The following is a 55,146-nucleotide window of genomic DNA, read 5'->3' as shown; positions in this document are numbered from 1 at the left end:
GCTGGAAAAGGTCAAAGCCAAGCACCCCGGCCTGCCGGTCATCATCATGACCGCGTTCTCCGACCTGGACAGTGCCGTATCAGCCTTCCAGGGCGGCGCCTTCGAATACCTGCCCAAGCCTTTTGACTTGCCCAAGGCCGTGGAGCTTATCCGCCGCGCGGTGGAAGAAAGCCAGCGCGAGGAAGTGGCTGAAGAACGCATGGCCGACACCCCCGAGATGCTGGGTCAGGCGCCCGCCATGCAGGACGTGTTCCGTGCCATCGGCCGGCTCAGCCAAAGCAACGTGACGGTGATGATCACCGGCGAATCCGGCTCCGGCAAGGAGCTGGTGGCGCGCGCACTGCACAAGCACTCGCCACGTGCCAACGGCCCGTTCGTGGCCATCAATACCGCAGCCATCCCCAAGGACCTGCTGGAGAGTGAACTCTTCGGCCATGAGCGCGGTGCCTTCACCGGTGCGCAAACCATGCGCCGGGGCCGCTTCGAGCAGGCCGATGGTGGCACGCTGTTTCTGGATGAAATCGGCGACATGCCGTTCGACCTGCAAACCCGCTTGTTGCGCGTGCTGAGCGACGGCCACTTCTACCGTGTGGGCGGCCACAACGCCGTCAAGGCCCAGGTCCGCGTGATTGCCGCCACCCACCAGGATCTGGAGCAGCGCGTGCGCGATGGCGTGTTCCGTGAGGATTTGTTCCACCGCCTGAACGTGATCCGCCTGCGCCTGCCGGCGCTGCGCGAGCGCATCGAAGACGTGCCCATGTTGACACGCCATTTCCTGCAGCAAAGCGCCAAGCAGCTGGGCGTGGAGCCTAAGCGCATTTCCGATGCGGCGCTCGCTCAGATCGGCCTGTTTCCGTTTCCCGGCAACGTGCGGCAGCTGGAGAACCTGTGCCATTGGCTGACCGTCATGGCGCCGGCCCAGGTGATCGAGCCCAAGGATTTGCCACCTGAAATCACCGGCGCCGTGGTGGCACCTTCCAGCGGCCTGGGTCACGCCCTGCCGCGCATGGTGGTGAGCACGCCGGTCGTGCATCCTGAGACGGATCTGTCGGCGCTGGATGACATTGCCGGTATGCAGGCCGTTCCGTTGGATAGCGATGCTGCCATCGTCACGCTGCCGCCGGCCAGCACCGCCCCGGTCAGCGCCTGGGAGCTGGGCCTGGAGGCCGAGGCCCAGGAACTGCTGGCCAACGACCGCCACGACGTGTGGGACGTGTTGACGCGCCGCTTCGAGTCCAAGCTGATCCTGACCGCGCTGCACAACACCCGTGGCCGTCGCATTGAGGCAGCCCAGAAGCTGGGCATTGGCCGCAACACCATTACCCGCAAAATTCAGGAACTGGGTTTGGAGTGAAATATGGCGCTAGCGTAGGTAATGCCTGCGCTGGCTGCTATCTATTTTGATGATGTATGGGATTTAAAAACAATGCCCCGGTGCTTGCGTACCGGGGCATTGTTCTTATGGATGAAGTTTTAGTTCTCAGCCCCAGTAAACGGCACTAAAGTAGCCGCAAGTTGTCGGTCCGGCCGGGCTCCCAGCAGCCTGCGCCCTGGAGATATGTCCTGGGACCGCCGATCGACGCCCAAGCTGGAGGCTGTGTATGGTTCTTCACCTGGTCCAGGGGGTTGCCTGGATCTTTGTTCTGGGTGTGCTGCAGGGGCTGCACCTACGCGCCTGGAAGCCCCGCAGCGTGCTTCGCCAACTGGTGACCGGGCTGCTGTTTGGCGGTATCTGTGTGCTGGGCATAGTCACGCCGTCGGCCAGCATGCCGGGGCTGGTGGTCGATGCGCGCTGCGTGGTGCTAGGCGCGGTGGGCCTGTTTGGCGGGCCGCTGGCTGCGCTGGTGGCAGCCGCCATATCCGTGGGCTACGGCCAATTGCCTGGCCAGGCAGACAATGCCATAGGCCTGCCTTTGCTCGTCGCCAGCATTGGCTTGGGTCTGCTCTACCGTTACGCCGTGGCCCGGGGCTGGGCCCGTGTGAACGTATGGCAGCTATTGGTATTTGGCCTGCTGCAGCAACTGCTGGCCTTGGGCTCCATGTGGCTTGTGCCGGCCCATCCACCGGCGGATGAGTTGCTCGTCGTCGGGCTGGCCCTGGTTGCCGTGATGACGCCGGCCATGGTGTTCCTGGGGCTGCTGATCCAGGAGGGGCTGGACCGCGAAGCCCGTGAACAAGCCCTGCGCGACTCCGAGAACCGCTTGCGCAGCCTGTTGATGGATATCCCCTCGGTTTCGGTCCAGGCCTATGCGGCCGATGGCACGACGCGCTACTGGAACAAGGCCTCCGAGCAGCTTTATGGCTACGCGGCCGACGAAGTGCTGGGCCGTAACCTCACCGATCTCATCATTCCGCTTGAAATGCGCGATGGCGTGCGCCAGGCCATGCAGCAGATGTTCGCCACCCAGCAGGCCATTCCAGCGGGCGAGTTGTCGCTGATGCGCAAGGACGGTAGCCGCGTACCCGTGTTTTCCAGCCACGCCTATGTACAGACGCCGGGCCAGCCGGCCGAGATGTTCTGCATCGATATAGATCTGTCCGACCGGGTACGGGCCGAATCCGAGTTGCGCATCGCCGCCGTGGCTTTTGAGGCCCAGGTCGGCGTGGTGGTGACCAATGCCAAACAGGTGATACAGCGGGTGAACAAGGCCTTCACCCAGAGCATGGGCTATAGCGAGGCGGAGTGCCTGGGCCAGACGCTGGCTTTTCTGAACGCCGAGCCGAATGGCGAGGCCTACTTTGGCGGCATCCAGCAGGATTTGGCGCGCAAGGGCCAGTGGGTGGGTGAAATCTGGAGCCGGCGCCAGAACGGCGAACGCTTTCCGCAGTGGGTCAGCATCAGCGCGGTGCTGGATGGCATAGGCGGCCTGAGCCACTACGTCGCCACCGTGGTAGACATCACCCAGCGCAAGATGGCCGAGGACAAGATTCGCCAGCTGGCCTTCTTCGACCCGCTGACCAATCTACCCAACCGCCGGCTGCTCATGGACCGCCTGCACCGTGCGCTGGCTGCCAGTGAGCGCAGCAAGCGCACCGGTGCCTTGCTCTACATAGACCTGGACAACTTCAAAACCCTGAACGACACCCGGGGCCATGAAAAAGGTGACGTGCTGCTGCAGCAAGTGGCGCTGCGGCTGGTGCACTGCGTGCGCGACAGCGACACCGTGGCCCGGCTGGGCGGCGATGAATTCCTGGTCATGCTGGAAGACCTGGAGGCCAGCTCGGAAATGGCGGCCGCTGTCGCCAAGTCCGTGGCGGAAAAAATCGTCACCGTGCTGAACCGGCCCTACAGCCTGGGCGAGCTGGACTTCAACAGCACGGCCAGCCTGGGCGTGGCCTTGTTCCACGGCCAGACCCTGCCTATGGACGAGCTGCTCAAGCAGGCCGACATGGCCATGTACCAGGCCAAAGCCCAGGGCCGCAATGCGCTGCGGTTTTTCGACCCGGCCATGCAGGCGGCGGTGAATGCGCGCGCGGAGCTGGAGGGCGACTTGCGCCAGGCCCTGGTGCTGGGCCAGTTTCTGCTCTTCTACCAGCCGCAGCTGGATGCGCACGGCCAAGTCACCGGAGCCGAGGCCTTGCTGCGCTGGCCGCATCCGCAGCGCGGCCGGGTGTCGCCTGCTGACTTCATCCCCCTGGCGGAGGAGACCGGCCACATCCTGACCCTGGGCCGCTGGGTGCTGGAGACCGCCTGTGCACAGCTGGTGGCCTGGGCTCCGCACCCTCTGTTGGGCAACCTGGTGTTGGCGGTGAACGTCAGTGCCCGGCAGTTCCGCGAGCCTGAGTTTGCCCAGGATCTGCTGGACTTGCTGAGCGCCACCGGGGCCAACCCTAAGCGTCTGAAGCTGGAGCTGACCGAGAGCATGCTGGTGGACAACCTCGAAGACCTGGTGCACAAGATGGCCATGCTGCGCGCGCGCGGCATTGGCTTTTCACTGGACGACTTTGGTACCGGCTATTCCTCGCTGTCCTATCTCAAGCGGCTGCCGCTGCACCAGCTGAAGATCGACCAGTCCTTTGTGCGCGATGTGCTGATAGACCCCAGCGACGCGGCGATTGCGCGTACCGTGGTGGCCCTGGCGCAAAACCTGGGGCTGGAGGTAATGGCCGAAGGGGTGGAAACACAGGCCCAGAAAGACTGGCTGGCCCGCTATGGCTGCCATTCCTACCAGGGTTATCTGTTCAGCCCGGCCTTGCCGGTCCAGGACTTTGAACGCTATGTGCAGCGCACGGCGGCTGCGCTTATTTGAGCCGATGGTGCGTTGCCAGGCCGGCACCGCCCACCAATCCAACACCTTCTAGCCCAACACTGTAGCGCAGGCTTTGCAGCCGTTGCAGACGGGGCTGCGATAGCTGCACCATGTGCAGGGCGATGGAGCGATAGTTACTTCTAAGGCAGCCGGCCAGGGCACAATTTATCCAAACATCGCATCGACAGAGTAGGCGTTGGCAGTCCGTCACGTGCCGCCGGGAGAACAACAAAAATGCTGAAACCACACCTTTTCGCGCTGCCGTACCGCCCGCACCGCAAACTATGGCGCCAACTGCTCGGTACCGCACTCTTGCCCTGGTTGCTCATCCTCGCGGCCGACAAGGCGGCCGCTGCAGAACCTGCATCCATCTATGCCGAGGCTGGGCAAAACTTGCGCAGCGGCATCACCACCCGCACCGCCACGCTGGGCTGGCGCTGGCCCATGCAAAGCAGCTTTTGGGATGGACGCATCACCGGTGCCTGGGATGTATATGTGAGCCAGTGGAACGCCGATGCCACGGTGGGACAGGACCGGCATTACGCCCAGATCGGCCTGGTGCCCATGTTCCGCTATCGCTTTGACGGCGGGCAATCGCCCTGGTTTGTAGAGGCTGGCGTGGGCTTGTCATACCTGGACAAAACCTATTACACGCCGTCGGGCCACTTCAGCACGCAGTGGAACTTCAGCGACCACCTGGGCCTGGGCCGCAACTTTGGCGCCCAACAGCGCCACAGCCTGGGTGTGTATGTGAAGCATGTGTCCAACGCCGGCCTGCGCCAACCTAACCCGGGCGAGACCTTTGTGCAACTGCGCTACAGCCTGGGGTTTTGATTCTTTTGCTATTTATTTCGTAGCTATTAGCGCAGATAAACAGTGCGCTGAACGGTAAAGTTGTGCATGGCCTGCGGGCGCTCGCCAGGGCGCTTCTACAATCTTTTTCCGTCCACTTCTGGTTCAAGAACGTGCATCCAGATTCCAGCAACGCGCCCACACTGCGCGGCATCTTCTGCGCTTTTTCCAAGATCGGTTTGACCAGCTTTGGTGGCGGCCTCAGTGGCTGGATGCTGCGCGAATTCGTGCAGCGCCGCGCCTGGCTGACCGAGGCGGAGTTCCTCAACGGCCTGGCTCTGGCGCAGGCCTTTCCGGGCGTGAACGTGGTGAACCTGGCCATCTGGATCGGCTACCAGCTGCACGGTGGCGCAGGCGCGCTGGCGGCAGCCTGTGGCATCGTGCTGCCGTCCATGGCCTTGGCCATGGTGCTGGCCAGCGCGTTCTCCAGCCTGGGCGATGTGCATGCGGTGCATTTGGTGCTGGCCGGCGTTGCGGCGGCTGCCGTGGGCCTGTCGCTGCAGACCGGCTTGCGCGCGGCCCGGCATGCGGCCAAGGGCTGGTTGCGCGCGGGCATTCTGGCGGTGACTTTTGTGGCCATCTTCTTCTGGCATCTGCCGCTGCTGTGGGTGGTGGGCTGCATGGTGCCGCTCTCCGTCGGCCTGGCCTGGCTGCGCATCCGCGCTGAGAGTCGTGAAGGTGCCACGCCATGAATTTGCAGCTGCTGGGCGATTTGCTGGCAGTGTTTGTGCCGCTGTCCTTCCTGACGGTGGGTGGTGGCCAGAGCATCGTGGCCGACATCCACCGCCAATCGGTGGCGGTGCAGGGCTGGATGAATGACGGGCAGTTTCTGGACCTGTTCGCCCTGTCGCGCATCACGCCCGGGCCGGGCTCGCTGCTGGTAACCCTGGTGGGCTGGCATGTGGCTGGGCTGTGGGGTGCTTTGGTGGCGTCGGCGGCGATCTTTCTGCCCAGTTCGGTGCTGGTCTACGGCCTTGCCCATGTGTGGTCGCGTTACCGGGGCCATATGCTGGTGCGGGCCATCGAGTCCGGGCTGGCACCGGTGGCCGCGGGCATGATCCTGGCCGCGTCCTGCACCGTGCTGCGCGCAGCCGAGGGCGGAGTGTGGGCCTGGGCCGTGGCGGCTTTGTCCACCCTGGTGCTGGTGTTCTGGGCCCGGGTGAACGCGTTGCTGGTGTTGGGCGCGGGCGGGCTGGTGTTCTGGCTTGCGTTGCGGTAGGCGTGGGGGGTGAGCGGCACTTTTTAACGTAAGCCCCATCTTGCGCAAGAGAGGGCTAGGGAGCAAAGTGCAAGCACCTTAAAGGAGGCCTTATGTTGAAAGTTGTTGCGACGATGCTCTGTATGTTCCTTATGGCGTTGGGCCTAGCGGCTTGTGGTGGAGGTGGCAGTTCGGCCACCAGCACGCCGGACAAGCTGACGATCGTTGGTTCCGGCAGCTAGCCGCAAGGAGTATGGCCATGCAATCCACCCGCTACACCCAATACACCCGCTACGTCTTGATCAGCCTGGCACTGCTGTGCACCCAGGCAATGGCGCTGGACGCCAGCGCGCTCAAGCTCAAGGTCTATGGTGTGATGCTTTCCACCAGCCCGCTGTGTTCCAGCCCCATCACCGTTTTCAGTAGTGCAACGGCGACCGAGGTGGATTTCCTTAGTGCTCCCACCTTGGGCAGCGGCAACCCGCCGGATGGCACGTACAACTGCGTCATCATCAAGATGGCGGACATCATCAAGTTCACGCCCAGCAGCACTTCGGGCTGGTGCCAGGCCGCGACGGAATATTCGGCTGACGTCTGCCGTGCGGACAACAGCGGCAAGACCAGCACCCCGGACGTGGCGGGCACCACCGCCTGCACCGGCACCGACCCCAGCGTCAACGGCAGCGTGATCACGCCCGGTGTGCCCGTGGCGGACGTGGTCTACCTGTACCTGACCACCAACGCCCTGGCCGGCACCGGCGGCAATACCTTTGTGCAGCCCGACAGCACCAGCAGCACCAATGGGCTGAACCTCACGGCGCCGCTGGTGGTGGCCGGCACTGCCAAGTCCAAGTTCTCGGTGAACGCCAGTGGCAAGGTGGGGGAGGACATTGCAACCCACAGCTGCGGTATGAATCCGCCCGTATTTGGCTTCGTAAAGCTGTAAGCCGGTAGCGGTTTTCGGCTATCTGTCTGCTATATATTCAGTAGCGTCTAGCGCAGATATTTCCTGCGCTAGAGCCATTTTTATTCATATCCAGGGCCGGACTGCGCGGGGCGCGGCCTGGCCCCAATTATTGAAGGAGCACTCCATGAAGCGATCGTTGTTGGGTCTGCTGGCCGCCGTAGGGGTCAGCGGCGCTGTGCTGCTGTCGTCCTGGGTGCCGGCTGCGCATTCGCAGATCCGTGCCAACCCCAGCTATGTGCCCATGGGTACTTCGGCCAGTGGGTCGTCCAGTGTGGCCTGGTTCCATGATCCGTCTTCCGGTCGGGCGATTGCCTGCCAGACCGTGGGCAGCGCCAGCGCCGGCCTGACAGGCATCCAGTGCGTAACGGCCAAGCTGCCGCTGCCTGATACGCCCTGAGCTCAGACCTTGCGGCCCTCGGCATGCAGGGCCAGGATGCCGTGCACCAGCGCATTCGCCGGTGTGGGCACACCCAGCTCGGCGCCGCGCCGGGCCACATCACCGCTGAGCCAGCGCACCTCCAGCGGGTTGCCGCGCTCCAAATCGTGTGCCATGGAGGAGGTCATGGCCGCCGGCAACTGGTCGCAAAAGCGCAGCCGGTCGGCCGCGAAATCGGGTGCCAGGGGTACGCCCTGCGCCAGGCCTACCGCCACCACTTCTTCCATGATCTGCTGCAGCACGCGGCGTGACTGCGGGTGGCTGCGCACCCGGCCTATGGGTAGGCGGGTTGCGGCGGTGGTGGCCGACAAACCCACCAGCATCACGAACTTTTCCCAGATCGTCTTGCGGATATCGGCGCTGATCTCGGCCTCAATGCCGGCGCCTTGGCAGGCCTGCAGAAATGCCTCCAGTCGGGCCGAGCGGCTGCCGTCGTATTCTCCAAACACCAGCTTTTGCAACACACCCGTGTGCGCGATCACGCCCGGCGCGGCAATCGTGGCGGCGATGTAGCAAACGCCCCCGGCCACCACCTGCGGGCCCAGCACGCTGCGCAAAATATCGTCCTTGACCACGCCGTTCTGGAACGAGATGACCGCCGTGTGCGGCCCGACCAGCGGGCGTATGGCCTCAGCCGCGGCTTCGGTGTCCCATAGCTTCACGCCGAACAGCACCACGTCCGCCACGCCTACGCCCTGGGGCGTTTCCGTGACCTGCAGGTCCTTTAGATGCAAGTCGCCCAGGGCACTGTTGAGTTGCAGGCCCTGGCTGCGCAGGGCGGCACCGTGGGCGCCACGGGCGATGAAGTGCACGTCGCAGCCACTGTGCGCCAGCCGAGCCCCGAAATAGCCGCCTACACCGCCCGCACCCATGATTGCTACTTTCATACCGTTCCTTGGCTGACGCGCCCGGACCTCGGGCGCAAGGGAGACCTATGTTAGGTTGAAATCGGCGCGGCCGTCAGATCGTGAGGTTCTAAGGCTACGACCGTAGTCACCAGGATGATGCGGGCGATGCGTCCGTTGTCGGCGCCAAAGCTGGGCCAGTGCCAGTGGAAAAGGGAGGGTGACGACAAGTATGTGCAACGCAGCGCTTATTGTGCGTGAGCCGTGCGCATCTTTTTATCCGAAGTCATATGGCTTTCCAGCGCACGGTCTATCTGCGCTGGAAGCTATTCAAACAGTAGCGTTATGCGCGGTAGCGGGGGGCCGGTTGGCTGTGCGACAGGTTAGGCCCCAGCGCGGCGCGGGCGGCCATGAAGGCGTCCCAGTCGGCGGCATTCGGTAGCGACGGAATGGTTACGCGTTCTTGCCGGTCCATGCCAAGCAGGGCCGCGTCCACCAGCTTGTCCGTGTCCATCACTATCTCTGCGGGCAACTGGTCCACACTGAAGCCGGCGCGGTCCCAGATCTCCGTGCGGGTGGCGCCGGGCAACACGGCCTGCACTTGTACGCCGCTGGGGCCGGCTTCGGCCTGCAGGCTTTGGGACAGGCTGAGTACATAGGCCTTGGTGGCGGCATAACTGGCGTTGAAGGTCTCGGGCGCCAGAGAGACGACCGAGCCGATGTTCACCAGAATGCCCTTGCCGCGCGGCACAAAGCCAGCCAGCGCGGCGGCGGCCAGGCGGGTCAGCGCCACGACGTTGAGTTGCAGCATCTTGTCCACGCTGGCGATGTCCGAGCTGACCAGCGGGCCCATGCTGGCCACGCCTGCGTTGTTGACCAGCAGGCTGATTGCGCTGTCTGTGCGCAGGCGTTGTTCCACTAGGGCCAGCTCGGCCGGGGCGTTGAGGTCGGCGGCCAGTACTTCCACGCGTACGCCGGTCTGGCTGCGCAGGCGCTCGGCAAGGGCTTCCAGCCGGGTATGGTCGCGTGCAACCAGTACCAGTTGATAGCCGCGCCGTGCCAGGCGGTCTGCGTAAACGGCACCGATGCCGCTGGATGCGCCTGTGACCAGGGCGGTGCCGAGAGAGGTGTTTGCTGTCATGGTGAAAAGTCCTTGAGTGGTTGGTTATATGACGTTCGTCATGATTGAATTATATGTTTATCGTCATTTAAAATGTCAAGCATCTACCGTTTTTGTGAAAGTCCGCCATGAAAGTCAGCCGAGAACAAGCCGCCGAAAACCGCGAACGTGTGTTGACCGTGGCCGCACAGCTGTTCCGCGAACGTGGCTTTGACGGTGTGGGCGTGGCCGACATCATGAAGACCGCCGGGCTGACCCACGGCGGCTTTTACGGCCAATTCGCGTCAAAGGAGGATCTGATGGCCCAGGCCAGCGCCCGTGCTTTGGTCGATGGCGCCGTCTGGTGGCAGCAACTGGCTGAGGCTGGCGGTGCACAGCCTTTGGAGAGCATCGCGCGCGGCTATTTGTCGGCTGCGCACCGCGATGCGCCAGGCCGGGGGTGCCTGGCGGCCGCCCTGGGCGCCGATGCGGCCCGTCAGGCCGGCCCGGTGCGGCGTGCCGTCACCGTTGGCATCAGCGCCATGGTGGAGATCTTGGTCCATTGGATGCCCGGCCGTTCAAAGGCGGCCCAGCGTGAAAAGGCGTTAGCCCTGTACGCCAGCATGGTGGGGGCCGTGGTGCTGGCCCGCGCGGTGGACGATGCGGCTCTGTCGGAAGAAATACTGCAATCCGTGCTGCGTACTTTGCCCGCACCACGGACCCACTGATTACTATTGTTTTTATAGCTGCTAGCGCAAGTAATACCTGCGCTAGAGCTCTAAAAAGTATTTTTCCTAAACAGCCTCAAGTCCACCAGCCGAAGACCAGCGGCATCAGCACCGAGGACAAAATCGCCTGCATGCCCAGCGCAATGCCGGCGTAGGCGCCTGCATCGGGGTGGACCTGCAAGGCCCTGGCGGCACCTATTCCGTGCGATGCCGTGCCCAGCGCCAGGCCGCGCACGGCCCAGCTGTTGATTCCCAGCAGATTGAACAGGTACTTGCCTGACAAGGCGCCGACGAGGCCGGTCAGCACCGCAAACACGGCGGACAGTGCAGGCACGCCGCCAATGCGCTCGGCAATCCCCATGGCCACGGGGGCCGTGACCGACTTGGGCGCCAGCGAGCGCACCACGTCGTCCGGCATGCCCAGGGCCCAGGCCATGGCCACCGCACTGGCAGCCGCTGCTAGGCCACCAGCCAGCACTGCCAGGGTCAAGGCCACGCCGCGTTGGCGCACCTCGTGGCGGCGCAGCCACAACGGCCAGGCTAGCGCCACCACGGCCGGGCCCAGCAGCACATGGATGAACTGGGCCCCCGCAAAGTAGCTCGGGTAGGGCGTGCGCGTGGCGACCAGCACGCAGCCCAGCAGCACCACCGACCACAGTACCGGGTTGGCCCAGGGTGCGCGGCCCATGCGTTCGTAAAACGCCTGCGCGGTCACATAGGTGAGCAAGGTGGCCGTCAGGCCAAACAGTGGCGTGGTGGCCAGGTAGACCCAGAGTTGGACGAAGTCAGCCATGGATGTTTTCCTGCGCGGGCTTTTCTTGCGTGGGCTCCTCCCGCAGCAACTGGCGCAGCACCAGGGCCGTCACCGCCAGGCCGACCCAGGTAGACAGCACGATCACTACCAGCAGCTGCGCCCCGTATTGCGACACCAGCTGCAAATGGGTGATGACGCCCACGCCCACCGGCACAAACAGCAGCGACAGATGGCCCAGCAGCAGCTCGGCCATGGCGGCGATGGGTTCGCGCACCCGGGCCCAGCCCAGGGCCGGCAGCAAAATCACCAGCCCCACCACCGGCCCCGGGAAGGGCAGGCCGAGGCTGTGGGTGATGCCCTCGCCCAGAGCCTGCACCAGCAGCAAAAAGGCCAGTCCGCGCAATGCTTGCATAGGTTTTCCTCCTCCAGATGGGGCGTATGCGGCCCCGGTCGGTGACGCTGCGTGTGCAGATGCTGGATCGTAGACGGGTTCGCTGGAGTTCTGCTGTGCGCCCGGCCGTTTCGCGGCGCATGAGTGGGGGCCGTTGGCCGCATCGCCTGGCTTGCGATGACCTGCTGGCGGCCACGGAAAACTGGCCGGGAGCTGAGTTTTTCGAGTTCACCTAGCGCCGGGGCGCCGAAGGCCTTGATCAGGGCAAGTTCAAAGCCTTGCTCAAGTCGCTGCAGCGCGACCAGATTCACCGCAGCGCATTAAAAACCGCCTGGACTGGCAGACGGACAAGCTCAGGCGCCGACGGCGTCTGCCCAGGCCAGGGCCTGCAGATGGGCCCAATTGACCTGTTTGTTCGACAGGTGCAGTTCTTCGGCATTGCGGGCAAATTGGGTGTCGTCACCGTTTTCGCAGGCCTCGGTCAGCGCCAGGAAAGGGGCGAAAACCCCTGTGCGGTACAGCAGGGCGTCCAGCACTGGCTGGGGCAGGGCGACAGACTCCAGCGCCTTGGCCAGCGGCATGCCCAGCATCACGTCGGCCAGCGAGAAAACGCCGACCACGAAGGCGTTGTCGCATTCTTCGGCGGTCAACATTTCGGCGGCCAGCAGCTCCATCAGGCGGCCGCGCACCACGGCGGTTTGTCCCACGGCGGGAGGGGCGCCACCTTCACCGCGCGAAGTCGTCAGCAGCAGCGAGGCCCAGCGGTAGAGCTTCTTCATGCCCAGAATCATCACCGCATGGCGGAACGAGGTGACTTCACAGCTCAGCCCGAAGCCGGAAGAGTTGATGAAGCGCAGCAGATTGAAAGACAAGGTGGGGTCGCGCTTGAGCAATTCCTCAATTTCGTTGACCTCTCCGTGTTTGCGTACCAGGTTGATCAGCTGCAGTATGGTGGCCTGCGAGGGGCGCACGGTTTGCGCAGCGACCAGGGCGGGCTTGGAGAACCAGTAGCCCTGGAACAGCTTGATGCCATAGCCGGCCAGGGTTTTGTGCTGGGCGGCGGTTTCCACCTTTTCGGCGACCAGCATGGCCTTGGTGTTTTTGTTGGCGAACTGTACGAAAGGCTCCACCATCTCTGGCTTGAGAGCCGTCATGTCCAGCTTCACATACGAGGCCAACAGACGCCAGGATGCGTAACCCTTTGTGAGTACCGTATGGTTGAAGGCGAAACGAAAGCCGCGTTTGTGCAGATCTTGTAACACCAAGGCGTGGCGTTCTATCTCTTCCACCACGTTGCCGGGTACGGGTGGGACTTCCAGTACCACTTTGTCGGGGTGGACCAGCTCCAGATGGCCGCCGGTCAGACTCTGCAGCGTGCAGTTGATAAAGACCAGCTTTTTGCCCACCAGGGCTTCGGTATCGGTGAATGAAAGGGCGTTGACCAGCAAAGCTGCATCGGAATCTGCCGAATAGCCTTCGGTGGGCTGGGAGCGGTCAAACAGCTCGTAGCCGAACACCACACGGTTTTCGTCCACGATGGCTTGGCGCGCTATGCGTACCCGGTTTTCCAGAGCTTCGTCTTGGGACTGCGTGAGGCTGTGGAGCTGGTCGGGAATGGTGGACATGGCGGCTGAAGGAACACTCAAGGTAAAAAAGGTCGGTTTGTAATCGATTTTAAGGAGGCTTGCGACCGAAAGGGGGCTTTGTATCAGGATGTGAGCTAGGTCATGAGCCCGTCGGCCCAGACCATGGCCTCCATGTGCGCCATATTGATATGGTGGTTGGTGAAGTGCAAGGAGTGTGCCGCTGCGTTGAAAGCGTCGTCGTCGTTGTTTTCACAGGCTTTGGTCAGCGCCAGCATGGAGCCATAGATGCCGGTGCCGCTACGCAGGGCTTCGTTCACGGCCGGTGGCAACGACAACAGGTCCAGCGCCTGCTCCATGGGGATGCCCAGCATCACGTCAAGCAGCGAGAAAATGCCCACCACGAAAGCCCCGTCGCACTCCTCGGGCGTCAGAGTGCCAGTGGCCAGCAGCTCCATCATGCGTCCGCGCACCACGGCGGTGGTTCCTACGGCGGCGGCTGTGCCGTCGGCTCGGGCCGAGGTCAGTAACAGGGCTGCCCAGCGGAACAGCTTTTTCAGGCCCATCAACATCACCGCCTGGCGGAAGGAGGTGATCTCGTTGTTCAGGCCAAAGCTGGCCGAGTTGATCAGGCGCAACAGGTTGAAGCCCAGGATGGCATCGGCCTTCAGGACTTTTTCGATCTCCTCGGTCGCGGCCTGGTTGCGCACCAGATTGATCAGCTGCAGCACATGGGCCTGGGCGGGTGTGACGACCTTGGTCTTGATGACATCGGGCCGGGCAAACCAGTAGCCTTGGAACAGGGTGGCTCCATAGCTGGCCATGGTGGCGAACTGGGCTTCGGTTTCGATCTTCTCGGCCACGATGGCGGCCTTGGTGCGGGTTTTGACCGCCTGCACAATGGCTTGCAACTGCTCGGGCTTGAGAGCGCGCAGGTCCAGCTTGACGAAATCGGCCAAGGGCTGCCATCCGGCATAGACCGGTGCCAGCACCGTGTGGTTGAAGGCCAGCCGGAAGCCGCGTTTGCGCAGCTCTTGCAGCGTGTGCTGGCGTGCTGCGATTTCATCCGGCGCATGGCCGGGCACGGGTCCGACTTCCAGCACCACCTTGTCCGGCTGCACCAGATCCAGGTGTCCGCCAGCCAAACTTTCGTACGTGCAGTTGACAAAAATGGTGACTTTGCCGATCAGCGAATCCATGCCGGTGTGGGTCATGGCGTTGAAGATCAGTGCAACGTCGCTGGCGGCATTGTGGTGCGCCGTGGAGCGGTCGAATAGTTCGTAGGCCGTCACGGCGCGCTGGGCGTCCATGATGGGCTGGCGTGCAATCACAATGGCGCCGCCGATATCAGGCGTTGCCGGTGTGGAGGGGGTGTCTGATGGGGGCATGTCTGGGTGTGCGAGTGTGGGCAGTCTCGGTCTATCGTAACGTGTATGCGATCGCCGCCGAGCTTTCAGCGTACATCCAATGGCTTGGATGTGCAATTACTGTAGCAACACGGCCAGTTCGGCATCGGTGAAGCCGGCTTGCCGCCGGGCATCGGTGTTGAACGGGGGCTTGGGCTGCGGTGCGGCGTAGCGGTCCAGCAGCAGGCGGTAATGGGCGATGGGGTCCAGTCCGTCGCGCTCGCACAGCCAGCGGTACCAGCGGTTGCCCACGGCCACATGGCCGATCTCGTCGCGCAAAATGGTATCCAAGATGTCCACCGCACGCTGCGCAGGGGGAGTATTCACGCGTCGCAGCTTGGCCTGTATCAGCGGCGTGGCGTCCAGTCCGCGCGCCTCCAGCGTACGCGGCACCAGAGCCATGCGGGCCACCACATCCACCGCCGTGGCGGCGCAGACTGTCCACAGGCCGTCGTGGGCCGAGAAGTCGCCGTAGTCCCAACGCTGCTCGCCATCTGCCAGCTCTTGCAACAGGCCGCGCAGCAGCTGGAAGTGCAGGGCCTCTTCGGCGGCCACACGCACCCAGTCGCGGTAGTAGGCGTCGGGCATGCCATCAAAGCGCCAGGCAGCGTCCAGGGCTAGGTTGATGGCGTTGAACTCGATATGTGCCACGGTGTGCAGCAGGGTGGCCAGGCCGTCGGTGGTGAAGGGTGAACGTTGGGGCTTGGTCACGCGTTCCACCAGCAGCGGACGGACCGGGCGCCCGGGTACCGGGGTAGTCGGGGCTTGTGTCTCGTCTGCTATTGAAAGAGTAGCTGCCTGCGCTTGCAGCAATTGTGCTGCGGCTACTTTTTCTTGCGGATCAGAAAGGCACAGGGCCTGCAGTGCGCGGGTTCGAAGTTCCATACCTACAATTATGCGTATACCCCCAGGCTCCACGCTTCGCGTTTCCGCCAACCCCCTTGCAGGGGGCGATACCTACAGCCCGGCAAAGCCGGTTCTGTGGTATCTCTGGTGTGGGCGCGTTCAGCCCGTTGTCTGGGCTTGCTTCGTTGTAAGTCGTCGCCATATCTAGAAATGCAATTGTTAGGGAAACACAGTGTCTGAACTCCACAAATTCTTATTCGACGGCCTGCCCGTACGCGGTTGCATCGTGCGCCTTACCGACGCCTGGCAGGAAATCCTGCAGCGCCGGGCCTCCAATACCACCTCGGGGCCGTATGCCGCACCTGTGGCCGAGTTGCTGGGTGAAATGACGGCGGCGGGCGTGTTGATGCAGTCCAACATCAAGTTCAACGGCGCCGTGGTGCTGCAGATTTTTGGCGACGGTCCGGTCAAGGTGGCGGTGGTCGAGGTACAGCCCGATCTGAGCCTGCGCACCACTGCCAGCGTGATGGGCGAGGTGCCAGTGGGTGCCAGTTTGAGCCAGATGGTCAATGTCAACAACGAAGGCCGATGCGCCATCACCCTGGACCCCAAGGACAAGTTCCCTGGACAGCAGCCTTACCAGGGCGTGGTGCCGCTATTTGGTGACCGCAAGGAAAAGCTGGAGAAGCTCAGCGATGTGCTGCAGCACTACATGCTGCAAAGCGAGCAGCTGGACACGCTGATGGTGCTGGCGGCCGACGAGCAGGTGGCAGCCGGCCTGCTGATCCAGCGCCTGCCGGTCAAGGGCGAGAAGAACCTGGCCGGCAGCCTGGTGAGCCAGGAGAACGAGGACGAAATAGGCCAGAGCGAGCACTACAACCGCATTGCCCACCTGGCCAGCACCCTGAAGCGCGAAGAGCTGCTGACGCTGGATGTGGACACCATTTTGCGCCGCCTGTTCTGGGAAGAGCAGGTGCTGATGTTCAGCCCGCACATGGGGCCGACAGCTCCCAAATTTGCCTGCACCTGCAGCCGCGAGCGCGTGGGCGCGATGATACGCAGCCTGGGCACGGACGAGGTGGAGAGCATCTTGGCTGAAAGCGGACAGGTGGAGGTGGCTTGCGAGTTCTGCGGCAAGCAGTACCGCTTTGATCCGGTGGACGCGGCACAGCTGTTCACTACGCCCGACGCGACCCCGCCGGGGCCGTCAGCGGTTCAGTAAATCGCTGAACAGCCGGTGTTCGCAGACTGGGTCACTGCATTTCTCGCAGTTCCAGGTCCACGGTTTTTGTGAGGAAAATACGCTGTCAGCGTTGGATCTATCTGCGCTACCAGCTATTGAATCAATAGCGCGCAAAGCGTTGACGGTGCGTGCGCTGCCTCGGCCATAGACCACTTGGTAGGGAATGCCGCCGCGCGCCAGGGCTGTACGCAGCCGGGCATCCACGGGTTCACGCATGTGCTGGCCGTCGCGCTGCAGGCCGTCGGCAACCCAGGGTAGGTCCAGCCCGGTGATCAGCGTCATGTCGAAGCCGCGCTGCAGCTCCCAGGCCAGGGGGTAGAGCGTGTCATCGTTAAATAGCAGATCGCTGTAGACGGCGGTCATCAAGGCCGTGGTGTCGGCCAACAAGTATTCGGTATTGGTGGGCACTTGCGCGATATGGGCTGCTTGTGTGAGTGCGATGGCCTGTTGTTCATCAGCGTGGGGTGTGCGTTCGGCTTGGTCGCACCAGGTGCGCAGCCATTCAGGTACCAAGGCGACGCTGTGGCCGCGGGCACGCAAGCTATCCGCCAGGGCCTGGGCCAGCTGTGTTTTGCCCGTGCTTTCTGCGCCCAGCAAGGCGATTTTCAACACTGTTGGGGGCCGCAATCAGCGGGGCATGCGTGGAGCGGTGATGTGCACGAAGATTTCGTTGGCCTTGACCATGCCCAGTTCGAAGCGGGCACGTTCCTCGACCATTTCCAGGCCTTCCTTGAGGTCGCGCACCTCGGCACTCAGCTGGTCGTTCGCCGTCTGGGCGGCCGCATTGTGCTCGCGCAGCGACTCCAGCTTTTGCTGCAAGCGGTTTACCTCGGGCAGGCTGCCGCGTCCCAGCCAGAGCTGCGCATGCAGCATGCCCAGCAAAGCCAGCAGGATGACAGGAACGATGCGTGAGCCCATGGTGTTGCGCCTAAAACGCAGTCATGCCAGCGCGACACCCCACGAGCCCTGCAAGCAGGGTGCGAGCGTGGGCGTCGAGCCGGCAGGCCAGCATTACTTCAGGTTGTAGAAAGCTTTGCGACCGGGGTAGGTGGCCACATCGCCCAGGTCTTCTTCTATGCGCAGCAGCTGGTTGTACTTGGCCATGCGGTCGGAACGGCTCAGCGAACCGGTCTTGATCTGGCCGGCATTGGTGCCCACAGCGATGTCGGCAATCGTCGAGTCTTCGGTTTCGCCCGAGCGGTGCGAGATCACGGCGGTGTAGCCAGCGCGCTTGGCCATTTCGATGGCGGCGAAGGTTTCGGTCAGGGTGCCGATCTGGTTGATCTTGATCAGGATCGAGTTGGCGATGCCCTTGTCGATGCCTTCTTGCAGGATCTTGGTGTTGGTGACGAACAGGTCGTCACCCACGATCTGCACCTTCTTGCCCAGGCGGTCGGTCAGCAGTTTCCAGCCGTCCCAGTCGCCTTCGGCCATGCCGTCTTCGATGCTGATGATGGGGTACTTGTCGCACCAGGTGGCCAGCATGTCGGTCCATTGGGCGGCCGACAGCTTGATGCCTCCTTCGCCTTCCAGCACGTACTGGCCGTCTTTGTAGAACTCGCTTGCGGCGCAGTCCAGGCCCAGCACGATGTCTTCACCGGCGGTGTAGCCGGCCAGGGAGATGGCTTCCAGGATCAGCTGGATGGCGGCTTCGTGGTTTTCCACGCTGGGCGCAAATCCACCTTCATCGCCCACGGCGGTGCTGATGTGCTTGTCGTGCAGGATCTTCTTCAGCGCGTGGAACACTTCGGCACCGTAGCGCAGGGCTTCGCGGAAGCTGGGAGCGCCGACCGGAATGATCATGAACTCTTGCAAGTCCAGGCTGTTGTTGGCGTGTGCGCCGCCGTTGATGACGTTCATCATCGGCACAGGCAGTTGCATGCCGCCCATGCCGCCGAAGTAGCGGTACAGGGGCAGACCGGACTCTTCAGCTGCAGCGCGGGCCACGGCCATGGAGACGGCCAGCATGGCGTTGGCGCCCAGGCGGGATTTGTTTTCGGTGCCGTCCAGGTCGATCAGCGTCTTGTCCAGGAAGGCTTGTTCAGCAGCGTCCAGGCCCAGCACGGCTTCGGCGATTTCGGTGTTGATGTTTTCAACGGCCTTGAGCACGCCCTTGCCCAGGTAGCGCTTCTTGTCGCCATCGCGCAGCTCAATGGCTTCGCGCGAACCGGTGGATGCGCCGGATGGCACAGCCGCACGGCCCATGGTGCCGGATTCCAGCAACACATCACATTCCACGGTCGGGTTACCGCGCGAATCCAGGATTTCACGGGCGACGATGTCAACAATTGCACTCATTTTTTGTCTTCCTAGTTAAATAAAAATCGGGCGTGGCTTGGGGCCAGGAGCTCAACATTGGATTTTTGCATGCCTTGGGGCTGTGTAACCGGTGGCTTGGCGATTGTTCAGGGTACGTAACCGCCGTTTGCCATCCGTTATGCGGAAAAGCTGTTTTCCAGGTAGCCGTTTTTCTTGGTCACACGGTCCAGCGCCACCAGCGTTTCCAGCAGGGCGCGCATGTGTTTCAGCGGCACCGCGTTCGGGCCGTCGCTCATGGCCTTGCTCGGGTCCGGGTGGGTTTCCATGAACACGCCAGCCACGCCCACGGCGACGGCTGCGCGTGCCAGCACCGGCACCATCTCGCGCTGGCCGCCGCTGCTGGTGCCCTGGCCGCCGGGCAGCTGCACCGAGTGGGTGGCGTCGAATACCACGGGGGCGTGGGTTTCGCGCATGATGGCCAGGCTGCGCATATCGCTCACCAGGTTGTTGTAGCCAAAGCTGGCGCCGCGTTCGCAGGCCATGAAGTTGTCTTCATTCAGGCCGACTTCCTTGGCGGCAGCACGGGCTTTGTCGATCACGTTCTTCATGTCGCCAGGAGCCAGAAACTGGCCCTTCTTGATGTTCACCGGTTTGCCGCTTTGGGCCACAGCGCGGATGAAATCGGTCTGGCGGCACAGGAAGGCCGGGGTTTGCAAGACGTCGACGACGCTGGCCACATGGGCGATCTGCGATTCGTCATGGATGTCGGTCAGCACCGGCAAGCCGAGTTCGCGCTTTACCTTGGCCAGGATTTCCAGGCCTTTTTCCATGCCCGGGCCGCGGAAGGTGTTGCCGCTGCTGCGGTTGGCCTTGTCGAAGCTGCTCTTGAAGATGAAGGGAATGCCGAGTTCGGTGGTGATTTCCTTCAGCGTGCCGGCGGTGTCCATTTGCAGCTGTTCGGACTCGATCACGCAGGGGCCGGCGATCAGAAAGAAGGGCTTGTCCAGGCCAATGTCAAATCCGCAGAGTTTCATTTGCTTGCTCCTTGGTGGTCCAGGGATGCCTTCACGAAGGCATTGAACAGCGGGTGGCCGTTCCAGGGGGTGGACTTGAATTCGGGGTGGAACTGCACGCCCACAAACCAGGGGTGCGTGGTCTGCGGCAGTTCGACCATTTCGGTCAGTTGTTCGCGCTGTGTCAGGGCCGAAATCACCAGGCCGGCTTCGCGCAGGCGGTCCAGGTAGTTGACGTTGGCCTCATACCGGTGGCGGTGGCGTTCGGTCACGACATCGCCGTAAATGCTGTGCGCTACCGTGCCGGGGGCCACGTCAGAGCTTTGCGCGCCCAGGCGCATGGTGCCACCCAGATCGGAGTTTTCGTCACGGATCTTGATGGTGCCGTCGGCGTCTTTCCACTCGTTGATCAGTGCGATCACCGGGTGGGGCGTTTCAGGTTCGAACTCGGTGCTGTTGGCATCGGTCAGGCCGGCTACATGGCGGGCGAATTCGATGGTGGCGACCTGCATGCCCAGGCAGATGCCCAGGTACGGTACTTTGTGTTCGCGCGCAAAGCGGGCCGCGCAGATCTTGCCTTCGATGCCGCGCTTGCCAAAGCCGCCGGGCACCAGCACCGCGTCGAAACCGCCCAGGCGCGAGACTGTGGCCGGGGTGATGGTTTCGGAGTCGATGTAGTTGATCTTGACCCGCACATGGTTCTTCATGCCGGCGTGGCGCAGCGCTTCGTTCAGCGACTTGTAGCTGTCGCTCAGGTCCACGTACTTGCCGACCATGGCGATGTTGACTTCGCCCTTGGGGTGCTCGGTCTCATAGACCAGGTCGTCCCAGCGCTTGAGGTTGGCGGGCGGGGTGTTCAGGCGCAGCTTGTCGCAGATCAGGCCGTCCAGGCCTTGCTCGTGCAGCATGCGCGGCACTTTGTAGATGGTGTCCACGTCCCACATGGAGATCACACCCCATTCGGCGACGTTGGAGAACAGCGAGATCTTGGAGCGCTCTTCTTGCGGAATTGGGCGGTCGGCGCGGCACAGCAGCACGTCGGCCTGGATGCCGATTTCGCGCAGTTGCTTGGCGGTGTGCTGGGTGGGCTTGGTCTTCAGCTCGCCAGCGGCGGCAATCCACGGCAGGTAGCTCAGGTGCACGAAGGCTGTGTTGTTCGGGCCGAGCTTCAGGCTCATCTGGCGCACAGCTTCCAGGAAGGGCAGGGACTCGATGTCGCCCACGGTGCCGCCGACTTCGACAATTGCCACGTCCACCGCATCGGCTTCGCCAAAGCGCGCACCGCGCTTGATGAATTCCTGGATTTCGTTGGTGACGTGCGGGATGACCTGCACGGTCTTGCCCAAGTAGTCGCCACGGCGCTCTTTGTCGAGCACGCTTTGGTAGATCTGGCCGGTGGTGAAGTTGTTGGACTTGCGCATGCGCGTTTCAACGAAACGCTCGTAATGGCCCAAGTCCAGGTCGGTTTCTGCGCCGTCATCGGTGACGAAAACTTCGCCGTGCTGCAGCGGCGACATGGTGCCCGGGTCTACGTTGAGGTAGGGGTCCAGCTTGATGAGGGTGACTTTGAGGCCACGGGATTCGAGAAGAGCTGCAAGAGAGGCTGAAGCGATTCCCTTGCCGAGGGAAGACACGACACCGCCGGTGACGAAGACAAATTTGGTCATCTCAAAGTCGGGACGTAATCCCGAGGAGGTGGAAATGATGATTATAAGGGCGTGAAAAGGGTGGGTATTGGGCCGTTCTGCTCTGCTACATTGCCCGCCATGAACCCCAACACACTTCTTTTGGCGGATGGCGACCTGGCAGGCAAGCACATCGTGCTGGGTCTGACGGGCGGTATTGCCTGCTACAAATCGGCCGAACTGTGCCGGCTGCTGATAAAGCAGGGCGCTACGGTGCAAGTGGTGATGACCGAGGCGGCAGAGCAATTCATCACGCCCACCACCATGCAGGCGTTAAGCGGCCGGCCGGTCTACAGCTCGCAGTGGGATACGCGCGAGCCCAACACCATGCCGCACATCAATCTGAGCCGCGAGGCCGATGCCATCCTGATTGCCCCTTGCAGCGCCGACTTCATGGCGCGGCTGGTGCAGGGCCGGTCGGACGAATTGCTGAGCCTGCTGTGCCTGGCCCGGCCGATCGCCAAGGTGCCCTTGCTGATTGCCCCGGCGATGAACCGCGAAATGTGGGTGCACCCGGCCACCCAGCGCAATATGGCCCAGTTGGCCGAAGACGGAGCGCATCTTCTGGGCGTGGGTAACGGCCCGCAGGCCTGCGGCGAGACCGGCGATGGCCGCATGCTGGAGCCGGCCGAGATGCTGGAAGATGTGATTGCCTTTTTCGCGCCCAAGCCGCTGGCCGGCCAGCGCCTGCTGGTCACGGCCGGACCGACTTACGAGGCCATCGACCCGGTGCGCGGCATTACCAATCTGAGCAGTGGCAAGATGGGCTTTGCCATCGCCCGTGCGGCGCGCGAGGCCGGTGCCGAGGTGACCTTGGTGGCCGGGCCGGTGGCTTTGGCGACGCCGCGTGGTGTCACCCGCATCGACGTGAAATCTGCACAAAACATGCTTGCAGCGGTGGTGGAATTTGCGCAGGCAGCTAGTATTTTTGTAGCTACAGCGGCCGTGGCCGATTGGCGACCCGCGCATGCCGCCGAGCAAAAAATCAAGAAAGACGGCTCGGGTGTCACGCCCCAGCTGCAGTTTGTGGAGAACACCGACATCCTGGCTACGGTGGCCCAGTCTGCCCGCGCGTTGAGCGGGGCCTTGTTCTGCGTGGGTTTTGCCGCCGAGAGCCAGGACCTGCTGGCCAATGCCCAGGCCAAACGCAAGCGCAAGGGCGTGCCGCTGCTGGTGGGCAACATCGGCCCGGCCACCTTTGGCAAGGACGACAATGCCCTGCTGTTGGTGGATGCGCACGGCGCCACCGAACTCCCCCATGCTTCCAAATTGAGCTTGGCGCGCCGCTTGGTCGCCGAGATCGCTACCCGACTCCCGCTATGAAAATCGACGTTCGCATTCTTGACCCCCGTATGGCAGACCAGCTGCCGGCCTACGCCACCCCCGGCAGCGCTGGCCTGGACCTGCGCGCCTGCCTGGAAGAGCCGCTGACCCTGGCGGCCAACGCCTGGAAGCTGGTGCCCACTGGCATCGCCATCCACCTGGCCGACCCCGGCTATGCGGCGCTGATATTGCCGCGCTCCGGCCTGGGCCACAAGCATGGCATCGTGCTGGGCAATCTGGTGGGCTTGATCGACAGCGACTACCAGGGCCAGCTGATGGTCAGCGCCTGGAACCGCAGCACGGTGCCTTTCACCATCGACCCCATGGAGCGCCTGGCGCAACTGGTGATCGTGCCGGTGGTGCAGGCACAGTTCAATATCGTGAATGAATTCCCCACCGCGTCGGAGCGCGGCGAGGGCGGTTACGGCTCTACTGGCAAGGCCTGATCGGGGCCGCCCGAGAAGCTTGCAATAAAGGCCGGCTCGGTCGCAAAGCCCAGCCAGCGCTGGGCGGCGGCCTGCAGCACCGCCGGGTCGCCGCTGGTGGTGAGCTGGACCCGGCCCGGGCCGGCTGTGGCCAAGGTCTGAGCGGCCTCCAGCAGGCGGCGGGTGTGCCGTGCTACCGGTTTGCCGGTGGACAAAATCTGCACCTGCGGGCCTACCAATTCAGCCAGCTGGTCTTGCACGAACACATAGTGGGTGCAGCCCAGCACCAGGGTGTCGATTTCACCGGTTTGCGTACCAAATCGGCCCATAGCGCCGATGTTATCTGCGCAGAGTGCTATCACTTTTGAATCATCAGCCGTGGCCACGCTGCGGCTGATGGCGTCCGCCAGGCCGTCGCAGGGCTGCACGATGTACTCGGCCTGGTCCTGCAGGCTGCGCCGCAGGGCGTCGAACTTGGCGCTGGTGACGGTGCCGCGCGTGCCGATCACACCCACGCGCTTGGTCTTGCTGGCCGCGGCTGCCGGTTTCAGGCCAGGCTCCACGCCGACGATGGGCAGGTCTGGGTGCTCGGCGCGCAGCAAGGCTACGGCCGCCATGGTGGCCGTATTGCAGGCAATCACCAGGGCCTTGATGCCGTAGCGGCTGCGCAGATGCTGCGTCACCGCCCGGCTGCGGGCGATCACATAGGCGTCGCCGCGCTCACCGTAGGGCGCGTGCCCCCCGTCGTCCAGGTAGACGAAGTGCTCCAGCGGCAGCTCGGCGAGCAGCGCCTGCAAGACGCTCAGGCCGCCGATGCTGCTGTCGAAGACGCCTATAGCATGTTGGCCCCCACGCTGGTCACTGCGTGTACTGCGCTGCCCCCCGAGGGGGAGCTCGCTTGCTTGGGGCGGCCCGGCGCGGCGCGATGGACTCAAGCTGCAGCCACCCCAATGCCCTTGAATTCGCCGGTGGCGATCTTCTTTTGCCATTCGGCCGGGCCGGTGATGTGGGCGCTGGTGCCGCCGGCATCCACAGCCACGGTAACGGGCATGTCCACCACGTCGAATTCGTAGATGGCTTCCATGCCCATGTCGGCAAAACCCACCACCTTGGCGGTCTTGATGGCCTTGCTGACCAGGTACGCGGCGCCGCCCACGGCCATCAGGTAGGCGCTTTGGTGCTTCTTGATGGCTTCGATGGCGACCGGGCCGCGCTCGGCCTTGCCGATCATGGCGATCAGGCCGGTCTCGGCCAGCATCATTTCGGTGAAACCATCCATGCGGGTGGCGGTGGTGGGGCCGGCGGGGCCCACGGCCTCGTCACGCACCGGGTCGACAGGGCCAACGTAGTAGATGACGCGGTTGGTGAAGTCCACGGGCAGCGACTCGCCCTTGGCCAGCATGCCCTGGATGCGCTTGTGGGCGGCGTCGCGGCCGGTCAGCATCTTGCCGTTCAGCAGCAGGGTGTCGCCGGGTTTCCAGCTGGCGACTTCGGCCTTGGTCAGGGTGTTCAGGTCTACCTTTTTGCTGGTTTTGTAGTCGGGCGTCCAGTTCACGTTGGGCCACAGGTCCAGCGATGGTGGGTCCAGGTAGACCGGGCCGCTGCCATCCATCACGAAGTGGGCGTGGCGGGTGGCCGCGCAGTTGGGGATCATCGCCACGGGCTTGCTGGCGGCGTGGGTGGGGTACATCTTGATCTTCACGTCCAGCACGGTGGTCAGGCCACCCAGGCCTTGGGCGCCAATGCCCAGGGCATTGACCTTTTCCATCAGCTCGATGCGCAGGGCTTCGACCTTGGTCAGCTCGGCACCGGAGGCCTTTTTGGCCTGCAGCTCGTACATGTCCAGGTCGTCCATCAGGCTTTCCTTGGCCATCAGCACGGCTTTTTCAGCGGTACCGCCGATGCCTATGCCCAGCATGCCGGGCGGGCACCAGCCAGCGCCCATGGTGGGCACGGTCTTCAGCACCCAGTCGACGATGCTGTCGCCGGGGTTGAGCATGACCATCTTGCTCTTGTTTTCGCTGCCGCCGCCCTTGGCCGCGACCGTCACTTCGACGGTGTTGCCGGGCACGATCTCGGTGAAGATTACGGCGGGGGTGTTGTCCTTGGTGTTCTTGCGGTCGAAGTGCGGGTCGGCCACCACGCTGGCGCGCAGGGTGTTGTCGGGGTGGTTGTAGCCACGGCGCACGCCTTCGTTGATGGCGTCGTCCAGGCTGCCGGTGAAGCCTTCCCAGCGCACGTCCATGCCGACTTTCAGGAATACGTTGACGATGCCGGTATCCTGGCAGATCGGGCGCTGGCCGGTGGCACTCATCTTGCTGTTGGTCAGGATTTGCGCGATCGCGTCCTTGGCCGCTGGGCTTTGTTCGCGCTCATAGGCGCGCGCTAGGTGGGCGATGTAGTCGGTGGGGTGGTAGTAGCTGATGTACTGCAGGGCGGCGGCTACGGATTCGATCAGGTCGGCTTGGCGGATGGACGTGCTCATGGTGGGGTCTGTAGTTGTGGGGAAACCCTAGGATTATCTCTGTTGCGATGGGTTAAGGTTCTTGGCAGCCCAGCATAGACTTGTGCATTGTTTTTATTATCAGAATCGAGTGAGCATGCAAATTTTTACCCACATGAAAGTCATGACCCGTTTGAATCTGGTGTTTGGCTTGGTGCTGGCGTTGTTGGCGCTGGTCATCGCGGTGGCTTTGGTGCGCCTGGGCGACCTGGGGCAGATCAACCAGCGCATGGTGGACGAGGGCTTTGTCAAAACAGCGGCGGCTGCCCGTATCAATGTGGCGACGCGGACCATTGCGCGCCGTACCGTCGAGCTGTTTTTTGCCGTGGACAAGGCGCAGGAAGATAAGACGGTGGCGGACATCGAGGCCGAAAAGAAGCAAATCACGGATGCCCTGCAAACCCTGGCGCGGCTGGAGGGCTCCACTGAAGGCAGCGCCATGGTGGCGGCGATCGAAGCCAACCGCAAAAAGCACGCGGACTCGTTTGCCAAGGTGCTGCATTCCATCGCGGAAGAGGAGCTGCCCGATGCGCGCAAGGAATCCAAGGAGCAGACCCTGCCCACCCTGGACGCCATGCAAGCCCAGGTGGAAGCGCTGGTGGGCAAGCAAAAAGAGCTGGCCGATGCCGATGCGGCGGACGTGCTGCAGCGTATCCGCACCACCCGCAGTTTGCTCTTGGGCCTGGGGCTGGCTGCCTTGCTGCTGGGCAGTGGCGCTGCGTTTGCGATGGGCCGCAGCATTGTTCGGCCGCTGAACCAGGCTTTGCTGCTTTCAGAAGCCATCGCCACGGGTGACTTCAGCCAGAAGTTCGAGGTGCAGGACGGTGGCGAGTTTGGCCGCCTGCTCGGCTCCATGGGCGATATGGAGGCCAAGCTCAGCGATCTGGTGCTGCGTATCAAGGACGCGACGGGTTCCATCGCCGTGGCCTCTCGGGAGATCGCCCAGGGCAACGCGGATTTATCGCAGCGCACAGAGTCCCAGGCGGCTTCGCTGCAAAAGACGGCATCCAGCATGCAGCAGTTCACCGCCACGGTGCGCGAAAACGCCCAGCGGGCCCAGAGCGCGGATGGACTGGCGGGCAATGCGTCGCAGATCGCCTTGCGCGGTGGCGCCGTGGTGGGCGAGGTGGTGGTGACCATGGACGCGATCAGCGCCAGTTCCAAAAAGATTGTGGACATCATTGGCGCGATCGAAGGCATCGCCTTCCAGACCAATATCCTGGCGCTGAATGCCGCCGTGGAAGCCGCCCGTGCCGGCGAGCAGGGGCGGGGTTTTGCCGTGGTGGCTAGCGAGGTGCGCAACCTGGCCCAGCGCAGCGCCGAAGCGGCCAAAGAGATACGGGGGCTGATTGGCAATTCCGTGGCCCAGGTGGAGAGTGGTGCATCGCGAGTGGGGCAGGCCGGGCGCACCATGCAGGAAATCGTGCAGGCCGTGCAGCAGGTCACCGGTGTGCTCGCAGAAATGAAGGATGCGTCGCTGCAGCAAAGCGATGGCATTGAGCACGTCAACCAGGCGGTGATGGAGCTGGAGCTGGTGACGCAGCAAAACGCATCGCTGGTTGATGAGACCGCTGCTGCTGCCTCGGCCATGGCGGAGCAGGTGGACCGCTTGCAAACGGCTGTAGATGCCTTCAAGGTTTAGCCAACCGTCCTGGTGGTTGCTACATAAAAAATAGCTGCTACCGTAGGTACTGCTTGCGCTAGCGGCCTCTTTTTTATAAACCGTATGGTTTAGCCTGGCGCCACACCGCCCTAGCATGGGTTGTGACAGTCAAAAAACTGACACATGCGCTTCCTATGATTCCGGTTACATGTGTTGCACACCTGCTGTTGCAACGCTGCCGAATTTCATAAACCCACGGAAGCCTCCATGTCTGAACTGAACCTTGCTTCGCGCCGCAGCGCTTTGAAATTCCTGGCCACCGCGCCCATGCTGCCCCTGGGCGCCTTTGCCACCACTTCGCTGCTGTCGGGCTGCGCCACCACGGCACCGAGCACGGCCGGTTTTGCATCTGCCAGCTTCACCGGCATGGCCGCACCCACGCTGGCCAACCCGGCCGCCATGGCGACCGTGGCCGTAGGTTCCACCCTGAACATCACCTACAAGGACAACACCACGCAAAGCTATAAGCTGGCCTACCAGCCCTTTTTTGTGACTGGCGACATGGTGCCAGACGGCAAGGGCGGCAAGGTGCTGGCCGGTGGCTATTTCGACATCCGCAACCAGCCGATTCTGGACAAGTCGGTGGCCGGCAAGGAACGCCATTTCTACTCGGACTGCCCGGACGGCTCCTCGATGCTGAGCCTGCCTGATTCCGTTGCGGCGAATGTCCCCGGCATCAAAGGCAAGGCCGTGTTTGCCGTGGTGCAGTTTGAATACACCACCCGCGACCAGGCCGGTGCTGATGCCTACGGCACGCTGCCGTCGCCCATCGCGGTGCTGACCCTGGACCAGGACCCCAAGACCGGAAAGCTCAGCCTGGTGAAGTACCACAACGTGGACACCTCCAGCGCCCACGGCCTGTGGATCACCTGCGGCGCCAGCCTGTCTCCCTGGAACACCCATTTGTCCAGCGAAGAATACGAGCCCAACGCGCCCTTTATCGACGAAGTCAAGCACTTCAAGACCTTCAGCAAGAACCTGTTTGGCGACGAGAACAAGGCCAACCCTTACCACTACGGCCACCTGCCCGAAGTGACCGTCAACCCCGACGGCACCGGCACCATCAAAAAGCATTACTGCCTGGGCCGCATCTCGCACGAGCTGATCCAGGTCATGCCCGACAACCGCACCGCGCTGATGGGTGACGACTTCACCAACGGCGGCCTGTTCATGTTCGTGGCCGACAAGGAAAAAGACCTGTCCGCCGGCACGCTGTACGTGGCCAGCCTGGACGCCGGTTTCTCGGTGGACCCGGCTGCTGCCGGTGCCAGCGTGTACTGGATCAAGCTGGGCCATGCCACCAGCGCCGAGATCGAGCAGATGGCCAATACCCTGAAGCCCAGCGACATCATGGACGTGCGCAAGGCCGACCCCAAGGACGCCAGCTTCACCCAGGTCTTCATCGACGGCGTGGCCAACTGGGTCAAGGTCAAACCCGGCATGGAAAAAGCCGCCGCCTTCCTGGAAACCCACCGCTATGCCGGCGTGATGGGCGGCACCATGGCCTTCACCAAAATGGAAGGCACCACCGTCAACATCAAGGACAAGGTGGCCTACTCCGCGCTGTCCTATATCCAGAACTCCATGGTCAAGGGCGGCAAGGGCTGGACCGCCAGCAGCGGTATCGCTGTCAGCAAAGCCCTGGTGGCCGGCGCCGTGGTCGAGCACAAGCTGGCCGGCGGCCAAAAGGACATTCTGGGCGCTGCCATCCAGAGCGAATGGGTGCCTACCGTCACCAAGACCCTGCTGGCCGGTGAGGACATTGCTGCCGACGCCATGGGCAACCTGGCCCATATCGACAAGATCGCCAACCCCGACAACCTGAAGTTCTCGGAAAAGCTGCGCACCCTGTTCATCGGTGAAGACACTAGCCTGCACGTCAACAACTACCTGTGGGCCTACAACGTGGACACCAAGGCGCTGACCCGCGTGCTGTCCACCCCCGCAGGCGCCGAATCCACCGGCCTGCACGCGGTGGACGAGATCAACGGCTGGACCTATGTGATGAGCAACTTCCAGCACGCTGGCGACTGGCTGCCCCCGCTGCACGGCAAGGTGCAAGCCGTACTGGACCCGCTGGTGCGCGCCAACTACAAAGACCGCTTCGGCGCCGCCGTGGGCTACCTGACCGCCGACCCGGTGGCCATCAAGCTGGGTTGATCCCTGGTAGCTCGTTGCTATTGAAAAGAGAGCTTCTAGCGCAGGTTCTATATGCGCTGGAGGCTCTTTTTCTTATTGGATTCAGCATCCATAAAAAAAGCCCGTCGAGGAATCGGCGGGCTTTTGCACGGGTACAGCCAGCAACAGCGTGCTTACAGCACTTTGCTGAGGAATTTGCGCGTGCGCTCTTCCTTCGGGTTGTCGAACAGCTCGGTCGGCGTGCCTTGCTCGACCACCAGGCCTTCGTCCAGAAACAGCACGCGGTCGGCTACCTGCCGGGCAAAGCCCATTTCATGGGTCACGACCACCATGGTCATGCCTTCTTCGGCCAGCGCCTGCATCACGGCCAGCACTTCGCCGACCATTTCCGGGTCGAGCGCCGAGGTCGGCTCGTCGAACAGCATGATGCGCGGCTGCATCGCCAGCGCGCGGGCAATTGCCACGCGCTGCTGCTGGCCGCCGGACAGCTGGTTCGGGTAGGCGTCGATCTTCTCCAGCAGTCCCACCTTTAGCAGCAGCTCGCTGGCCCTTGCCCGGGCTTGGGCGTCGGTCAGCTTGCGTACCTTGCTCGGTGCCAGGGTGATGTTTTCCAGCACCGTCTTGTGCGGGAACAGGTTGAAGCGCTGGAACACCATGCCGATCTCGGCGCGCAGCGCGTCGATATTGGTCTTGGGGTCGTGCACCGACACATTGTTCACCAGCACGGTGCCGCCGGATGCGTCTTCCAGCCCGTTCAGGCAGCGCAGAAACGTGCTCTTGCCCGAGCCGGACGGCCCGATGACGCAGACCACTTCGGACGCATGGATCGCGCAGTCGATGCCGCGCAATACCGGTGCCGTGCCGAATTGCTTGGTCAGTTTCTCAACGCGAATCACCACGTCCATAACGAGCCTCCAGTTGTTTGATGCCGTAGGCCAGGCCCAGGGTCAGCACCCAGTACATCAGTGAAATCGCCAGGTACGGCTCCCAGTAGCGCGAGTAGGCGCCGGCCACGGTGCGCGCCGCGTAGGCCAGCTCGGCCAGCCCGATGGCCGATATCAGCGACGAGTCCTTCAGCAGCGAGATCGCGTTGTTGCCCAGCGGCGGCAGCATGCGGCGAAACGCCTGCGGCAGCACGATGTGGAACATGGTGCGCCGAAACGACATGCCCAGCGAGCGCGAGGCCTCCACCTGGCCTTTGTCGATCGACTGGATGCCGGCGCGGAAGATCTCCGAGATATAGGCGCCGGCATTCAAGGTCAGCGCCACGATGCCTGATACAAAGGCGCCGTAGTTCTGCTTGATGTTGCGCGCAGTGTCGCCCGAGATGAACAAGCCATCCGCCGGGTTGATGAACAGCGGCAGCACCGCGAAGTGGATCAGCAGAATCTGCACGAACAGCGGCGTGCCGCGGAAGAAGCTGACGTACACGGTGGACGGCCAGCGCAGCAGGTATTTGCACAGCTGTTTGGCCGGTGAGTGGCGCGCTTCGGCCACCCGCGCCATACCGATCGCCAAGCCCAGGGCCGTGCCCTGGACGATGCAGATCAGCGTGACGGCGATGGTCATCTGCAGGCCACGCCAGAACAGCTCGGCGTATTCCGCAATGATGTCGGCGCGGAACCAGCCGAACCAGAGAACTTGTTCCATCGAAAAAAACTACCGGGCTCGGTTTATTGCGCGGGCAGGGCGGGTGCGTCGGCCTGGAACCACTTCTTGTAGATCGTCGCGTAGCTGCCATCGGCCTTGACGGCGGCCAGGCCGGTGTTCAGCTTGTCCAGCAGCGCCTTGTTGCCTTGCTTGACGACGATGCCGAAGAACTCCTTGGGGAAGCTCGGGTCGTTCACCGTCTTCAGCTGCTTGTGCTCTTGCACGCGGAAGGCGATCACGCCGTTATCGCCGATGGCGGCGTCCAGGCCGCTGTTGGCCAGTTCGGCGATCACCACCGGCGTGCTTTCAAAGCGGCGGATGTCGGGGTTGGTCTTGCCGAATTCGCGCGAAGAGATGTCGTCGCCGGTGCTGCCGGTGACCACGCCGATCTTCTTGCCGGCCAGGTCCTTCAGCGTCTTGGCGGTGCTGGCTTGCGGCACGGCGATCAGCTGGCGGGCTTCGAAATACGGGGCGGTGAAGTCGTACGACTGCTTGCGCTTGTCGTTGATGGTCACGCCGGAGATCACCAGGTCCACGTCGCCGTTGTTCAGCGCGGCGAAGATGCCGGTCCAGGGGGTGTTGACGATCTTGATCTGCAGGCCGGCTTTTTGCGCCACGGCCTTGATGATGTCCACGTCGTAGCCGACGATTTCCTTGCTCGGGCTCTCGTAGGCGAACGGGCGGTAGGTGGCGCTGGAGCCGACCACCAGCTCTTTGTTTTGCGCTTGGGCGCTGCCGAAGGCACCAAGTGCAATGGCGAAGAAGCCAGCGGAAGCTGCGATTTTGTGGAAGATTTGCATGGGGTGTGCCTGTAGGAATGGTGGGGAATTGGTTAAGTATTCGCTAAACCAATCGCGGAATATACCAATTGGGCGACATGCAATAGGCATGCCGTCGCTGGATGCACAGCGCGATACCTCCCCTTGTCTGTCTCGGCCGAGTAGGGATAAATGCTATAAAAAGAATAGTGGAGGATGCAGGTAAATACTGCGTTATCCGCTGTTTTTTAGATCACCTGCGTCCTTTAGACCTGTCAGGCTTTTTCATGCGGGAAACTAGTAACCCATTGCCAAGCCGTCTTTGCGATGGTCCGAGGCGCCCAGCAGCGTGCCCTTGTCCCAGTCGATCCGAATCGCCTGCGCACCGCCAATGGCGTAGGTGGGTGACTCGAAGCTGAAGCCTCGGCGGCGCAGCTCATCGCCTACCTGGGATTGCAGCAGGGCTTCGATTTCCAGGCTGCCCGAGCCGGGAATGGGGAACAGCCGTGGCAGGTTCATGGCGCTTTGCAGATCCAGGCCATGGTCGAATAGGCGCGACAGGAAATGGGCGTGGCCGGTGGCCTGGTAGTGCCCGCCCATCACGCCAAAGGCCATGCTGATGCGACCGTTTTCGGCCACCATGCCCGGAATGATGGTGTGCATGGGGCGTTTTTTGGGGCCGATGGCGTTGGGGTGGCCTTCCACCAGGTTGAAGCCTTCACCCCGGTTTTGCAGCAGGACGCCCGATTGGGGCGCCATCAGGCCGCTACCGTAGTGGTAGAAGATGGAGTTGATGAAGCTCACGGCGTTGCGGTCTTTGTCCACCACGCTGATGTAGACCGTGTCGCGGTGCGTTGGGCCATTGAATTCTGGCAGGTCGGTGATCGCCCTCGACAGGTCGATGCGCGCTGCGAGCTGGTCGAGCAGGGTGTCGGACAGCATATGCTCCACCCCGGCGCTCGCGCTTTGCGGGTCGGCAACCCAGCTGTCGCGGGCGGCGTAGGCCAGGCGCGATGCCTCGATCAGGATATGCAGGTTGTCGGCACTCTGCGGGTCGCCCTGGAGGCTGAAGCGGGACAAGATGCCCAGAATCATTAGCGCAATCACGCCCTGTCCGTTGGGGGGGCATTCGTACACCGTGCGTCCTCGGTAGGGGCTGCTGATGGGCTGGACGTATTCACCGGCAGCATCGGCAAAGTCTTGCAGGGTGTGGAAGCCGCCGCGGTCGCGCAAGTAGCCCACGATATCCTCCGCGATGGGGCCACGGTAGAAAGCGTGTGCACCTTCTTTGCCGATAGCCTCCAGGGTGTTGGCCAGCAGGGGTTGGTACTGTATGTCACCCATGCCGGGGGCTTTGCCATCTGTCAGAAAAGTCGCCCGCGCCGTTGGGTCGCGCTGCAGCAGCGCTGCTTCTTCGGCCAGGTCAAACGCGACGCGGGGCGTAATGGCATAGCCTTCGCGGGCCATGGCCACTGCGGGTGCCAAAACGTCTGACATCGGCATACGGCCGTGGTCGGCCACCAGGCGGCACCAGGCGTCTACGGCGCCTGGCACCGTGACGGCATGGGGAGAATGCCGTTCGATCTGGGTGACGCCCGCTTCGCGTAATGCGGCCAGGGACATGGCCGCCGGTGTGCGGCCAGAGCCGTTGTAGGCGCGGATGTCAGTAGAGCCGCCGGGCGACAGCAGGGCAAAACAGTCGCCTCCCACGCCTGTGGAGCCGGCCTCCACCACGCACTGCACAGCGCAGGCCGCAACGGCGGCATCCACGGCATTGCCCCCGGCTTTGAGTGTTTCGATGGCCGTCAATGTGGCGGTGGGGTGGGAGGTGGCAGCCATGCCGTTGCGGGCTGCGGCCATGGAGCGGCCTGGGAGTTCGAAGTTGCGCATAAGCTTGTCTTTGTTTGTTGTGGTGTTGAGTAAAGGCTTGGATATCCCGGCTGAAAAAGCCTGGGTTGATGGCTAGCCGCCGATTTTTTGGATGAATTGCCGGAACCGTTCGCTACGCGGCTGGGTGAAGACCTGCTCGGACGGGCCTTCTTCTTCGATGCAGCCCTGGTGCAAGAAAACTGTGCGCGTTGATACATGGCGTGCGAAGCCCATTTCATGGGTCACTACCAGCATGGTGCGGCCCTCTTCGGCCAGTGCGCGCATGACGCGCAACACTTCGCCCACCAGCTCCGGGTCCAGTGCCGATGTGGGCTCGTCGAACAGCAGCACATCGGGACGCATGGCCAAGGCCCGGGCAATGGCCACCCGCTGCTGCTGACCACCTGACAGGGTGCTGGGGTAGGCATCGCGCTTGTGCGCCATGCCTACCTTGTTCAGCAGTGCTTCGGCCTCGGCAACGCATTCGGCGCGCGGGCGCCGTTGCACACGTGTGGGGGCTTCAATGAGGTTTTCCAGCACCGTCTTATGCGTCCAGAGGTTGAAGCCCTGGAACACCATGGCGGCACTGGTGCGGATGCTCGAAAGCTGTGCGGCGTCGGCCACGCTGCGGCGGCCATCGTGGCGCTGCTTGAGTTGTACCTGTTCGTTGCCTATCTTGACCTCGCCGCTGTCCGGCATTTCGAGGAAGTTGATGCAGCGCAGCAGCGTGGACTTGCCGGACCCTGAGGCACCCAGAATGGCGATCACGTCGCCTTGCCGGGCGGTGAGTGAAATACCTTTGAGTACCTCTACGTCGCCGAAGCTTTTGCGGATATTGGTGAGTACGATTTTGTCCAAAGCGGGTGCCGTGAAGTGGGTAGATGGTTTCAACGCGTGCCTTGGCGCGTCAGGGATAACGCCGATTCGAGCATGTGTACCAAGTGCGTCAGGATGAAATTCAGCGCCAGGTAGATCAGGCCAGCGCACATGAAGACTTCCACCGAGCGGTAGGTTTGCGAGATCAGTTTTTGGGCCAGGCCGGTAACGTCCATCAGTGTGATGACCGAAGCCAGGGACGTGGCCTTGACCATCAGGATCAGCTCGTTTCCGTAAGCGGGCAGGGCGTTGCGCAGTGCGAGCGGGAACACAATGCGCCGCAGGCGCAGGCCTCGGCCCATGCCGCAGGCCGCTGCGGCCTCTAGCGCGCCGTGCGGGACCGACGCGATACCGCCCCGGATAATTTCGCTGCCATAGGCCGCCGTGTTCATGGCCAAGGCGATGACCGCGCACCAATAGGGCGAGCGGAATAGCCCCCACAAGCCCAGCGCCTGCAGCTCGGGCCGGAATTGACCCAGGCCGTAGTAGATGAGAAATATCTGGATCAGCAGCGGTGTGCCGCGAAACACATAGACATAAGCGCGCGCGCCGGCTTGTAGCGGTGACGCGCCACCGGTGCGCATGAGGGCCAGCGTCAGCGCCCCGGCAAGGCCTATCGCGGTAGAGGTCAATGCCAGATTGAGTGTCAACGGTAAGCCACCGAGCAGGGTCAGCAATGTTTCACTGAGGAACGTGAAATCCATTAGGTTCTCCGATAGGGGCGCATCGTGTGGGCTTCCGCAAGTGCGAAAAAGTGGCCGGAGACCGAGGTGATCAGCAGGTACAGCAGCAGGGCTGCTGCATAAAAGACAAAGGGCATGCGGGTCGAGCCGGCACCCAGCTGGGCCGCCCGTAGCAGCTCCACCAGTCCGATGACCGAAATCAGCGCAGACTCCTTCACCACCAACTGCCAGACATTGCCCAGCCCGGGCAATGCGTGCTTGAGCACGTGGGGTGCGATGACGCTGCGAAACACCTGTGCGAGCGACATGCCGACAGCGTGGGCAGCTTCCATCTCGCCGTGGGGCACGGCTTGGTAGGCGCCACGGTAGACCTCGGCCTGGTAGGCGGCTGACACCATACCGAGGGCGAGTGCGCCTGTGGCAAAGGTCGGCATGCCAATGAATTCGCTGTATCCCACAAGCTTGCCTATTGCGGCAAGCGCATTGCTACCACCAAAGTAAAAGAGGTAGATCACCAGCAGGTCGGGCACCCCGCGCAATACCGTGGTGTACGCGCTGGAACATCTGCGCAGCCAAGGCCCACCGGCAACGCGTGCACAGGCCAAGGCCACGCCAAGAACTGCACCAATGCAAAGACCCATGACGGCAACAGCGACGGTCATTGCGGCTCCGAGGAGCAGCATCCGTCCCCAACCATCCCATGCAAAAATCAAACTGAGGGTGTTCACTGCACCGGTGCCCATCGCAGCTTGCTTAGTACAGCTTGGCCTTGAGCCACTTCTCGGCCAGCTTGTTGACCGTGCCATCGGCCTTGGCTGCAGTGATGGCTTCGTCGAACATGGCTTTCAGTGCTTTGTCATCTTTGCGCAGGCCGACTGCAATCCCCTTGCCAAATACATCACCTACGAAAGTCGGACCCGACAATTTGAAGTCTTTGTAGTCTGGCTTGTTCAGTAAAGCGGACAAGACGCTGCGTTGGGCGATGACGCCGTCCAGTCGGCCCGACTTCAAGTCCAGGTCATGCTGCTCGGTGGTCTTGTACTCGCGGACCTCGACCTGCCCTTTGAGGTACTTGTCGAGGAAGTTGGCGTTGGCCGTAGAGCCCTGCGTGCCTATGGTTTTGCCCTTGAGAGCGGCGGCAACCATGTCTAGTGCCTTTTTGGCGGCTGCGGGATCGCCCGCCAGATCTACCGTGGTGCCGGTGCCTGGCAGCGAGGCCAGGGCGCCTGTTTTTTCGACCATGAAACTGGCGGAAGTGGGGGCATAGGGTTCACTGAATGCGATGACACCCAACCGCTTGTCCGTGACGATCATCGAGGCCATGATGGCGTCGAATTTCTTCGCGTTGAGTGAAGGAATCAAGCCATCCCAGTCCTGCGCCACTATGGAGCACTTGATTTTCATGCGCGCACATAGATCCTTTGCCAAGTCGATTTCCAGGCCTTGCAAGGTGCCGCCGGGGCCAGTGAAGTTCCAGGGTTCATAAGCTCCCTCTGTGGCGATGGTGATGGATGTGGGCTTGTCTTGTGCCATAGCCCCGTTGGCCAATACAGACACCAGCATCAGGCTGGCTAATACGCATTTCAACATTTTCTACTCCTATCCAGTTGCAACTTTGGTGGGGTATCCATAATTGGATACAAAATAGTATCCAATGTCATCATGGAGTGCAAGTGGAATTTTTACGGCCTGTTGTGGCCTTGGGCGAGACGCATAATCACAGTCAGTGGAGTAACAAAGCAATGAACAAGCCAGTGGATGGTGTGGAGCGGGTAACGCAATCGGCGCGTCAGCGGACCTATGACGAACTCAAGAATCTGATACTGACGGGGCGCCTGCGGCCGGCCGAGCGCTTGGCAGAAAGTCGTCTTGCCGAGCAGCTAGGCGTTAGCCGCACTCCGCTGCGTGAGGCCTTGATGAAACTGGAGAAAGAAGGTCTGGTGGTGGGGCAGCGCAATGTTGGTTACAGCGTGGCGGATGTGAACCTGGATTCGGTTGGGGACATGCTTGCTGTGCGTGGAGCCCTTGACGTCTTGGCCATTGAGACCGCTTGTGTTACGGCTACCGAGGAAGATTTTCAACGTGTACGTGACATCGTGACAGAGATGGATGCCTTGAAAACGCCTGCGGTGAACAGCCCTGCAGACGCAGCCAGGTATCTAGAGCTGGGCTTGTTAATCCATAAAGTCATCGTGCAGATGACCCGCAACGAAGCGTTGATTGCGATGACCAACCAGATCTACGAGAAACTCCAATTGGCGTTGCTGCTGGAGGTACTCTGGACCGATATAGACGACTCCGGTTTGGAGGAGCACAAGGCCATCGCCCAGGCTCTGTTTGCCAGAGATCCCGTGGCTGCGGCACAGGCGGCTCGCATGCATGTGCAGAGCAGTTTGAAAAATATGACCAAGGTGCGGGAGGTGCTCAAGTACCGCCGTGAAGCAAGAGCGTATTGACCCACGGCCCAGCGAAGACTTCTGGCCTTACGAATCCGGTGGAAATTGAGAATTACTATCATCTTTCGATTTAACGCTCTGATAGGCCGCTATGACCACCCGTTCCGAACGCGATACCTTTGGCCCGATTGACGTGCCGGCCGACAAACTGTGGGGCGCGCAGACGCAGCGCTCGCTGCAGAACTTCGACATCTCAGGCGAGCAACAGCCGCGCGAAATCATCCGCGCGCTGGCCCAGGTGAAGCGCGCGTCGGCCGTGGTCAACCACGCGCTGGGCCTGCAGGACGAGAAGAAAACCCAGGCCATCGTGGCCGCGGCTGACGAGGTGATTGCCGGTAAGCACCCGCACGAATTCCCGCTGGTGGTCTGGCAGACCGGCTCGGGCACGCAGACCAATATGAACGTCAACGAGGTGCTGGCGAACCGCGCCAGCGAGCTGCTGGGCGGCGAGCGTGGCGAGGGCCGGCTGGTGCACCCGAACGACGACGTGAACCGCAGCCAGTCCAGTAACGACGTGTTCCCTACCGCCATGCACGTGGCGGCGGTGGATGCATTGACCCATAAGCTGCTGCCCGCGATTGAAAAGCTGCGCGTCACGCTGGCCAAGAAGTCCGCCGACTTTGCTGACATCGTCAAAATTGGCCGCACCCATTTGCAGGACGCCACGCCGCTGACCCTGGGCCAGGAATTCTCGGGCTACGTGGCCCAGCTGGAACATGGCGCGCGCCATGTACAGGCCGCCTTGCCGCACCTGTGTGAACTGGCGCTGGGCGGCACGGCGGTGGGCACCGGGCTGAACGCGCCCAAGGGCTATGCCGAGCAGGCGGCGGCCGAGCTGGCGCGCCTGACCGGCCTGCCGTTTGTGACGGCGCCCAACAAGTTCGAAGCCTTGGCCAGCTGCGACGCGCTGGTGCACGCCCATGGCGCGTTGAAGACCCTGGCTGCCAGCCTGGTGAAGATCGCCAACGATGTACGCTGGCTGGCCAGCGGCCCGCGCAGCGGCATCGGCGAATTGAGCATCCCTGAGAACGAACCTGGCTCCAGCATCATGCCGGGCAAGGTCAACCCCACGCAGAGCGAGGCCGTGACCATGCTGGCGGCCCAGGTGTTTGGCAACGACGTGGCGATCAATTTCGGCGGTGCGTCGGGCAACTTCGAGCTGAACGTGTTCCGCCCGATGGTGGCGCACAACTTCTTGCAGAGCGTGCGCCTGCTGGCCGACGGCATGGTCAGCTTCAACGACCACTGTGCCGTGGGCATAGAGCCAAACCGCGAGCGCATCACCGCGCTGGTGAACAGCTCGCTGATGCTGGTGACAGCGCTGAACACCCACATTGGCTATGACAAGGCCGCCTTCATCGCCAAGAAGGCGCACAAGGAGGGCAGCAGCCTGCGCGAGGCGGCCGTGGCGTCCGGCCATGTGACGGGCGAGCAGTTCGACCAATGGGTGGTGCCCGGCAACATGGTTGGGCGCTGATCTGCGGCTGAGCTCTATGCTACTGAATTAATAGCTGCTCGTGCAGGTAAATCCTGCGCCAGAGGCCTAAAAGGCTTGTCGTTTGAAGATGGACTCAGGCGGAGATTTCCGCCGGGCGCGCACTCAGCAGCTGGACGGTATGGCTTGCAATCATCCATTCCTCGTCGGTGGGGATGACCCAGGCCGAGCGGGCGCTGCCCGCAGCAGAAATGCAGGGCCCGCCAGCGGCATTGGCCCGGCTGTCCAGGCTGAAGCCCAGCCAGGCCAGGCCGTCGACGACACGGCGCCGTATCTCGGCCGCGTTCTCGCCTATGCCACCGGTGAATACGATGCCATCCACGCCGCCCAGTGCGGCGGCCAGCGAGCCAATTTCGCGCAGGATGCGGTACACGAACAGATCCACCGCTAGTTGTGCGCGGGGCGCGTCGCTGGCCAGCAGTACGCGCATGTCGCTGGAGATGCCCGACACACCCAGTAGGCCCGATTCCCGGTAGAGCATGGACTCCACCGCCGCGGCGTCCATGCCCTTGGCTTGCAGCAGGTAGAGCAGCACGCCCGGGTCCACCGCGCCGCAGCGGGTACCCATGGGCAGGCCGTCCAGCGCGGTGAAGCCCATGGTGCTGTCCACGCTGTGCCCGCCCTGCAGCGCACACAGGCTGGCGCCATTGCCAAGGTGCAGCGCAATGACCTTGCCCTGCGCAAGCTCTGGCGCTACCAGGGGCAGGCGCGAGGCAATATATTCATAGGACAGGCCATGGAAGCCGTAGCGGCGCACGCCGGACTCATGCAGGGCATAGGGCAGGGCGTACATCTGCGCGACTTCGGCATGGGCACGGTGGAATGCGGTGTCAAAGCAGGCGACTTGCGGCACACCCGGTAGCGCATCAAAGGCTAGGCGTATCGGCGAAAGATTGTGCGGCTGGTGCAGCGGCGCCAGGGGCGACAGGGCTTGCAAATCTTCCAGTACGGCCCGCGTGACCTGCACGGGTTGCGTGTGCGTCAGGCCGCCGTGTACCACCCGGTGGCCGATGCCGCGTAGTTGGATGTCTGGCACCAGCCCGCGTACGAACTCGATCACGTGGTGCAGCGCGGCGTCATGGCCCAATGCTGCATCGGGGGCCAGTACGCGTTCGCCCAGGATGTTGCCGCTGGGGCTTTTGGCGACGAAGTGCGGGGCTGTGCCCAGCCCTTCGACCAGGCCGCGCATCAGTAGCGTGAGCGCATTCCCGGCATGCCATTCATACAGTGAAAACTTCAGGCTGGAGGAGCCAGCGTTGGCTACCGCTATCAGATCGCTGTGGGTTGTGAGCGGCATGGGATGTGTGTCTCACTAAGGGGTGGGTGTATGGCGGTACGATGGTTGGCCCGCCCATGCTTGTGCGTTCCTTGTTTCCCATTTCAATTATGCCCATGCCTGATTCCGTCCCAACCACCATCGCCAGTTCCCATCCCCACTACGACAGGCTGATCGCCGCTGCCCGGCAGTGGCCACCGCTGCGGGTGGCCGTGGTGCACCCAGCCAACGATGTGTCTTTGCAGGCAGTGCTGGAGTCGACCCGGCTGGGTTTGATCACACCGCTGCTGGTGGGGCCGCGCGCCAAGCTGGAGGCGATTGCGCAGCAGGCGCATCTGGACCTGAGCGGCTTGTACATGGTGGACGCACCCCACAGCCATGCGGCGGCCGAATTGGCGGTGGCAATGGCTCTGCGTGGCGAGGTGGACGCGCTGATGAAGGGCAGTCTGCATACCGACGAGTTGATGGCAGCCGTCGTCAAGCATGAAGGGGGGCTGCGCACGTCCCGCCGCATCAGCCATTGTTTTGTGATGGACGTGCCCGGACATCCGCGGCCTCTGATCATTTCGGATGCGGCCATCAACATCGCGCCGGGTCTGGACGAGAAAGTGGACATCGTGCAAAACGCCATTGACCTGGCCCATGCGCTGCATGTCTCGCCGGTGCGCGTGGCCGTGCTGTCGGCGATGGAAACGGTCAGCTCCAAAGTACCCTCCACCATCGACGCGGCGGCCCTGTGCAAGATGGCCGAGCGGGGCCAGATCACCGGTGCACAGCTGGACGGCCCCCTGGCGATGGACAACGCGATTGACATGGACGCCGCGCGCATCAAGGGCATTAGCTCGCCCGTGGCCGGCCAGGCCGACGTGTTGATCGTGCCGGACCTGGATGCCGGCAATATGCTGGCCAAAAGCCTGACCTTCCTGGCCGGGGCCTATGCCGCAGGCATTGTCCTGGGGGCCAAGGTGCCCATCATCCTGACCAGCCGGGCGGATTCTGAATCGGCCCGGCTGGCCTCCTGTGCGGTGGCTTCCATGCTGGTCCAGGCCGGGCGTGACGGCTTGATCAAAGCGGTGGGCTAGCTCCTGTTGCCGCGCGTGCGGGGGGCTTATGGCTTATGTCTGCACGTAGCGCAGCACCATTTCGACGATGCTGTTGCGCCGCTGGGCGATGGCCTGGGGGCTGTCCAGCGTGTGCTGGAAGATCAGTGCAAAAGTGTGGCTGTTGGCCACGTTGAAAAAGCTCAGACCGCTGATCGACATGTGCAGGTCCACCGGGTCCAGGCCACTGCGGAATACGCCGGCCGCCACACCGCGCTGGTAAACGGCGGTGATGGCTTCGATGGCGGGCTCGTTGCGCTGCTGGATGCTGGTGCTTTGCGCCAGGAATTCGCCGCGCTGCATGTTTTCGCTCATCACCAGGCGTACGAACGCGGGGTTGGCGTAGTGGTAGTCCACGCTGAAGGCCACCAGGGTACGTAGGGCTAACTCGGGCTCCAGGTCTTCCAGGTGCAGCTCGGACTCTATCTGCCGGATGCGGCTGTAGGCGGCCTCCAGCACGGCGATGTACAGGCCTTCCTTGCTACCGAAGTAGTAGTAGATCATGCGCTTGCTGGTGTGCGTGGTGTCGGCGATCACGTCCACGCGGGCGCCGGCCAGGCCTTTTTCGGAGAACTCGCGGGTGGCGACCTCGATGATGTTTTCGCGCGTGCGGTCTGGGTTGTTGGTGCGCGACGGGGGGCGTGCATCCTTGGCCTTGCTGGGCGAATGTACGGGTTCGTTCATTCCCCCAGTATAGGAGGCAGCAGCTGCAGCAGGGCGGTGTTGAAGGCCTCGGCGCGTTCGTACTGCACCCAGTGCCCGGCCTGGTCTATCCACGCGAATTGCTGAAAGTGCGGCAGGGCTTGCAAGCTGGCTTGCAGCAAGTCCGGGTGGCCTACGTACAGCGCATCCTCGCGGCCATAGATGGCCGACACGGGGCATGCCACGCGCAGCAGGTTTTGCTTCAGCACATCGGTGTTGGACAGCCGGCGCGCGGGCAGGCGGTCGCGCTGTACATTGGCCTTGTGCAGGGCCAGCGTGTCGGCGTCTATGGCCTCTGGCTGGTGCAGCATGAGTGCGGCCAGGTTGAAGCGGTGGATGGCGTCGCGCGCGTCCTCGGCCTGTAGATGCCGCCAGCCCTTGAGCTTGACGGTATTGCGCGGAACCAGGCCCAGGCCGACGGCGCCCACCACCACCAGGCGTGCCACCCGCGCCGGGTAGTCGGCGGCCAGAAAACTGCCCACCATGCCGCCGAATGAAAAGCCCACCACGTCCACCGGCTGCGCGCCCAGCAGCAGCTGCAGGCCGGCTTCCAGCGGTGCGGCGATCACGTCGGCGTCCATGCCGTCCGGGGGCAGGGCAGAGTCGCCAAAGCCGGGCAGGTCCGGCACCCAAACCTGGCGGCCCATATCTACCAATGCCTGCAGATTGCGCACCCAGTGCGTCCAGCTGCCGCTGCCGCCGTGCAAGAGCAGCAGCGGGCGTTGGCCGCCATCGGACGGACCCCATTGGTGCCAGACAGTGTGGCCGTCGCCGCAAGGGGTGAGGTGGCGGGTGGCGTGGCTGCGCAGCGAGGTGATGGCGGGTGTGGGCATGGGAGTTGGGGGATGCAGAGCGTGCGCAGTATATGGGTAAGTTCTGCTATACAAAAAGAAGCGGCTGGCGTAGATGCTATCTGCGCCAGCCGCTGTTTTGTACCTAAGTTTTGAAGGTCTCAGTTGCGCTGCTTCAGCCGCATGTCGTTGGGCAGCGGCGTGGAGCGGCGCAGCACGTCTTCGCTCAGCCACAGTGCGCTCTTACGGGCGCGGGCCGCCACCATGGGCAGGGGCATGTTGACGTAGTCGTCGTTGAAGACTTCGAAGCTGTAGTCGCCGCGGTAGCCGAGCTTGTCCAGGCGCAGCACCAGGTCCACCAGCTGTTCGCTGTGCACGCCCTCGCCGGGGAACACGCGGAAGGTGCGGGCGGTGGTCATGCGTTCTTCAAAGGTGCGGGTCTCTTGCCACATGAAGTCGGCCAGCTGCACCAGGAAGATCTTGGAAGGGTCCAGGTAGTCGATCTCGTCCAGTGGCGTCTTGGCGGCGAGGATGTGGTACGAGTCTATGCCTATGCCCAGGTTGGGACAGTCGGCGCGGCAGACCACGTCCCAGGCGGTGGTGAACTCGTTGATGGTGCGTCCCCAGGACAGGCCTTCGAATGCGATGCGTATGCCGTAGGGTACGGCCAGCATGGCAAGCTTGCGCAGGTCTTTGGCGATGTGGTCCAGATCCTGTGTGGCGTGGGCCGAGGTGGACGAGCAGGCCAGCAGCACCTTGCAGTCCAGCGCGGCGCACATCTGCAGCATGGCCTTGGCGATGTCGATCTTGTAGTCGTGCAGGTGGCCACTCAGGCCCTCGAAGTCACGCAGCACCTGGAAGCCGGTGCCGCGCAGGCCGCTGGCCTTGACTTCGGCCACCGCGGCTTCCATTCCGTCGGGGTGGCCGACAATGTCATTGGCCTTCAGCATCACTTGCGTGAAGCCGGCATCCACCATGGCCTTGAGCTTGGCGCGCAAAGGCCCGGCCAGGGTGATGGTGTCCATGCCGAAGCCTTGGATGGCGTGGGCTTTCATGCTGCTTTCTCGCTGTGGACCAGTTCAAACACCACGGAACCCAGATAGGTCTTGGTGATGGCGCCACGGCTTTCGGTGTGGGCGGCCTGGGTTTCCACAAACTCCACACCCAGCTTGCGCAGTGCGGCCACGGCGGCCAGCACGTCGGGCACGCCCAGGCCGATGCGCTGCAGGCGTTCGTCCACGTCGATTACGTTCACCTCGGGCTCGATCAGCTGCAGCATGAAGCTGCTGCCTTCGGACAGCGCGGGGCTGCGCAGCAGCTTGCCCTTGGGCATGATGCCGAAGCGTTGCTCGTCGGGGATCAGCTCCAGGCCAAACAGCGCGTTGTAGAACTCGATCCAGTCGTAGCTGCGCTCTGGACCGATGTACTGCACCACGCCGAAGAAGTGCAGGCCGGCGGTGGCCTCGGGGTGTTGGTCTACCGAAGGGATTGGGATGAAGTCCACGTCGTAGATGGAGAACTCGTTGTAGCGGTCCACAAAGTAGATGCGGCTGCCACCCGCGCCGTGGATGGCGGGGATGTTCAGCTCCATCACCTCGGCGTGGGTGGGTACCTCCCAGGCGCCGCGCTCCAGCACATAATGGTAGGCGGCACGGGCATCGCGCACGCGCAGGGCCACCGCCGAGATAGTGGGCGATTCGCTGCCATGGCCGGCGCCCTGGGCATCACTGGGGTGGCCGTTGACCACGATGTTCAGCCCGCCCTGGCGGTACAGCTGGATCTCGCGCGAGCGGTGCCGCGCCACGGGCTTGAAGCCCATCATTTCCAGCACCTGACCCAGGGCCTGGGGCTTGGGCGTGGAGTATTCGACGAACTCGATTCCGTCCAGCCCCAGGGGGTTGGCTGCGTCACTGAAAGAGGCCTGCAGCGGCTCGCGGCTGTCGTTGACGAGTAAGTCACTCATAGCTAGGTTGCTCCTAATTAAATAGCGGCTGGCGCAGGCGCTGCGTGCGCCCCACCCAAGAATAGTCGTTCAATATTCGGATCGGCAAGCAATTCGGATGCCGGCTTCTGCAGCACCAGGCGGCCGGATTCGAGTGCGATGGCTTCGTCCGAAATTTTGAGCGCGCTTTTCACGTTTTGTTCCACCATCAGCACGGTCGTGCCCTGGTCGGCCAGCTTGCGCAGCAGCTTGAACACATCGCCCACCACCATGGGGCTCAGGCCGATGCTGGGCTCGTCGATCAGGATCACCTTGGGGCGCAGCAGCAGGGCGCGGCCGATCTCCAGCTGCTTCTGCTCGCCGCCCGACAGGGCCGAGGCCATGCTGTTCATGCGCTGCTTGACCCGGGGGAAGAACTCCAGCACCTCGGGGATGCGCGCGTGCGTCAGCTCCTTGCCGATGGTGATGCCACCCAGCTCCAGGTTTTGCCACACGGTTAGTTGGCCGAACAGGTTGCGCCCCTGTGGCACAAAGGCGATGCCCTTGGCCAGCAGTTCCTTTTGCGTGGCGCCGCCAATGCTTTCGCCGTGCAGCTTGATCGTGCCCTGGCGGGGCTTGAGCAGGCCGAACAAGGTCTTCAGCACCGTGGACTTGCCGGCGCCATTGGGGCCCAGCAGCATGGTGATGGAGCCGGTCTTGGCCTTGAAGCTCAGGTTGTTCAGGATCATGAAGTCCTTGTACCCGGCCACCACGTCGTCGAATTCAATGCAGGTATCTGATGTTGCCCCCACGCTTGCCACTGCGTGTGCTGCGCTGCCTCCCGAGGGGGCCGCGCCTTGCTTGGGGCGGCCCGGCGCGGCGGCGTTCAGTTGTGTTTCGTTGGGCATGCTTATGCTCCTAAATATGCGTCAAGGACTTGCTTGTTGCCACGGATTTCCGCCGGCGTGCCGATGGCCATGACCTTGCCTTCGACCATCACCATGATGCGGTGGCACAGGTCCATCACGAAGTCCATGTTGTGTTCGATAACCACGAAGCTGCTCTTCTTGCCGCTGGCAGGGTTGCGGTTCAGGTCTTTCAGCAGCGTGGAGATGCCACCCACCAGGCTGGGGTTCACGCCGGCGCAGGGTTCGTCCAGCAGCACCAGGTCGGGCTCGCTCATGAAGGCCATGGCGATGTCGACCAGCTTTTGCTGGCCGTAGCTGAGTTCGCCGGCCTTTTTGTCGGCTACGTGCTCAATGCGGAAGCGCTTGATCAAGGCATCGGCCTTGCCGCCCAGGCCCGAGTCACCGGGCGCGAACATTCGGCTGAACATGCTGCCGTGGTGCTCTTGGGCCGCCACAATCAGGTTGTCGCGCACGCTCATCTTGCCAAACACCTGCAGCGTCTGGAAGGTGCGGCCCACGCCCTTACGGTTCAGCTCCAGCGGGCCGCAATGGGTCACGTCTTCGCCGTTGAGTTCGATCTTGCCGGTGTCTGGCGTGATCTGGCCCAGCATGCTGTTGAACAGCGTGGTCTTGCCCGAACCATTGGGGCCGATGACGCCGAAGATTTCACCGGGCTGGACTTCGAAGCTGACGCCGCCTACGGCCTGAATGGCTCCGTAGGCCTTCTTCAGGTCGGTGACTTTTAACAGGGACTGGCTCATGGTTTGGCTCCTGCGGCAGCACGTGCGGCGCTGGCTTCTTTGGATTGTTTCTTGGCCTTTAGGCGGTCAGGCAGGCTCAGCAGCCCGTCGGGCAGCCAAACCATCAGCACCACCACGGCGGCGCCGAATAGCGGCAGGTACCAGTCGGACACGCCGGGCACGTCACGCAGCCACTCTGGCACGACCACGCCGACGGCGGCGCCAACGATGGGGCCGAGGAAGTAGCCGGGGCCGCCGACCACCACCATCAGGTACATCATGATCGATGCGCCTACGGCGAACGGGGCGGGTTCGATGAACTGCACCAGCGAGGCGAACAGTGCGCCGGCAATGCCTGCGTAGGCCGCGCCGATGGCGAAGGACAGCAGGGTGTAGCTGCGGATGTTGATGCCCAGGCTTTCCGCACGGATCGGGTTGTCGCGCAGCGCTGTGAAGGCTTTGCCCCAAGGTGAGCGCAGCAGGCCCCACAGCAGCAGTGCCAGCACCACGGCAAAGGCCAGTACCAGGTAGTAATAGTTCAGGTTGGCGTTGGCAAATGCGGGGCGGGCGATATCGTTGATACCGAAGGTGCCGCCGGTCAGCCATTCCTCGTTGCGCATCACCAGCCAGACGGCGGTGTTGAAGCCCAGGGTGGCAAACGCCAGGTAGATGGTCTGCACGCGCAGTGCCGGGAAGCCCAGCACCAGGCCTACTGCAAAGCACAGCAGTGCCGCAGCCGGAATGCCCAGCCACCAGCTGAAGCCCGCCTTGAGCAGCAGGGCCATGGTGTAGGCGCCAATGCCGAAGAAGGCGGCGTGGCCCAGAGATTTCTGGCCGGCGTAACCCACGGTCAGGTTCAAGCCCATGGTGGCGACCACGAAGATCAGCCAGGTGGTCAGCAGGTAGATTCCGTAGTTTTTAAGAAATTGCGGCGTAACGCACAGAAATACTGCGGCGACTGCTATGGAAATGAGAGTGCTCTTTTTCATGATCAGACCTTGCGTTCTTCTTTTTTGCCCAGCAGGCCTTGGGGTTTGAACAGGATCACCACCATGAAAATCACCAGCGCCACGGCGTCCTTGTAGGCCGGCGAGATATAGGCAGCAGCCAGGTTTTCGCAGACGCCGACGATCAGCCCGCCCAGCAGTGCACCGCGCGAGTTGTTGAAGCCGCCGATGATGGCCGCGAAGAAGGCCTTGTTGCCCAGGCTTTCACCCATGTCGAACTTGGCCAGGTAGGTCGGCGTGATCAGCACGGCGGCGGCGCAGGCCAGGATGGCGTTGATGGCGAATGTGTAGAAGATCATGCGCGGCACATTGATGCCCAGCACGCTGGCGCTCTCGGTGTTCTGCGCCACGGCCTGCATGGCGCGGCCGGTGATGGTCTTATTCAGAAAGGCTTGGGTGCCGAACACCAGCAGCAGGGCCAGCACCAGGGTGCCTACGTCGGCCATGGTGATGGTGACGCCGGCGATGTTGAACAGCTTGTCGGCAAACAGGCTGGGGAAGGGGTGGGCTTCGGCACTGTAGCCGGCACGCATGCCGTTGCGCATGGCAATCGACAAGCCGATGGTGGCCACCACGATGGGCATCATGCCGAACTTGAACAGCGGGTCCACGATGCCGCGTTTGAAGGCCCAGCCGAGGACGGCGGTGGCCAGTATGCAGGTGAGCAGAAAGCTGACCAGGAATGGCGCTCCCATGTTGATGAAGGCCAGCATCATGAAGGCGGGCAGCATGACGAACTCGCCCTGGGCGAAGTTGATGGTGCCGGCGGCTTGCCACAGCAGCGTGAAGCCGAGTGCGGCCAGCGCATAGATGCCTCCGGTGGCCAGGCCACTGAAGAAGAGTTGGAGGAAGTCGGTCACGGGAGGGGCTCCTGGAGGTGTTGTACGCACCCACGGCAATGGGTGGGGCACTTTGTGATGCCCTCTCCCGCGCAGGGGAGAGGGTTGGCGCGGGTGTCCGCCGGGCGTTTACTTCTTGGTCTTGACGTTGACGTTGGAGGCGTTCAGCGGTGGCACGATGGCGATCACGTCTTGCTTGTTGTTCTTCACCTGGACGATGAAGCTTTCGCGGTCCAGGTCACCGTTCTGGTCGAGCTCCACGTTCATCAGCACGCCTGGGTATTTGTCGGTGGTGACCTTCAGGCCGTGCAGCGCGGCAGCCACGGCCTTGCGGTCCAGCTTGCCGACCTTTTCAATCGCGGCCTTCAACACATACACACCGCTATAGCCCTTCATGCCGTTATGGTCCGACACATAGCCGTAGGCCTTTTCGAACTTGGCGCTGAAGGCGCGGATCGACGGGATGGGCGCATCCACGGTCAGGCCCACGTGGGCGATGGCGCCGTTGGCGGATTCACCTGCCAGGTCGATCACTTTTTGGCCGGTCAGGGTGGTTTCGCCGATGATGGGCTTGCTCCAGCCTTGCTTCTTCAGCTCGCGCAGGGCACGGGCGGATTCTTCTTCGTTGGTGTAGACGAACAGCGCATCTGGGTCGGCCTGCTTGGCCTTCAGCACGGGGGCGGTGAAGTCCACCTGGCCGCTGTCAGACGAGATTTCTGCAACGATCTTGGTGTCGGTGCCGGCCAGGGCTTTTTTGATGGAGTCCAGGCCGCCCTTGCCGAAGTCGTTGTTTACGTAGATCACCGCCAGGGTTTTGGCCTTGACGGTTTGGTTGATGTAGCGCGCCACCTTGGGCATGGCGGTTTCTTGGGTGAAGCTGGTGCGGAAGACGTAGGGGTTGCCCTGCTTGGTGATGGAGGCCGCTTCACCACCGGTGAAGTTCGGCACCTCGGCCTTACGGCTTTCGGCCATGCTCACCATGATGGAGCCGGAGAACACCGGGCCAAAGATGGCGAACACATCGTTGTCGATGGCTTTTTGGGTCAGGCCCTTGGCCACGCCGGGGTTGCTTTGCGTGTCGGTGGTGATGGTTTCGAACTTCTTGCCCAGCACGCCGCCATCGGCATTGATTTCCTTGACGGCCAGTTCCACGCCGTTCTTGAAGTTGGTGCCTGCTGTGGCACCGCCACCGGACAGCTCGACGATATTGGCAAGCTTGATGGTTGCTTGCGCGAATGCGCCGCCTGCGCTTGCTGCAATGGCGCAGGCTGCTATGAATTTAAGAGCGAATCGTTTTTGGAACTGGGATTGCATGCACTATCTCCTGGAGTGTGGTTTCGGGAAAGGGTTGGACTGAAAGCTTACGGTAATTTAGCGGCGAATTTCGTCCAGCAACTCGCTTGGGTAGATAAGTTCGCGCAAAAAATTTGCATCCTGGCGTACGTGTTGCGCTGCAGCATGAAAGCCGAAGAAGTCCAGATAGCGATGGGTTTGCTGGATCAGCATTTCAAAGCCGGGTTCGGCCACCAGGCCGCGGGCGCGCACGGCACGCACGGCCGGCGTGGGCTGGTTCTTCATCAGGATGTCCACCAGTGCCGCTTGCGGCCCCATGCGGCGCACATCGAAGGGCAGCGGGTCGCTGGCCTGCATGCCCAGCGGCGTGGCGTTGATCACCAGGTCGTAGCCCGCAGGGTCGTTGTTGGCCGCCGCCACCAAGGGCACCGGTGACATGGCCGCCATGCGCTGTGCGGCACTGGCTGCGCGGCCCGGAGCGGGGTCGAAAAAAGCAATTTTTGCCGGGGCCGAGGCTCCGGCCAGGGCGAGCGATGCGGCAATGGCCGCCGCCGCGCCACCCGCACCCAGAATCAGCACTCGGCTGGCCTGGTAGCGGATCTGGAAATAGTCCAGACTGGCTACAAAACCTTCACCGTCGAACAGCCCGCCTTCCAGCCGGCCATCTGCATTGCGGCGCACTGCGTTCACGGCACCGGCCATGGTGGCCAGGTCGCTGCAACTGTCCAGCAAGGACAGCATGGGCGCCTTGTGCGGAATGGTGACCCACACACCTTTGATGTTCGGTGCCTTGAAGGCGGAACTGACAAAACCCTGCAGGTCCGCCGGCGCAATGTGCACCGGCACCAGTACCGCGTTGATGCCCAGCAGGTTGAAGATGCGGTTGAAGGTGGTGGGCGCCTGCACCTGCTGCACCGGATCCCCGACGATGAAATACACATCGGTATGGCCGTTGATCGTCGGCATGGCGGTGCGGATATCGGCGTTGGGCATGGTCAGATCGGGGTGGGCATGAATGGGGCGTTGATGGGGGTGGAATGTAGGGTAGTCACTGGGGCAACGGAATTCTTGCAGGACTTAAATGCGCGATTAATGAACACATGAGTGCGATAATTAAACGTAACTAGGGTTAACACATGGCAACAGAAACTGACAAGTCGACCCCACTGGCCCGCCGAGACTGGATCGCCGGCCTGGACAAGGGGCTGGGCCTGATGGAGTCGTTTGACGACGCCCATCCGCGCATGACCGCCACCCAGGTAGGGCAGCGCTGCGGGCTGACACGCACTGCAGCGCGCCGCTATCTGCTGACGCTGTCGCATCTGGGTTATCTGGCGACCGATGGCAAGCTGTTCTGGCTGACACCACGGGTGCTGCGGCTGGGGCAAAGTTATCTGGAGTCGGCCCGCCTGCCGCGCATCGTGCAGCCTTTTTTGCAGCGCATCACGGCTGGCACCATGGAGGTGGCCTACCTCAGCGTGCTGGATGGCGACGACATCGTCTACATCGCCCGCAACGGCCCCACCCGGGCCATGAACACCGGCTATGTGCTGGGCGGCCGGGTGCAGGCCGAGGTCACCGCCGCCGGCATGCAGATGCTGGCTCTGCGCACGCCCGCGCAACTGGAGGAGTGGCTGGCCGGCCATGAGTTGAAGACCTACACCACCCACACCATCATCGACAAGGACAAGCTGCTGACCACCTTGGCGCAAATACGCCAGCAGGGCTGGGCCTTGTCGGAGCAGCAGTTGGAGCTGAAATACCGCGGCATCGCCGTGGCGCTGCGCGACCGCAACGGCGATGCCGTGGGCGCCCTCAGCGTCACCATGCCCATGGGCCATGAGTCGGGCGCGGATGCCGTGGCCCGGGTGCTGCCGGTGCTGCGCGAAACCGCCCAGGCCATGCGCAACCTGATTTGATGGTTTGCTATTGAATTGGTAGCTGCTTGCGCAGAAGATACCTGAGCTGAAGGCTATTTTGATGCTTGGTCCAGAACCTGGCCCAGGCGCTCCCAGCGCACGCCCTGGCTGTCCATGGAGAACCATACCTGCCGGGCTCGACCCAGAATGTCCTGCATGGGCACGGTTCCAAAGCTGCGGGAATCGGTGCTGGCCAGCCGGTTGTCGCCGAGCACAAAGACCTGGCCGTCGGGCACGGTGAGATCGGCGCTGGTCTGCGGGCTATGTGGGGCACGGTTCAGGTCCGGGTTGGGCGTGGCGGGGGCGGACAGGGCAGGGGGAGCCTGCCACTGCACTTGCCATTGGCGCGTGCCTATGGATTCGGTCACCGTGGTGCTGCCGGGCGCAGGTGGGTCACGCCGCAAGGCCTGGCCGTTGACCCAGATCTGCTGGCCGTCGATCTGGATGTGGTCGCCGGGCAGGCCGATCACGCGCTTGATGTAGCGCACGCTGCGGTCATTGGGGTAGGCAAATACGGCGATGTCGCCACGGTGCACGCCCTGCTGGCAGCCGGGGCAGTTGTAGCGCTTGTCGGCCCAGATCAGGTCGCCTCTGCGCACGCTCGGCTCCATGCTGCCGGATGGAATGTAGAAGGGCTCCACCTGGTGCTGGCGCACGTATAGGCTGAGCAGGGGCAGGGCCAGTAAATCGCATAGCACGAACACCAGCGCATACACCCCGCTTTGCTGCCAGGCCAGGGCCGGGCCGCCGGGGTGGCGCCGCGCGCCGCGCCAGGCATCCCACACGCTGTAGGCCCACACGGCCAGGGTCAGGCCCAAGCCCAGCAGCAGCGTGGGCAGCATCAGCCTGCTTGGCAGGTAGAGCGCGACCAGCGCCACGCCGGGAATGCATAGCAGCGCAAATACCAGGAACTGCCAGATGCCACGGTTCAATGCGCCGTTGTAGAGCTGGCCAAAGCCGGGTAACACCAGCGAGGCCAGAGCCGCCACCAGTGGGCGGCGTGGGGTGATGGAGATAGAGGGCATGGGGGCTCCTTCAAACAGTTCTACAAGGCTGCGGCACCGAGCCACAGGCCAAAGACAAAGCCGCCGGCCTGGCTCAGACCCAGCACACCACCGCCCAGCAGGCCGGTAGCAGCCAGCAGCCAGCGCAGGCGCGACCATGGCGTGGGCTGCTTGTACTGCTTTGGTGCTGCCACAGGCATGGTCTGGCGTGGCAGTTGCCGCAGCACGCGCTGTGCAAAGTCGGGCGGTGGCTGCAGCAATTCGCGCTGCAGCAGGGTGTCCAGATCGGTATCAGTCATGGGATCGGTCCTGGGATGAGTCATGGGATGAGTCATGGGATGAGTCATGGGGCTTCTCCGTGTCAGTGGCCAGCAAGGCGCGCAGCCGTTGTTTGGCCCGGTGCAGGCGGGTTTTGATGGCGGCCAGGCTGTCGCCTTCTATGCGGGCCACATCGGCCAGGGCCAGGTCCTGCACATACACCAGGGCCAGCGCGCTGCGGTCGGCCAGGGGCAACTGGCGCAGTGCGGCCTGCAGGCGGGCGCTTTGCTGCAGCTGGTCCAGTGTGTGTTCGGGGCCGGGCTGGGGGCAGGCGATTTCGGGCAGGGCCTCGCCGCTGGCTTCTTGCCGGTACGCTGCACTCTGCAGTGCGTTGCAGGCCAGGTTGCGGGCTATCGTGAACAACCAGGTATTGAACTGGGCGCGATCGGGCTGGTAGCGGGGCAGCTGCGTCCAGGCGCGCAAGAAGGTTTCTTGCGCCAGGTCTTCCGCCTGTGCCTGCTGGCAGCCCATGCGGCCCAGAAAGCCGAACAGCGGGCCTTGGTGCATATCCACCAGTTCGGCAAAGGCCTGCGTATCGCCGGCGGCAATGCGTTGCAACAAAGCGGAGGGCAAGGGCAAGATTGCTGGCGCAGATTACTGCACGGCGTGGGCGATGCGGTCCAGGCGGGGCTGCCAATGGTCCAGGATATTGGCCGACACCAGGATGTGGTGGGCTCGGCCGATCAGCAGCTTGCGCGGCACCGGGCCGATGTAGCGCGAGTCGGCGCTGTTGTCGCGGTTGTCACCCAGCATGAAGTACTGGTCGGGAGGCACGGTGACCGGACCGAAACTGCGCAGGGCGGGAGTTTGGGGCAGCAGTTGCAGCCTGTGGGATACCCCGTTCAGGGCTTCGCTGGAGCGCAGCGGGTCGTAGCTGGCTGCCACACCGTTGATGTAGAGCACTTCGTCGCGCATCTCCACCACGTCGCCGGGCAGGCCGACGATGCGTTTGATCAGACGCACGCCATCCGTCGGTGAGCTGAAGGTCACTACGTCGAAGCGCTGCGGTTGGCCGGTAGGGGTCAGGCTGATATCGCTCAGCGGCAGCTTCAGGTCGTAGGCCAGGCGGTTGACCAGCACCACATCGCCTTCCAGCAAGGTAGGGCGCATGGAGCCCGAGGGGATGGGGTTCCAGTCGGCCATGACCGTACGGAACAGGCCCAAGCACAGTACAAATGCCAGGAAGCTACGGTTGTTCAGGAGCCAGCGTTTCATAGTTGCCTTCGTGTTGTGTGGCTCTTATACCGGCCAGGCCGGAAAAGGTTACACCAAGGGATGCTCTGCATAACTCCCTGCGGTCTGTGGCGGCATGGACTCGGGGGGTCTAGGGTGTTGCTCTTCTTGCCCATCCCGATCCGCACCACCACATCCTTGCCAGAGTCATCATCCCTGGCAGAAACAAAAAAAGCCGCATCGCTGCGGCTTTTGGTAATGGCCGTGGGCCGATTACTTCAGGTGCTTGCCGATCAGGCCAGCCATTTCGAACATCGTGACTTCGTCCTTGCCGAACACAGCCTTGAGCTTGGCGTCGGACTTGATGTTGCGCTTGTTGGCTTCGTTTTGCAGTTTGTGCTTCTTGATGTAGACCCACAGTTGCTTGACCACTTCGGTACGTGGCAGCGGTGCTGCACCGACCACAGCAGCCAGAGCGGCGCTGGGGGTCAGAGCCTTCATGAAAGCGGCGTTGACGGCGCGCTTAGGAGCGGCTGCAGCTGCCTTCTTGGCAGGCGCAGCCTTGGCGGCTACTTTTGCCGGAGCGGCTTTGGCTGCTGGTGCAGCTTTCTTTGCAGGAGCGGTGGCTTTAGCCGGGGTTTTTTTCGCAGTTGCCATGACGGACGGTCCTTCTTGGAGTTGAATATTCACCAGCGAAAAACAGCTTCTCCACCGGTAGGCCGAGATGCTACTGGAGAAAAAACGGGTTTCCTAGGTGGAG

General features: G+C 62.8%; 56 protein-coding genes (1 of these 56 only partly in view). 18 read left to right on the top strand and 38 right to left on the bottom strand.

Annotated features, from left to right (window positions below; all coding sequences use genetic code 11):
• The 8 genes from ntrC to AC07O2_RS15865 form a co-directional block, all read left to right on the top strand.
• Positions 1–1,354 carry the 3' portion of a nitrogen regulation protein NR(I) gene (ntrC, locus tag AC07O2_RS15900; protein WP_495076715.1) on the top strand. Its footprint begins 200 nt before the window's first position, so the window shows 1,354 of its 1,554 coding nt (coding positions 201–1,554); its start codon lies off the left edge, out of view; its stop codon occupies positions 1,352–1,354.
• 247 nt (positions 1,355–1,601) lie between these two features.
• Positions 1,602–4,250 carry an EAL domain-containing protein gene (locus AC07O2_RS15895; RefSeq protein ID WP_495076714.1) on the top strand — a complete coding sequence of 883 codons (2,649 nt, stop codon included), beginning with the start codon at positions 1,602–1,604 and terminating at the stop codon, positions 4,248–4,250.
• Positions 4,251–4,484: 234 nt separating this feature from the next.
• Complete coding sequence (locus tag AC07O2_RS15890; RefSeq protein ID WP_495076713.1) at positions 4,485–5,084, top strand: acyloxyacyl hydrolase; 600 nt, start codon at positions 4,485–4,487, stop codon at positions 5,082–5,084.
• Between the two features lie 131 nt (positions 5,085–5,215).
• Positions 5,216–5,794, top strand: coding sequence for a chromate transporter (locus AC07O2_RS15885; protein WP_495076712.1), 579 nt, complete (start codon positions 5,216–5,218; stop codon positions 5,792–5,794).
• Positions 5,791–6,321, top strand: a complete 531-nt coding sequence (locus AC07O2_RS15880; RefSeq protein WP_495076711.1) for a chromate transporter — start codon at positions 5,791–5,793, stop codon at positions 6,319–6,321. The genes AC07O2_RS15885 and AC07O2_RS15880 overlap by 4 nt, the downstream gene beginning before the upstream one ends.
• Positions 6,322–6,413: 92 nt before the next feature.
• A complete protein-coding gene (locus AC07O2_RS15875) occupies positions 6,414–6,542 on the top strand; it encodes a hypothetical protein (RefSeq protein ID WP_495076710.1) in 129 nt (42 codons plus the stop codon).
• Positions 6,543–6,559: 17 nt separating this feature from the next.
• Entirely contained in the window at positions 6,560–7,246 is a 687-nt protein-coding gene (locus AC07O2_RS15870; RefSeq protein WP_495076709.1) for a hypothetical protein, read from the top strand.
• Positions 7,247–7,391: 145 nt separating this feature from the next.
• Positions 7,392–7,664 carry a hypothetical protein gene (locus AC07O2_RS15865; RefSeq protein ID WP_495076708.1) on the top strand — a complete coding sequence of 91 codons (273 nt, stop codon included), beginning with the start codon at positions 7,392–7,394 and terminating at the stop codon, positions 7,662–7,664.
• Positions 7,665–7,666: 2 nt separating this feature from the next.
• Here AC07O2_RS15865 and AC07O2_RS15860 read toward each other — a convergent pair whose 3' ends face one another.
• Positions 7,667–8,590 carry a ketopantoate reductase family protein gene (locus AC07O2_RS15860; RefSeq protein WP_495076707.1) on the bottom strand — a complete coding sequence of 308 codons (924 nt, stop codon included), beginning with the start codon at positions 8,588–8,590 and terminating at the stop codon, positions 7,667–7,669.
• A 301-nt stretch (positions 8,591–8,891) separates the two neighbouring features.
• Positions 8,892–9,689, bottom strand: a complete 798-nt coding sequence (locus AC07O2_RS15855; RefSeq protein WP_495076706.1) for an SDR family NAD(P)-dependent oxidoreductase — start codon at positions 9,687–9,689, stop codon at positions 8,892–8,894.
• Positions 9,690–9,796: 107 nt separating this feature from the next.
• Here AC07O2_RS15855 and AC07O2_RS15850 point away from each other — a divergent pair, with 107 nt between their 5' ends.
• Positions 9,797–10,375: a TetR/AcrR family transcriptional regulator gene (locus AC07O2_RS15850; RefSeq protein WP_495076705.1), complete on the top strand. Its 579-nt coding sequence runs from the start codon at positions 9,797–9,799 to the stop codon at positions 10,373–10,375.
• Positions 10,376–10,451: 76 nt separating this feature from the next.
• On the opposite strand, the gene AC07O2_RS15845 is transcribed toward AC07O2_RS15850, so the two are convergent.
• From AC07O2_RS15845 to AC07O2_RS15825, 5 genes are all read right to left on the bottom strand, one after another.
• A complete protein-coding gene (locus AC07O2_RS15845) occupies positions 10,452–11,168 on the bottom strand; it encodes an LrgB family protein (RefSeq protein ID WP_495076704.1) in 717 nt (238 codons plus the stop codon).
• Positions 11,161–11,541 carry a CidA/LrgA family protein gene (locus AC07O2_RS15840; protein ID WP_495076703.1) on the bottom strand — a complete coding sequence of 127 codons (381 nt, stop codon included), beginning with the start codon at positions 11,539–11,541 and terminating at the stop codon, positions 11,161–11,163. The genes AC07O2_RS15845 and AC07O2_RS15840 overlap by 8 nt, the downstream gene beginning before the upstream one ends.
• Before the next feature lie 332 nt (positions 11,542–11,873).
• Positions 11,874–13,145: an EAL and HDOD domain-containing protein gene (locus AC07O2_RS15835; protein ID WP_495076730.1), complete on the bottom strand. Its 1,272-nt coding sequence runs from the start codon at positions 13,143–13,145 to the stop codon at positions 11,874–11,876.
• 95 nt (positions 13,146–13,240) lie between these two features.
• A complete protein-coding gene (locus AC07O2_RS15830) occupies positions 13,241–14,491 on the bottom strand; it encodes an EAL and HDOD domain-containing protein (protein ID WP_495076702.1) in 1,251 nt (416 codons plus the stop codon).
• A gap of 96 nt (positions 14,492–14,587) precedes the next feature.
• Positions 14,588–15,394 carry a ferritin-like domain-containing protein gene (locus tag AC07O2_RS15825; RefSeq protein ID WP_495076701.1) on the bottom strand — a complete coding sequence of 269 codons (807 nt, stop codon included), beginning with the start codon at positions 15,392–15,394 and terminating at the stop codon, positions 14,588–14,590.
• 193 nt (positions 15,395–15,587) lie between these two features.
• Here AC07O2_RS15825 and hslO point away from each other — a divergent pair, with 193 nt between their 5' ends.
• Complete coding sequence (gene hslO, locus AC07O2_RS15820; protein WP_495076700.1) at positions 15,588–16,577, top strand: Hsp33 family molecular chaperone HslO; 990 nt, start codon at positions 15,588–15,590, stop codon at positions 16,575–16,577.
• Here the strand turns inward: hslO and AC07O2_RS15815 are convergent.
• The 5 genes from AC07O2_RS15815 to pyrG all read right to left on the bottom strand — a co-directional run bounded on the left by AC07O2_RS15815 (position 16,563) and on the right by pyrG (position 21,537).
• The gene (locus AC07O2_RS15815) at positions 16,563–17,210 is read right to left on the bottom strand and encodes an AAA family ATPase (RefSeq protein WP_495076699.1); all 648 of its coding nucleotides are present in this window, start codon (positions 17,208–17,210) and stop codon (positions 16,563–16,565) included. The genes hslO and AC07O2_RS15815 overlap by 15 nt on opposite strands.
• Positions 17,211–17,225: 15 nt before the next feature.
• A complete protein-coding gene (locus tag AC07O2_RS15810; RefSeq protein WP_495076698.1) occupies positions 17,226–17,516 on the bottom strand; it encodes a septum formation initiator family protein in 291 nt (96 codons plus the stop codon).
• 93 nt (positions 17,517–17,609) lie between these two features.
• Positions 17,610–18,896 (bottom strand): phosphopyruvate hydratase, encoded by a 1,287-nt coding sequence (gene eno / locus AC07O2_RS15805; protein ID WP_495076697.1) that lies wholly within the window; start codon positions 18,894–18,896, stop codon positions 17,610–17,612.
• A 137-nt stretch (positions 18,897–19,033) separates the two neighbouring features.
• Positions 19,034–19,891, bottom strand: a complete 858-nt coding sequence (gene kdsA, locus AC07O2_RS15800) for a 3-deoxy-8-phosphooctulonate synthase (RefSeq protein ID WP_310371571.1) — start codon at positions 19,889–19,891, stop codon at positions 19,034–19,036.
• Entirely contained in the window at positions 19,888–21,537 is a 1,650-nt protein-coding gene (pyrG, locus tag AC07O2_RS15795) for a CTP synthase (RefSeq protein WP_495076696.1), read from the bottom strand. Before pyrG ends, kdsA begins: the two co-directional genes overlap by 4 nt.
• A 99-nt stretch (positions 21,538–21,636) precedes the next feature.
• On the opposite strand from pyrG, the gene coaBC reads away from it, so the two are divergent.
• Together coaBC and dut are read left to right on the top strand one after the other, a co-directional pair.
• Positions 21,637–22,878 (top strand): bifunctional phosphopantothenoylcysteine decarboxylase/phosphopantothenate--cysteine ligase CoaBC, encoded by a 1,242-nt coding sequence (coaBC, locus tag AC07O2_RS15790; RefSeq protein ID WP_495076695.1) that lies wholly within the window; start codon positions 21,637–21,639, stop codon positions 22,876–22,878.
• On the top strand, positions 22,875–23,324 hold the full coding sequence (dut, locus tag AC07O2_RS15785) for a dUTP diphosphatase (protein ID WP_495076694.1): 450 nt from the start codon (positions 22,875–22,877) through the stop codon (positions 23,322–23,324). The genes coaBC and dut overlap by 4 nt, the downstream gene beginning before the upstream one ends.
• On the opposite strand, the gene murI is transcribed toward dut, so the two are convergent.
• Complete coding sequence (gene murI, locus AC07O2_RS15780; protein WP_495076729.1) at positions 23,300–24,139, bottom strand: glutamate racemase; 840 nt, start codon at positions 24,137–24,139, stop codon at positions 23,300–23,302. The two genes, dut and murI, sit on opposite strands and share 25 nt — an antisense overlap.
• A 95-nt stretch (positions 24,140–24,234) precedes the next feature.
• On the bottom strand, positions 24,235–25,788 hold the full coding sequence (locus AC07O2_RS15775; protein ID WP_495076693.1) for a fumarate hydratase: 1,554 nt from the start codon (positions 25,786–25,788) through the stop codon (positions 24,235–24,237).
• A gap of 115 nt (positions 25,789–25,903) precedes the next feature.
• On the opposite strand from AC07O2_RS15775, the gene AC07O2_RS15770 reads away from it, so the two are divergent.
• Together AC07O2_RS15770 and AC07O2_RS15765 are read left to right on the top strand one after the other, a co-directional pair.
• Positions 25,904–27,448: a methyl-accepting chemotaxis protein gene (locus AC07O2_RS15770; RefSeq protein WP_495076692.1), complete on the top strand. Its 1,545-nt coding sequence runs from the start codon at positions 25,904–25,906 to the stop codon at positions 27,446–27,448.
• Between the two features lie 228 nt (positions 27,449–27,676).
• The gene (locus AC07O2_RS15765; RefSeq protein WP_495076691.1) at positions 27,677–29,629 is read left to right on the top strand and encodes a PhoX family protein; all 1,953 of its coding nucleotides are present in this window, start codon (positions 27,677–27,679) and stop codon (positions 29,627–29,629) included.
• A 152-nt stretch (positions 29,630–29,781) separates the two neighbouring features.
• On the opposite strand, the gene AC07O2_RS15760 is transcribed toward AC07O2_RS15765, so the two are convergent.
• From AC07O2_RS15760 to AC07O2_RS15725, 8 genes are all read right to left on the bottom strand, one after another.
• Positions 29,782–30,504, bottom strand: coding sequence for an amino acid ABC transporter ATP-binding protein (locus AC07O2_RS15760; RefSeq protein ID WP_495076728.1), 723 nt, complete (start codon positions 30,502–30,504; stop codon positions 29,782–29,784).
• On the bottom strand, positions 30,491–31,258 hold the full coding sequence (locus tag AC07O2_RS15755) for an amino acid ABC transporter permease (protein WP_495076690.1): 768 nt from the start codon (positions 31,256–31,258) through the stop codon (positions 30,491–30,493). Before AC07O2_RS15755 ends, AC07O2_RS15760 begins: the two co-directional genes overlap by 14 nt.
• Positions 31,259–31,281: 23 nt before the next feature.
• Positions 31,282–32,058, bottom strand: a complete 777-nt coding sequence (locus AC07O2_RS15750) for a basic amino acid ABC transporter substrate-binding protein (protein WP_495076689.1) — start codon at positions 32,056–32,058, stop codon at positions 31,282–31,284.
• 255 nt (positions 32,059–32,313) lie between these two features.
• Positions 32,314–33,906 (bottom strand): gamma-glutamyltransferase family protein, encoded by a 1,593-nt coding sequence (locus tag AC07O2_RS15745; RefSeq protein WP_495076688.1) that lies wholly within the window; start codon positions 33,904–33,906, stop codon positions 32,314–32,316.
• Between the two features lie 72 nt (positions 33,907–33,978).
• Positions 33,979–34,743: an ABC transporter ATP-binding protein gene (locus AC07O2_RS15740; RefSeq protein ID WP_495076687.1), complete on the bottom strand. Its 765-nt coding sequence runs from the start codon at positions 34,741–34,743 to the stop codon at positions 33,979–33,981.
• 29 nt (positions 34,744–34,772) lie between these two features.
• A complete protein-coding gene (locus AC07O2_RS15735; RefSeq protein WP_495076686.1) occupies positions 34,773–35,465 on the bottom strand; it encodes an ABC transporter permease in 693 nt (230 codons plus the stop codon).
• Positions 35,465–36,187, bottom strand: coding sequence for an ABC transporter permease (locus AC07O2_RS15730; RefSeq protein ID WP_495076685.1), 723 nt, complete (start codon positions 36,185–36,187; stop codon positions 35,465–35,467). Before AC07O2_RS15730 ends, AC07O2_RS15735 begins: the two co-directional genes overlap by 1 nt.
• Before the next feature lie 10 nt (positions 36,188–36,197).
• Positions 36,198–37,034 (bottom strand): lysine/arginine/ornithine ABC transporter substrate-binding protein, encoded by an 837-nt coding sequence (locus tag AC07O2_RS15725; protein ID WP_495076684.1) that lies wholly within the window; start codon positions 37,032–37,034, stop codon positions 36,198–36,200.
• A gap of 152 nt (positions 37,035–37,186) precedes the next feature.
• Between AC07O2_RS15725 and AC07O2_RS15720 the strand changes: the two genes are divergently transcribed.
• Positions 37,187–37,900, top strand: coding sequence for a GntR family transcriptional regulator (locus AC07O2_RS15720; protein ID WP_495076683.1), 714 nt, complete (start codon positions 37,187–37,189; stop codon positions 37,898–37,900).
• Positions 37,901–37,991: 91 nt separating this feature from the next.
• Positions 37,992–39,377 carry a class II fumarate hydratase gene (gene fumC, locus AC07O2_RS15715; protein WP_495076682.1) on the top strand — a complete coding sequence of 462 codons (1,386 nt, stop codon included), beginning with the start codon at positions 37,992–37,994 and terminating at the stop codon, positions 39,375–39,377.
• Positions 39,378–39,471: 94 nt separating this feature from the next.
• Here fumC and AC07O2_RS15710 read toward each other — a convergent pair whose 3' ends face one another.
• A complete protein-coding gene (locus AC07O2_RS15710; protein ID WP_495076681.1) occupies positions 39,472–40,692 on the bottom strand; it encodes an acetate/propionate family kinase in 1,221 nt (406 codons plus the stop codon).
• Positions 40,693–40,787: 95 nt separating this feature from the next.
• On the opposite strand from AC07O2_RS15710, the gene AC07O2_RS15705 reads away from it, so the two are divergent.
• On the top strand, positions 40,788–41,753 hold the full coding sequence (locus tag AC07O2_RS15705; RefSeq protein WP_495076680.1) for a bifunctional enoyl-CoA hydratase/phosphate acetyltransferase: 966 nt from the start codon (positions 40,788–40,790) through the stop codon (positions 41,751–41,753).
• 33 nt (positions 41,754–41,786) lie between these two features.
• Here the strand turns inward: AC07O2_RS15705 and AC07O2_RS15700 are convergent, their stop codons facing one another.
• From AC07O2_RS15700 to AC07O2_RS15655, 10 genes are all read right to left on the bottom strand, one after another.
• The gene (locus tag AC07O2_RS15700) at positions 41,787–42,455 is read right to left on the bottom strand and encodes a TetR/AcrR family transcriptional regulator (RefSeq protein WP_495076679.1); all 669 of its coding nucleotides are present in this window, start codon (positions 42,453–42,455) and stop codon (positions 41,787–41,789) included.
• Positions 42,452–43,306: an alpha/beta fold hydrolase gene (locus AC07O2_RS15695; protein ID WP_495076678.1), complete on the bottom strand. Its 855-nt coding sequence runs from the start codon at positions 43,304–43,306 to the stop codon at positions 42,452–42,454. The genes AC07O2_RS15700 and AC07O2_RS15695 overlap by 4 nt, the downstream gene beginning before the upstream one ends.
• 119 nt (positions 43,307–43,425) lie before the next feature.
• Positions 43,426–44,319 carry a sugar phosphate isomerase/epimerase family protein gene (locus AC07O2_RS15690; protein ID WP_495076677.1) on the bottom strand — a complete coding sequence of 298 codons (894 nt, stop codon included), beginning with the start codon at positions 44,317–44,319 and terminating at the stop codon, positions 43,426–43,428.
• Complete coding sequence (locus tag AC07O2_RS15685) at positions 44,316–45,227, bottom strand: VOC family protein (RefSeq protein WP_495076676.1); 912 nt, start codon at positions 45,225–45,227, stop codon at positions 44,316–44,318. Before AC07O2_RS15685 ends, AC07O2_RS15690 begins: the two co-directional genes overlap by 4 nt.
• A 17-nt stretch (positions 45,228–45,244) precedes the next feature.
• Positions 45,245–45,934 carry an ABC transporter ATP-binding protein gene (locus AC07O2_RS15680; protein WP_495076727.1) on the bottom strand — a complete coding sequence of 230 codons (690 nt, stop codon included), beginning with the start codon at positions 45,932–45,934 and terminating at the stop codon, positions 45,245–45,247.
• Positions 45,935–46,095: 161 nt separating this feature from the next.
• A complete protein-coding gene (locus AC07O2_RS15675) occupies positions 46,096–46,854 on the bottom strand; it encodes an ABC transporter ATP-binding protein (RefSeq protein WP_495076675.1) in 759 nt (252 codons plus the stop codon).
• Positions 46,851–47,822, bottom strand: coding sequence for a branched-chain amino acid ABC transporter permease (locus AC07O2_RS15670; RefSeq protein ID WP_495076674.1), 972 nt, complete (start codon positions 47,820–47,822; stop codon positions 46,851–46,853). Before AC07O2_RS15670 ends, AC07O2_RS15675 begins: the two co-directional genes overlap by 4 nt.
• Positions 47,823–47,824: 2 nt before the next feature.
• Positions 47,825–48,700 carry a branched-chain amino acid ABC transporter permease gene (locus tag AC07O2_RS15665; protein WP_490590128.1) on the bottom strand — a complete coding sequence of 292 codons (876 nt, stop codon included), beginning with the start codon at positions 48,698–48,700 and terminating at the stop codon, positions 47,825–47,827.
• A gap of 108 nt (positions 48,701–48,808) precedes the next feature.
• Positions 48,809–49,993 carry an ABC transporter substrate-binding protein gene (locus tag AC07O2_RS15660; protein ID WP_495076673.1) on the bottom strand — a complete coding sequence of 395 codons (1,185 nt, stop codon included), beginning with the start codon at positions 49,991–49,993 and terminating at the stop codon, positions 48,809–48,811.
• Positions 49,994–50,050: 57 nt separating this feature from the next.
• Complete coding sequence (locus AC07O2_RS15655; RefSeq protein ID WP_495076672.1) at positions 50,051–50,965, bottom strand: shikimate dehydrogenase family protein; 915 nt, start codon at positions 50,963–50,965, stop codon at positions 50,051–50,053.
• 143 nt (positions 50,966–51,108) lie between these two features.
• Between AC07O2_RS15655 and AC07O2_RS15650 the strand changes: the two genes are divergently transcribed.
• The gene (locus AC07O2_RS15650) at positions 51,109–51,891 is read left to right on the top strand and encodes an IclR family transcriptional regulator domain-containing protein (protein ID WP_495076671.1); all 783 of its coding nucleotides are present in this window, start codon (positions 51,109–51,111) and stop codon (positions 51,889–51,891) included.
• A gap of 53 nt (positions 51,892–51,944) precedes the next feature.
• Here the strand turns inward: AC07O2_RS15650 and lepB (AC07O2_RS15645) are convergent, their stop codons facing one another.
• From lepB (AC07O2_RS15645) to AC07O2_RS15625, 5 genes are all read right to left on the bottom strand, one after another.
• Positions 51,945–52,916, bottom strand: coding sequence for a signal peptidase I (lepB, locus tag AC07O2_RS15645; protein ID WP_495076670.1), 972 nt, complete (start codon positions 52,914–52,916; stop codon positions 51,945–51,947).
• 20 nt (positions 52,917–52,936) lie between these two features.
• Positions 52,937–53,194 (bottom strand): hypothetical protein, encoded by a 258-nt coding sequence (locus tag AC07O2_RS15640; RefSeq protein WP_495076669.1) that lies wholly within the window; start codon positions 53,192–53,194, stop codon positions 52,937–52,939.
• A complete protein-coding gene (locus AC07O2_RS15635; RefSeq protein ID WP_495076668.1) occupies positions 53,187–53,786 on the bottom strand; it encodes an RNA polymerase sigma factor in 600 nt (199 codons plus the stop codon). Before AC07O2_RS15635 ends, AC07O2_RS15640 begins: the two co-directional genes overlap by 8 nt.
• A 21-nt stretch (positions 53,787–53,807) precedes the next feature.
• Positions 53,808–54,428, bottom strand: a complete 621-nt coding sequence (lepB, locus tag AC07O2_RS15630; RefSeq protein WP_495076667.1) for a signal peptidase I — start codon at positions 54,426–54,428, stop codon at positions 53,808–53,810.
• A 231-nt stretch (positions 54,429–54,659) separates the two neighbouring features.
• The gene (locus AC07O2_RS15625) at positions 54,660–55,043 is read right to left on the bottom strand and encodes an SWIB/MDM2 domain-containing protein (RefSeq protein ID WP_495076666.1); all 384 of its coding nucleotides are present in this window, start codon (positions 55,041–55,043) and stop codon (positions 54,660–54,662) included.
• Positions 55,044–55,146: the final 103 nt, after the last annotated feature.

Source organism: Rhodoferax sp. GW821-FHT10B06 (assembly GCF_059415605.1).
Note: the sequence above shows the minus strand (reverse complement) of the source record. Positions and strands in the feature narration are given on the sequence as shown.

Excerpts from the sequence above, each read along its gene's own strand:
- AC07O2_RS15895 (WP_495076714.1), top strand. The coding sequence starts at position 1,602 with ATGGTTCTTCACCTGGTCCAGGGGGTTGCCTGGATCTTTGTTCTGGGT.
- AC07O2_RS15890 (WP_495076713.1), top strand. The coding sequence starts at position 4,485 with ATGCTGAAACCACACCTTTTCGCGCTGCCGTACCGCCCGCACCGCAAA.
- AC07O2_RS15880 (WP_495076711.1), top strand. The coding sequence starts at position 5,791 with ATGAATTTGCAGCTGCTGGGCGATTTGCTGGCAGTGTTTGTGCCGCTG.
- AC07O2_RS15875 (WP_495076710.1), top strand. The coding sequence starts at position 6,414 with ATGTTGAAAGTTGTTGCGACGATGCTCTGTATGTTCCTTATGGCGTTG.
- AC07O2_RS15870 (WP_495076709.1), top strand. The coding sequence starts at position 6,560 with ATGCAATCCACCCGCTACACCCAATACACCCGCTACGTCTTGATCAGC.
- AC07O2_RS15865 (WP_495076708.1), top strand. The coding sequence starts at position 7,392 with ATGAAGCGATCGTTGTTGGGTCTGCTGGCCGCCGTAGGGGTCAGCGGC.
- AC07O2_RS15860 (WP_495076707.1), bottom strand. The coding sequence starts at position 8,590 with ATGAAAGTAGCAATCATGGGTGCGGGCGGTGTAGGCGGCTATTTCGGG.
- AC07O2_RS15855 (WP_495076706.1), bottom strand. The coding sequence starts at position 9,689 with ATGACAGCAAACACCTCTCTCGGCACCGCCCTGGTCACAGGCGCATCC.
- AC07O2_RS15850 (WP_495076705.1), top strand. The coding sequence starts at position 9,797 with ATGAAAGTCAGCCGAGAACAAGCCGCCGAAAACCGCGAACGTGTGTTG.
- AC07O2_RS15845 (WP_495076704.1), bottom strand. The coding sequence starts at position 11,168 with ATGGCTGACTTCGTCCAACTCTGGGTCTACCTGGCCACCACGCCACTG.
- AC07O2_RS15840 (WP_495076703.1), bottom strand. The coding sequence starts at position 11,541 with ATGCAAGCATTGCGCGGACTGGCCTTTTTGCTGCTGGTGCAGGCTCTG.
- AC07O2_RS15835 (WP_495076730.1), bottom strand. The coding sequence starts at position 13,145 with ATGTCCACCATTCCCGACCAGCTCCACAGCCTCACGCAGTCCCAAGAC.
- AC07O2_RS15830 (WP_495076702.1), bottom strand. The coding sequence starts at position 14,491 with ATGCCCCCATCAGACACCCCCTCCACACCGGCAACGCCTGATATCGGC.
- AC07O2_RS15825 (WP_495076701.1), bottom strand. The coding sequence starts at position 15,394 with ATGGAACTTCGAACCCGCGCACTGCAGGCCCTGTGCCTTTCTGATCCG.
- AC07O2_RS15810 (WP_495076698.1), bottom strand. The coding sequence starts at position 17,516 with ATGGGCTCACGCATCGTTCCTGTCATCCTGCTGGCTTTGCTGGGCATG.
- eno (WP_495076697.1), bottom strand. The coding sequence starts at position 18,896 with ATGAGTGCAATTGTTGACATCGTCGCCCGTGAAATCCTGGATTCGCGC.
- kdsA (WP_310371571.1), bottom strand. The coding sequence starts at position 19,891 with ATGAAACTCTGCGGATTTGACATTGGCCTGGACAAGCCCTTCTTTCTG.
- pyrG (WP_495076696.1), bottom strand. The coding sequence starts at position 21,537 with ATGACCAAATTTGTCTTCGTCACCGGCGGTGTCGTGTCTTCCCTCGGC.
- coaBC (WP_495076695.1), top strand. The coding sequence starts at position 21,637 with ATGAACCCCAACACACTTCTTTTGGCGGATGGCGACCTGGCAGGCAAG.
- dut (WP_495076694.1), top strand. The coding sequence starts at position 22,875 with ATGAAAATCGACGTTCGCATTCTTGACCCCCGTATGGCAGACCAGCTG.
- AC07O2_RS15775 (WP_495076693.1), bottom strand. The coding sequence starts at position 25,788 with ATGAGCACGTCCATCCGCCAAGCCGACCTGATCGAATCCGTAGCCGCC.
- AC07O2_RS15770 (WP_495076692.1), top strand. The coding sequence starts at position 25,904 with ATGCAAATTTTTACCCACATGAAAGTCATGACCCGTTTGAATCTGGTG.
- AC07O2_RS15765 (WP_495076691.1), top strand. The coding sequence starts at position 27,677 with ATGTCTGAACTGAACCTTGCTTCGCGCCGCAGCGCTTTGAAATTCCTG.
- AC07O2_RS15755 (WP_495076690.1), bottom strand. The coding sequence starts at position 31,258 with ATGGAACAAGTTCTCTGGTTCGGCTGGTTCCGCGCCGACATCATTGCG.
- AC07O2_RS15750 (WP_495076689.1), bottom strand. The coding sequence starts at position 32,058 with ATGCAAATCTTCCACAAAATCGCAGCTTCCGCTGGCTTCTTCGCCATT.
- AC07O2_RS15745 (WP_495076688.1), bottom strand. The coding sequence starts at position 33,906 with ATGCGCAACTTCGAACTCCCAGGCCGCTCCATGGCCGCAGCCCGCAAC.
- AC07O2_RS15735 (WP_495076686.1), bottom strand. The coding sequence starts at position 35,465 with ATGGATTTCACGTTCCTCAGTGAAACATTGCTGACCCTGCTCGGTGGC.
- AC07O2_RS15730 (WP_495076685.1), bottom strand. The coding sequence starts at position 36,187 with ATGGGCACCGGTGCAGTGAACACCCTCAGTTTGATTTTTGCATGGGAT.
- AC07O2_RS15725 (WP_495076684.1), bottom strand. The coding sequence starts at position 37,034 with ATGTTGAAATGCGTATTAGCCAGCCTGATGCTGGTGTCTGTATTGGCC.
- AC07O2_RS15720 (WP_495076683.1), top strand. The coding sequence starts at position 37,187 with ATGAACAAGCCAGTGGATGGTGTGGAGCGGGTAACGCAATCGGCGCGT.
- fumC (WP_495076682.1), top strand. The coding sequence starts at position 37,992 with ATGACCACCCGTTCCGAACGCGATACCTTTGGCCCGATTGACGTGCCG.
- AC07O2_RS15710 (WP_495076681.1), bottom strand. The coding sequence starts at position 40,692 with ATGCCGCTCACAACCCACAGCGATCTGATAGCGGTAGCCAACGCTGGC.
- AC07O2_RS15705 (WP_495076680.1), top strand. The coding sequence starts at position 40,788 with ATGCCTGATTCCGTCCCAACCACCATCGCCAGTTCCCATCCCCACTAC.
- AC07O2_RS15700 (WP_495076679.1), bottom strand. The coding sequence starts at position 42,455 with ATGAACGAACCCGTACATTCGCCCAGCAAGGCCAAGGATGCACGCCCC.
- AC07O2_RS15695 (WP_495076678.1), bottom strand. The coding sequence starts at position 43,306 with ATGCCCACACCCGCCATCACCTCGCTGCGCAGCCACGCCACCCGCCAC.
- AC07O2_RS15690 (WP_495076677.1), bottom strand. The coding sequence starts at position 44,319 with ATGAAAGCCCACGCCATCCAAGGCTTCGGCATGGACACCATCACCCTG.
- AC07O2_RS15685 (WP_495076676.1), bottom strand. The coding sequence starts at position 45,227 with ATGAGTGACTTACTCGTCAACGACAGCCGCGAGCCGCTGCAGGCCTCT.
- AC07O2_RS15680 (WP_495076727.1), bottom strand. The coding sequence starts at position 45,934 with ATGATCCTGAACAACCTGAGCTTCAAGGCCAAGACCGGCTCCATCACC.
- AC07O2_RS15675 (WP_495076675.1), bottom strand. The coding sequence starts at position 46,854 with ATGAGCCAGTCCCTGTTAAAAGTCACCGACCTGAAGAAGGCCTACGGA.
- AC07O2_RS15670 (WP_495076674.1), bottom strand. The coding sequence starts at position 47,822 with ATGAAAAAGAGCACTCTCATTTCCATAGCAGTCGCCGCAGTATTTCTG.
- AC07O2_RS15660 (WP_495076673.1), bottom strand. The coding sequence starts at position 49,993 with ATGCAATCCCAGTTCCAAAAACGATTCGCTCTTAAATTCATAGCAGCC.
- AC07O2_RS15655 (WP_495076672.1), bottom strand. The coding sequence starts at position 50,965 with ATGCCCAACGCCGATATCCGCACCGCCATGCCGACGATCAACGGCCAT.
- AC07O2_RS15650 (WP_495076671.1), top strand. The coding sequence starts at position 51,109 with ATGGCAACAGAAACTGACAAGTCGACCCCACTGGCCCGCCGAGACTGG.
- lepB (WP_495076670.1), bottom strand. The coding sequence starts at position 52,916 with ATGCCCTCTATCTCCATCACCCCACGCCGCCCACTGGTGGCGGCTCTG.
- AC07O2_RS15640 (WP_495076669.1), bottom strand. The coding sequence starts at position 53,194 with ATGACTGATACCGATCTGGACACCCTGCTGCAGCGCGAATTGCTGCAG.
- lepB (WP_495076667.1), bottom strand. The coding sequence starts at position 54,428 with ATGAAACGCTGGCTCCTGAACAACCGTAGCTTCCTGGCATTTGTACTG.
- AC07O2_RS15625 (WP_495076666.1), bottom strand. The coding sequence starts at position 55,043 with ATGGCAACTGCGAAAAAAACCCCGGCTAAAGCCACCGCTCCTGCAAAG.